Annotated in this window: 49 protein-coding genes and 2 pseudogenes (2 of these 51 cut by a window edge); 30 read left to right on the plus strand and 21 right to left on the minus strand. The window is 62.1% G+C overall.

The genetic code is table 11. The annotated features are described in order from the left end of the window. The 3 genes from zwf to BI364_RS04540 form a co-directional block, all read left to right on the plus strand. On the plus strand, positions 1-525 hold the 3' portion of the coding sequence (gene zwf / locus BI364_RS04530; RefSeq protein WP_070077739.1) for a glucose-6-phosphate dehydrogenase. The gene continues 981 nt to the left of window position 1, outside the view; 525 of the gene's 1,506 nt are visible here — the last part of the coding sequence; the start codon falls outside the window, past its left edge; the stop codon is at positions 523-525. A gap of 8 nt (positions 526-533) precedes the next feature. Further along, positions 534-2,198, plus strand: coding sequence for a glucose-6-phosphate isomerase (pgi, locus tag BI364_RS04535; protein WP_070079888.1), 1,665 nt, complete (start codon positions 534-536; stop codon positions 2,196-2,198). Positions 2,199-2,314: 116 nt separating this feature from the next. Beyond that, positions 2,315-3,811: an FMN-binding glutamate synthase family protein gene (locus BI364_RS04540; protein ID WP_070077740.1), complete on the plus strand. Its 1,497-nt coding sequence runs from the start codon at positions 2,315-2,317 to the stop codon at positions 3,809-3,811. Between the two features lie 18 nt (positions 3,812-3,829). Here the strand turns inward: BI364_RS04540 and BI364_RS04545 are convergent, their stop codons facing one another. Next, positions 3,830-4,708 (minus strand): response regulator transcription factor, encoded by an 879-nt coding sequence (locus BI364_RS04545; protein WP_070077741.1) that lies wholly within the window; start codon positions 4,706-4,708, stop codon positions 3,830-3,832. Beyond that, on the minus strand, positions 4,701-8,144 hold the full coding sequence (locus BI364_RS04550; protein WP_070077742.1) for a hybrid sensor histidine kinase/response regulator: 3,444 nt from the start codon (positions 8,142-8,144) through the stop codon (positions 4,701-4,703). Before BI364_RS04550 ends, BI364_RS04545 begins: the two co-directional genes overlap by 8 nt. A 472-nt stretch (positions 8,145-8,616) precedes the next feature. Here BI364_RS04550 and BI364_RS04555 point away from each other — a divergent pair, with 472 nt between their 5' ends. The 13 genes and pseudogenes from BI364_RS04555 (at position 8,617) to BI364_RS04610 (ending at position 24,013) form a co-directional block, all read left to right on the plus strand. Beyond that, complete coding sequence (locus tag BI364_RS04555; RefSeq protein ID WP_070077743.1) at positions 8,617-10,296, plus strand: purine-cytosine permease family protein; 1,680 nt, start codon at positions 8,617-8,619, stop codon at positions 10,294-10,296. A 96-nt stretch (positions 10,297-10,392) separates the two neighbouring features. Beyond that, positions 10,393-11,616, plus strand: coding sequence for a formamidase (fmdA, locus tag BI364_RS04560; protein ID WP_070077744.1), 1,224 nt, complete (start codon positions 10,393-10,395; stop codon positions 11,614-11,616). A gap of 22 nt (positions 11,617-11,638) precedes the next feature. Then, positions 11,639-11,998: an FmdB family zinc ribbon protein gene (locus BI364_RS19090; RefSeq protein WP_083251162.1), complete on the plus strand. Its 360-nt coding sequence runs from the start codon at positions 11,639-11,641 to the stop codon at positions 11,996-11,998. Positions 11,999-12,109: 111 nt separating this feature from the next. Further along, a complete protein-coding gene (locus tag BI364_RS04570; RefSeq protein WP_070077746.1) occupies positions 12,110-13,153 on the plus strand; it encodes an aliphatic amidase in 1,044 nt (347 codons plus the stop codon). A 438-nt stretch (positions 13,154-13,591) separates the two neighbouring features. Further along, positions 13,592-15,343 (plus strand): nitric oxide reductase activation protein NorD, encoded by a 1,752-nt coding sequence (locus tag BI364_RS04575; RefSeq protein ID WP_207645000.1) that lies wholly within the window; start codon positions 13,592-13,594, stop codon positions 15,341-15,343. A 154-nt stretch (positions 15,344-15,497) separates the two neighbouring features. After that, positions 15,498-15,749: a winged helix-turn-helix domain-containing protein gene (locus BI364_RS04580; RefSeq protein ID WP_070077748.1), complete on the plus strand. Its 252-nt coding sequence runs from the start codon at positions 15,498-15,500 to the stop codon at positions 15,747-15,749. Positions 15,750-15,858: 109 nt separating this feature from the next. Next, a complete protein-coding gene (locus tag BI364_RS19095; RefSeq protein ID WP_407639346.1) occupies positions 15,859-16,068 on the plus strand; it encodes an ethanolamine ammonia-lyase light chain EutC in 210 nt (69 codons plus the stop codon). 88 nt (positions 16,069-16,156) lie between these two features. Continuing rightward, positions 16,157-16,585: pseudogene (locus tag BI364_RS18895) on the plus strand (ethanolamine ammonia-lyase light chain EutC). A 282-nt stretch (positions 16,586-16,867) separates the two neighbouring features. Beyond that, positions 16,868-19,165 carry a TonB-dependent receptor gene (locus tag BI364_RS04590; protein ID WP_070077750.1) on the plus strand — a complete coding sequence of 766 codons (2,298 nt, stop codon included), beginning with the start codon at positions 16,868-16,870 and terminating at the stop codon, positions 19,163-19,165. Positions 19,166-19,320: 155 nt separating this feature from the next. Then, positions 19,321-20,025, plus strand: coding sequence for a MotA/TolQ/ExbB proton channel family protein (locus BI364_RS04595; protein ID WP_070077751.1), 705 nt, complete (start codon positions 19,321-19,323; stop codon positions 20,023-20,025). Between the two features lies 1 nt (position 20,026). Next, a complete protein-coding gene (locus tag BI364_RS04600; protein WP_070077752.1) occupies positions 20,027-20,476 on the plus strand; it encodes an ExbD/TolR family protein in 450 nt (149 codons plus the stop codon). After that, on the plus strand, positions 20,473-21,228 hold the full coding sequence (locus tag BI364_RS04605) for an energy transducer TonB (protein WP_070077753.1): 756 nt from the start codon (positions 20,473-20,475) through the stop codon (positions 21,226-21,228). Before BI364_RS04600 ends, BI364_RS04605 begins: the two co-directional genes overlap by 4 nt. Positions 21,229-21,247: 19 nt before the next feature. Continuing rightward, positions 21,248-24,013: a bifunctional YncE family protein/alkaline phosphatase family protein gene (locus BI364_RS04610; RefSeq protein ID WP_197495867.1), complete on the plus strand. Its 2,766-nt coding sequence runs from the start codon at positions 21,248-21,250 to the stop codon at positions 24,011-24,013. A gap of 220 nt (positions 24,014-24,233) precedes the next feature. On the opposite strand, the gene BI364_RS04615 is transcribed toward BI364_RS04610, so the two are convergent. From BI364_RS04615 to queG, 3 genes are all read right to left on the minus strand, one after another. Next, positions 24,234-24,458 (minus strand): hypothetical protein, encoded by a 225-nt coding sequence (locus tag BI364_RS04615; protein WP_070077754.1) that lies wholly within the window; start codon positions 24,456-24,458, stop codon positions 24,234-24,236. A gap of 233 nt (positions 24,459-24,691) precedes the next feature. Beyond that, entirely contained in the window at positions 24,692-25,654 is a 963-nt protein-coding gene (locus BI364_RS04620; protein ID WP_070077755.1) for an IS5 family transposase, read from the minus strand. Between the two features lie 125 nt (positions 25,655-25,779). Next, complete coding sequence (gene queG / locus BI364_RS04625) at positions 25,780-26,838, minus strand: tRNA epoxyqueuosine(34) reductase QueG (RefSeq protein ID WP_070077756.1); 1,059 nt, start codon at positions 26,836-26,838, stop codon at positions 25,780-25,782. Between queG and BI364_RS04630 the strand changes: the two genes are divergently transcribed. From BI364_RS04630 to BI364_RS04690, 14 genes and pseudogenes are all read left to right on the plus strand, one after another. Beyond that, entirely contained in the window at positions 26,837-28,360 is a 1,524-nt protein-coding gene (locus tag BI364_RS04630; RefSeq protein ID WP_322111771.1) for an NAD(P)H-hydrate dehydratase, read from the plus strand. The genes queG and BI364_RS04630 overlap by 2 nt on opposite strands. 7 nt (positions 28,361-28,367) lie before the next feature. Next, on the plus strand, positions 28,368-28,853 hold the full coding sequence (tsaE, locus tag BI364_RS04635; RefSeq protein WP_070079891.1) for a tRNA (adenosine(37)-N6)-threonylcarbamoyltransferase complex ATPase subunit type 1 TsaE: 486 nt from the start codon (positions 28,368-28,370) through the stop codon (positions 28,851-28,853). Positions 28,854-28,992: 139 nt separating this feature from the next. Further along, positions 28,993-30,222, plus strand: coding sequence for an N-acetylmuramoyl-L-alanine amidase (locus BI364_RS04640; protein WP_083251163.1), 1,230 nt, complete (start codon positions 28,993-28,995; stop codon positions 30,220-30,222). 103 nt (positions 30,223-30,325) lie between these two features. After that, positions 30,326-31,266, plus strand: a pseudogene (gene mutL / locus BI364_RS18580) (DNA mismatch repair endonuclease MutL); the annotation flags it as partial. Between the two features lie 6 nt (positions 31,267-31,272). Next, positions 31,273-32,142 (plus strand): DNA mismatch repair MutL family protein, encoded by an 870-nt coding sequence (locus tag BI364_RS18585; RefSeq protein ID WP_407639347.1) that lies wholly within the window; start codon positions 31,273-31,275, stop codon positions 32,140-32,142. Positions 32,143-32,193: 51 nt separating this feature from the next. Next, positions 32,194-33,102: a tRNA (adenosine(37)-N6)-dimethylallyltransferase MiaA gene (gene miaA, locus BI364_RS04650; RefSeq protein ID WP_070079893.1), complete on the plus strand. Its 909-nt coding sequence runs from the start codon at positions 32,194-32,196 to the stop codon at positions 33,100-33,102. 105 nt (positions 33,103-33,207) lie between these two features. Beyond that, positions 33,208-33,456, plus strand: coding sequence for an RNA chaperone Hfq (hfq, locus tag BI364_RS04655; RefSeq protein ID WP_070077757.1), 249 nt, complete (start codon positions 33,208-33,210; stop codon positions 33,454-33,456). A gap of 17 nt (positions 33,457-33,473) precedes the next feature. Further along, positions 33,474-34,760, plus strand: coding sequence for a ribosome rescue GTPase HflX (hflX, locus tag BI364_RS04660; protein ID WP_070077758.1), 1,287 nt, complete (start codon positions 33,474-33,476; stop codon positions 34,758-34,760). A 98-nt stretch (positions 34,761-34,858) separates the two neighbouring features. After that, positions 34,859-35,992: an FtsH protease activity modulator HflK gene (gene hflK, locus BI364_RS04665; RefSeq protein ID WP_070077759.1), complete on the plus strand. Its 1,134-nt coding sequence runs from the start codon at positions 34,859-34,861 to the stop codon at positions 35,990-35,992. A 2-nt stretch (positions 35,993-35,994) separates the two neighbouring features. Next, positions 35,995-36,867, plus strand: coding sequence for a protease modulator HflC (gene hflC, locus BI364_RS04670; protein ID WP_070077760.1), 873 nt, complete (start codon positions 35,995-35,997; stop codon positions 36,865-36,867). Positions 36,868-36,969: 102 nt separating this feature from the next. Then, a complete protein-coding gene (locus BI364_RS04675) occupies positions 36,970-37,158 on the plus strand; it encodes a DUF2065 domain-containing protein (RefSeq protein ID WP_070077761.1) in 189 nt (62 codons plus the stop codon). 42 nt (positions 37,159-37,200) lie between these two features. Beyond that, a complete protein-coding gene (locus BI364_RS04680; protein WP_070077762.1) occupies positions 37,201-38,388 on the plus strand; it encodes an ATP phosphoribosyltransferase regulatory subunit in 1,188 nt (395 codons plus the stop codon). After that, positions 38,388-39,692, plus strand: coding sequence for an adenylosuccinate synthase (locus BI364_RS04685; RefSeq protein ID WP_070077763.1), 1,305 nt, complete (start codon positions 38,388-38,390; stop codon positions 39,690-39,692). Before BI364_RS04680 ends, BI364_RS04685 begins: the two co-directional genes overlap by 1 nt. A gap of 107 nt (positions 39,693-39,799) precedes the next feature. After that, positions 39,800-41,545, plus strand: a complete 1,746-nt coding sequence (locus BI364_RS04690; RefSeq protein WP_070077764.1) for a sugar phosphorylase — start codon at positions 39,800-39,802, stop codon at positions 41,543-41,545. Between the two features lie 10 nt (positions 41,546-41,555). Here the strand turns inward: BI364_RS04690 and BI364_RS18230 are convergent, their stop codons facing one another. The 16 genes from BI364_RS18230 to BI364_RS04765 form a co-directional block, all read right to left on the minus strand. Continuing rightward, positions 41,556-41,945 carry a hypothetical protein gene (locus BI364_RS18230; RefSeq protein ID WP_197495871.1) on the minus strand — a complete coding sequence of 130 codons (390 nt, stop codon included), beginning with the start codon at positions 41,943-41,945 and terminating at the stop codon, positions 41,556-41,558. A gap of 59 nt (positions 41,946-42,004) precedes the next feature. Next, the gene (locus BI364_RS18235; RefSeq protein WP_197495873.1) at positions 42,005-42,778 is read right to left on the minus strand and encodes a glycosyltransferase family protein; all 774 of its coding nucleotides are present in this window, start codon (positions 42,776-42,778) and stop codon (positions 42,005-42,007) included. A 3-nt stretch (positions 42,779-42,781) separates the two neighbouring features. Next, complete coding sequence (locus tag BI364_RS04700) at positions 42,782-43,552, minus strand: HAD-IIB family hydrolase (protein ID WP_070077765.1); 771 nt, start codon at positions 43,550-43,552, stop codon at positions 42,782-42,784. A 387-nt stretch (positions 43,553-43,939) separates the two neighbouring features. Further along, entirely contained in the window at positions 43,940-46,924 is a 2,985-nt protein-coding gene (locus BI364_RS04705; protein WP_070077766.1) for a TrlF family AAA-like ATPase, read from the minus strand. 204 nt (positions 46,925-47,128) lie between these two features. After that, positions 47,129-48,139 carry a hydrogenase expression/formation protein HypE gene (gene hypE / locus BI364_RS04710; protein WP_070077767.1) on the minus strand — a complete coding sequence of 337 codons (1,011 nt, stop codon included), beginning with the start codon at positions 48,137-48,139 and terminating at the stop codon, positions 47,129-47,131. 75 nt (positions 48,140-48,214) lie between these two features. Then, positions 48,215-50,482, minus strand: a complete 2,268-nt coding sequence (hypF, locus tag BI364_RS04715) for a carbamoyltransferase HypF (protein WP_070077768.1) — start codon at positions 50,480-50,482, stop codon at positions 48,215-48,217. Further along, positions 50,483-51,583: a hydrogenase formation protein HypD gene (hypD, locus tag BI364_RS04720; RefSeq protein WP_070077769.1), complete on the minus strand. Its 1,101-nt coding sequence runs from the start codon at positions 51,581-51,583 to the stop codon at positions 50,483-50,485. 13 nt (positions 51,584-51,596) lie between these two features. Beyond that, on the minus strand, positions 51,597-51,827 hold the full coding sequence (locus tag BI364_RS04725) for a HypC/HybG/HupF family hydrogenase formation chaperone (protein WP_070077770.1): 231 nt from the start codon (positions 51,825-51,827) through the stop codon (positions 51,597-51,599). A 19-nt stretch (positions 51,828-51,846) separates the two neighbouring features. Further along, positions 51,847-52,899 carry a HoxN/HupN/NixA family nickel/cobalt transporter gene (locus BI364_RS04730; protein ID WP_070077771.1) on the minus strand — a complete coding sequence of 351 codons (1,053 nt, stop codon included), beginning with the start codon at positions 52,897-52,899 and terminating at the stop codon, positions 51,847-51,849. A 22-nt stretch (positions 52,900-52,921) separates the two neighbouring features. Beyond that, positions 52,922-54,391 (minus strand): sigma-54-dependent transcriptional regulator, encoded by a 1,470-nt coding sequence (locus tag BI364_RS04735; protein ID WP_070077772.1) that lies wholly within the window; start codon positions 54,389-54,391, stop codon positions 52,922-52,924. Further along, positions 54,391-55,293, minus strand: a complete 903-nt coding sequence (gene hypB / locus BI364_RS04740) for a hydrogenase nickel incorporation protein HypB (protein WP_070077773.1) — start codon at positions 55,291-55,293, stop codon at positions 54,391-54,393. Before hypB ends, BI364_RS04735 begins: the two co-directional genes overlap by 1 nt. Before the next feature lies 1 nt (position 55,294). Beyond that, a complete protein-coding gene (gene hypA / locus BI364_RS04745) occupies positions 55,295-55,636 on the minus strand; it encodes a hydrogenase maturation nickel metallochaperone HypA (protein WP_083250813.1) in 342 nt (113 codons plus the stop codon). Continuing rightward, positions 55,629-56,789: a nickel-dependent hydrogenase large subunit gene (locus tag BI364_RS04750; RefSeq protein ID WP_070077774.1), complete on the minus strand. Its 1,161-nt coding sequence runs from the start codon at positions 56,787-56,789 to the stop codon at positions 55,629-55,631. Before BI364_RS04750 ends, hypA begins: the two co-directional genes overlap by 8 nt. Beyond that, positions 56,786-57,268, minus strand: coding sequence for a [NiFe]-hydrogenase assembly chaperone HybE (gene hybE / locus BI364_RS04755; protein ID WP_070077775.1), 483 nt, complete (start codon positions 57,266-57,268; stop codon positions 56,786-56,788). Before hybE ends, BI364_RS04750 begins: the two co-directional genes overlap by 4 nt. Beyond that, positions 57,268-57,498 (minus strand): rubredoxin, encoded by a 231-nt coding sequence (locus BI364_RS04760; RefSeq protein WP_070077776.1) that lies wholly within the window; start codon positions 57,496-57,498, stop codon positions 57,268-57,270. Before BI364_RS04760 ends, hybE begins: the two co-directional genes overlap by 1 nt. Then, positions 57,495-57,671, minus strand: the 3' end of a protein-coding gene (locus tag BI364_RS04765) for a hydrogenase expression/formation protein (RefSeq protein WP_070077777.1). It continues 669 nt past the right edge of the window; the window shows 177 of its 846 coding nt (coding positions 670-846); its start codon lies beyond the right edge, outside the window; its stop codon occupies positions 57,495-57,497. Before BI364_RS04765 ends, BI364_RS04760 begins: the two co-directional genes overlap by 4 nt.

Consider the following 57,671-nt stretch of genomic DNA (forward strand, 5'->3'; position numbering starts at 1 on the left):
TGGCGCTGGCGTAACGTGCCCTTTTACTTGCGTACCGGCAAGCGCATGGCGGCCAACCGTTCGATGGTCAGCGTGCGCTTCAAGCACCCGCCGCAACAACTTTTCCGCGAGACCGCGATCGAGCAGCTATCCCCCAACTGGGTACTGCTCGGCATCCAGCCAGAGGAGTGTCTGCGCATGGAGATCCAGGTCAAGGAGACCGGTCTGGAGATGCGTACGCGCACCGTGCAGCTCGACGCGAGCTACGACCCGGATGGGACGCCGCTCGACGCTTACGAGGCCTTGTTGCTGGATGTGATCGCGGGCGATCATTCGTTGTTTCTGCGCTACGACGAGGTTGCTTGGGCTTGGCAGGTGGTCGATCCGGTGCTGCGCGTCTGGGCTACCGAGCGCGACTTTATCCACACTTATTCGGCGGGTACCTGGGGGCCGCGAGAGGCAAACCGATTGTTCGACCGCGACGATCAACGTTGGCGCAATGAGGTTTCCCTGCCGGTCGAAGCTGACGAGGACAAGCGCCGATGAGCAAGGCAATGCGATTGAACGAGCTGCCCGTATGGCAGGATCTGGCACGGCATCATGCGGCGATCCGCGATACCCACATGCGTGAACTGTTTGCTGCCGACCCCGTGCGCTTCGAGCGCTTTTCGTTACAGCTCGACGATTTGCTGCTCGATTATTCGAAGAACCGCATTACGGACGAAACCCTGGCGCTGTTGTTTAGGCTCGCCGGCGATCGCGATGTGGGTGGTTGGCGCGACCGCATGTTCGCGGGAGAGGCGATCAACGTGAGCGAGGGCCGGGCGGTGTTGCATGTCGCCCTGCGTAATCGCACCGGCCGCCCGATTCGCGTGGCCGGTGAGGACGTCATGCCCGGCGTCCAGGCCGTCCTGACACAGATGCGCGAGTTCGTCGAAGCAGTGCAAACCGGGGTTTGGCGCGGCTTCGCCGGCGACGAGATCACCGATGTCGTCAATATCGGCATTGGCGGCTCCCACCTGGGACCGGAGATGGTCTGCGAGGCCTTGCGTCCCTACGCCCACCCGCGTATTCGGATGCATTTCGTATCCAATATCGATGGTACGGACATTCTTGAAACGCTGCGTCAGGTTGCACCGGAGCAAGTGCTGTTCGTCGTCGCTTCCAAGACCTTTACCACCCAGGAAACCCTGACCAACGCGCATACCGCGCGCGCGTGGCTACTCGATTACTTCGGTGATGAGGCCGCGGTGGCGCGGCACTTCGTTGCTGTGTCCACCAACGCCGAGGCGGTGCACGCCTTCGGCATCGACACCGCCAATATGTTTGCGTTCTGGGATTGGGTTGGAGGGCGCTACTCGCTGTGGTCGAGCATCGGCCTGTCAATCGCGCTCTATCTGGGTATGGATGCCTTCGAGGACCTGCTGGCGGGAGCACACCGTATGGACGAACACTTCCGTACGGCGCCGCTTGAGGCCAGTATGCCAGTGATTCTCGCCCTGCTCGGTGTGTGGTACATCAATTTCTTCGGCGCCGAGACCCACGCCATCCTGCCCTATGACCAATACCTGCACCGCTTCCCCGCTTATTTCCAGCAGGGCGACATGGAGAGCAACGGCAAGCATGTCGACCGCGAGGGGCGTCCGGTGGACTGGCAGACCGGGCCGGTGGTCTGGGGCGAGCCGGGTACCAACGGCCAGCACGCTTTTTATCAGTTGATTCACCAGGGCACGCGTCTCATTCCTTGCGATTTCATCGCGCCCGCGATTTCGCACAATCCGGTCGGCGCGCACCATGACATCCTGCTATCGAATTTCTTCGCCCAGCCGGAGGCGTTGATGCGTGGGCGTACGCTGGAGGAGGTACGCGAAGAGCTGCGTGGGCAGGGGTTGCCCGCCGAGGAGATAGAACGTCTCGCGCGACACAAGGTCATGCTGGGTAACCACCCGAGCAACAGCCTGATGCTGCGCCGTATCACGCCTCATGCCCTGGGCATGCTGACGGCCCTGTATGAGCACAAAATCTTCGTGCAGGGGGTTATCTGGGGCATCGACTCCTTCGACCAATGGGGTGTCGAGCTGGGCAAGCAGTTGGCCAAGGCCATACTGCCCGAGCTCGGCGGGGACGCAGTGGTCGACACCCACGACAGTTCGACCAATGGTTTGATCGCCTACTACAAACATCAACGCGCGACTCCCGGCGGATCGCACTCAACCTGAGGGCCGCTCTGCGGCGGGCGTCATGTGTGCGCTATGCTCCTGACATACCGGGTGCGTGCCGGGATCTGAATCGGATGGTTGGGGGGGGTGTGGCGATAGAGGCGTCTCGTATATTGATGGATCTGGTCTGGATCCTCGCGGTGATCTTCATTTTTGCGCTGGGCCTGCTGATGGCCTCGATCATCGTGCTGTATATCCTCGACGCGACCCAAACCCGGCACGCTATTCGTCACAATTATCCGGTCATCGGGCGCTTCCGCAATCTCTTTGAAACCCTGGGAACATTCTTCCGCCAATATTTTTTCGCGATGGACCGCGAGGAAATGCCCTTCAATCGTGCGCAGCGCGCCTGGGTCTATCGCGCCGCTAAGGCGCTCAACACCAACCAGTCCTTCGGCTCGACGCGCGATTTGCGCCAGACGGGCACGCTACTGTTCGTCAACTGCCCCTTCCCCATGTTGGAGCAGGATATCGCGGTGCCCGGACCGGTCACCGTCGGTGCCGGATGCCGAGAACCCTATGTAACCGCCTCGGTATTCAATATTTCCGGAATGAGCTACGGCGCGATCTCGCGCCCGGCAATCCAAGCTCTGGCGGCGGGTGCGCGCGAGGCGGGCTGCTGGCTGAATACTGGTGAGGGCGGTCTGGCGCCGGAGCATCTGGCGAGCGGCTGCGACCTGGTATTCCAGATCGGTACCGCTAAGTACGGCGTGCGCGAGCCGGACGGTAGCCTCAGTGACGAGCGGCTGCGTGCGGTTGCGGCCTATCCCCAGGTGCGCATGTTCGAACTCAAGCTCAGTCAAGGTGCAAAGCCGGGTAAGGGTGGCATTCTGCCCGCGGCCAAGGTAACACCGGAGGTCGCCAGCGTTCGCGGGATTCCGATCGGTGTGGATTCGATCAGTCCAAACCGCTTTCCCGAAATTGACAGCGAAGAGGCCTTGCTCGATCTGATCGCGCACGTGCGCGACATAACCGGCAAACCGGTCGGTTTCAAATGCGTGCTTGGCGCCTATGGGTGGCTGGATGATCTTTTCTCGTTGATCTGTCGTAGAGGGATCGGCAGTGCGCCGGATTTCATCACTCTGGACAGCGCCGAGGGTGGTACCGGGTCGGCGCCGGTTAGCCTGATGGATTACATGGGGCTGCCGCTGCGCGAGAGCCTGCCGATGCTGGTCGACAAGCTGCACGAATACGGTCTGCACGAGCGCGTGAAGGTGATCGCCTCGGGTAAGTTGATCAATCCCGCCGACGTTGCCTGGGCGCTCTGCGTGGGGGCCGACTTCGTGACTTCGGCGCGCGGATACATGTTCGCACTCGGCTGTATCCAGTCGCTACGCTGTCACACCAATCATTGCCCGACCGGGATCACGACCCACGATCCTCGCCTGCAGAAAGGGCTCGATCCCACGCTCAAGGCCGAGCGGGTTGCCCACTATGCCCGCGAAATCGTGCGCGAGGTCGGCATCATTGCGCATTCCTGCGGCGTTGGGCAGCCACGGCAGCTCGGGCGTATGCACTGTCGTATCGTCGGCGAAGACGGCCGCAGTCTCAGCCTGGACGAGCTGTACCCCATCCCGGAAACGCGCACCGAGTATCTGCGCGCAGTACGTTGAGCGGCGCGTGGCGCGCGCTTAGCTGTGCCCGCGACTGAGCACCAGCGAGGCTGCCGCCGTCCGCGTTTCGACCCCGAGTTTTTCGAATACATGCTCCAGGTGCTTGTTCACCGTGCGTGGGCTGATATCGAGGATCTCGCCGATCTCTCGATTGGTCTTCCCCAGCGTTACCCAGTAGAGCACTTCGGCCTCACGCGTGGTCAACGGATAGCTGCGCGCCAAAACCTCGGGTTCGGGCAAGGCGGCGTGGCGCTGGATGCAGAGCAAGCCCGGTTCGATGAGGCTGAACAGCAGGCGTTCGCCCCCGTGCCACAGGGCATAGGGCGTTTCCATGACGTCCGAGCCTTGCAGCCAGTGACGCAGCGGTAGCGGCAGACGGTCGTCGTCCACCAGCGGTTGCAGCCAGCGCTGGGCAAGTGGCGTGGCCCAGGCAATTTTATGTCGCGCGTCGAAGGCGACGATGGCGCGACCGGCTGAATCGATCGCCGAGCGGGTATGGGTCATTAGGCGGGCACGATGCATGTGCGTGGCAATGCGCGCCAGCAGCTCGTCAATCACGACAGGCTTGGTCACGTAGTCGACACCGCCGACCTGAAAGCCCTGCACGATGTGCTCGGTATCGCTCAGGCCGGTCATGAAAATCACCGGAATGTCGCGCGTTTCCAGGCCTTGCTTGAGCCGTCGGCAAGTCTCGAAGCCATCGATGCCGGGCATGCGGGCATCCAGCACGATCACGTCGGGCGCCAGACGTCGGACGCTTTCGATCGCAGCAAAGCCGTCGGTGGCCACGCGGACGTCGTAGCCCTGCTCCTGCAGGCTGTCGTGGATCACCTGGAGGTTGTCCGGTGCGTCGTCGACGAGTAACACGGTGCCTGTACCTGTTGCCGAGTTATACATCTTGATCGGTACGCTCCAGCTGTCGCATGTAATCGTTCAGCCGAAAATGCTGCACATGCAGGCGTAGGCGTTGCGTAAACGCGACAAGCCGCGCATCTCCCTGCTCAAGCGCATCCAGGCGCTCGAGTATGCCTCGGATATGGCCGAGGCTGCCGAGGTCGTGTAGTTCGCGCAAGATTTCCGCGTCTGGGCGAATCTGTGGCGACGACAATGGGAGGGCTTCGCGGGCCAATGCCTCGGCGACCGGTTGCGTGCCGACGGCCTGATGAATGTCGCGCCGGGTGATCCATTCAAGGCCCAGCCGCGCCTGCAGGCGGCCGAGCAGGGCATCGATGTCTACCGGTTTGCTCAGGAAGTCGTCGTGTGTAATGCCCGCCGCGTTGTCGCGCCCCCGCTCTTGCACGTTCGCGGAGATGACCAAAATTGGGGCCACAGACAGGGCGTTTTCACGCAGCAGTCGGCCGGTTTCCCAACCGCCAAGTCCCGGCATATTGAGATCCATGAATATGATATCCGGCTGGAAGGCGGCGACGGCACGCAGTGCATCGACACCCGACTCGGCCTCGACAACCTCGAAACCGAGCGGTCTGAGCACACTCAGCAGGAGGCCGCGATCAACTACCTGGTCATCGACGACCAGGATGCGCCGCCGCTGCCCGACATAACCGGTGACGTCCGGTGGCGGTAGGATCGTCATATGCCCTGGATCGCGTACTTCAGGCAGAAACAGGCGGAGCCGGAACAGACTGCCGCCGGTTTTGAGGCCGTGTACGGTCAGTTCACCGCCCATCAGCGTGGTTAGCATACTTGCGATGGTCAAGCCGAGGCCGGCGCTGCTGCTGGCATATCCCGCGGCGTTATCGCCGCGCTCGAAGGGTAGGAAAATACGTTCTCTATCGGCGTCTGAGATACCGATACCGGAGTCTTCGATTTCGAAGCGTGCCATTTCGCCGCGATAGTACAGGCGGAAAACCACACGCCCTCGGTCGGTGAACTTGATGGCGTTGCCCAGGATGTTGATCAGAATCTGTCCAAGGCGTTTCTTGTCGATGCGAACGACCTTGGGTAGCTCGTTGTGGACCTCGTAGACGAATTCGATCCCTTTTTCGCTTGCCTGCAGGCGGAACATGTCGGCGAGCTGGGCGACATGTTGTGGGAAGTGGATCTGTTCTTGCTCGATGGCTAGCTTCCCGGCCTCGATCTTGGAAATGTCGAGTAGACCGTCGATCAAGGACACCAGGTGTTCGCCGCTGCGGCGGATGACACGCATGGCCTCGCGTCGATTGGCTGGTACCTGCGGGTCGTGTTCGACGATCTGTGCATAGCCCAGGATGCTGTTGAGCGGTGTGCGTAACTCGTGACTGATACCCGTCAGATAGCGGCTTTTGGCCTGATTGGCGCGTTCGGCAACCTGAATGGCGGTCTGTAATTGCGCATCGGTCTGGCGATGCGCCTCGATTTCGTTCATCAATAGATGGGTCTGCCGGTTGGATTCGTCCTGCGCGACATAACGGCTTTCGACGGTGAGCACCAGCCACCAGCAACCGGCCGCAGCGAACATCAGCAGTACCACATAGAATTTGAGCAGGATAGAGCGTAGCGCGGCCAGCGTCGAAGGGTCGGCCGCGCCGGTGGCCTGCTGCAGGTAGAGCAGCGAAAGCATGATGCCCAGCGCCAGGGCGGTGGTCAGGATCAGGAGCAGGTAGTAACCGAGACGTGTGTTGATGCGCGCCGACAGCGGGCGCGGTAGCAGCCAATGCAGGGCATTGACGAACTGCTCGGGCAAGCCGGCGCCGGGCCGACACAGGTCGTGGCAGCGGGCATCAAGCGTGCAGCACAGCGAGCAGATCGGGCCACGATAGGCGGGGCAAGTGGCCATATCCTCGCCCTCGTATTCCTTCTCGCAGATGACGCAGCGCTGGGCCTTTGCCTCCTCGGGCTGTTCCGGCGTGCGTGCGAGGTAGTAGCGGCCACGGGTCAGCCAGGCAATGACCGGGGCGACGACGAAGGCAGTGCCGAGGGCGATAAAGGCCGAAAAAGACTGTGCGAGGGGCCCCAGCCAACCCGAGAACGCCACGATGGATAAGGTGGAGGCAATCAGCAGGGCACCGATACCGACTGGGTTGATGTCATAGAGATAGGCACGCTTGAATTCGATGCCGGGCGGACTGAGGCCCAACGGTTTGTTGATCACGAGATCGGCGACCAGTGCGCCGACCCAGCTGATCGCGATGTTCGAGTACAGCCCAAGGACATGTTCCAGGGCGTCGAACACGCCCATTTCCATCAGCAGTAGGGCGATCAGAACGTTGAATACCAGCCAGACGATACGGCCGGGGTGGCTGTGGGTGATGCGTGCGAAAAAATTGGACCAGGCCAGGGAGCCGGCGTAAGCGTTGGTGACGTTGATCTTGATCTGCGAAACCACCACGAACAGCGCAGCGACGGCAAGTGTCCAGGCAGGGGAGTCGAAGACATAACCGAAACCGACCTTGTACATGACCGCCGGCTGTTTGGCCTCGGCAGCGGTGAAGCCGGTGCGCAGGGCGAGGTAGGCGAGCAGTGCGCCAGCCATGAGCTTGAAGGCTCCGAAGACGATCCAGCCGGGGCCCGCGAAGATCACTCCAGTGAACCAGCGCAGACGGTTTCCCGCCTTGAGGGGTGGCATGAAGCGCAGGTAGTCGACCTGTTCGCCGATTTGCGCGATCAGGGCGAGGGTGACGCTGGTGGCGGCGCCGAAGGCGAGCAGATTGAAATGTCCGCCGGTGCCACTTTCGCCACCGAAGGCCATGAGCTGCTGGATGACGCCGGGGTCCTTCCAGAGCACGCAGATATAGGGCAGGACGAGCAGGAACAGCCATAACGGCTGCGTCCAGATCTGCAGGCGGTTGATTACGGTGATGCCGTAACCGACCAGCGGGAGCACGATGAGGGCGCTGAACAGGTAGGACGGCGTGATGGCGACACCCAGATAGAGGTGCAGCGCCTGGGCCATGATCGTGGCTTCAATGGCGAAGAATATGAAGGTGAACGAGGCGTATATCAGTGAGGTGATCGTCGACCCGATATATCCGAAGCCCGCGCCGCGGGTCAGTAGGTCCATATCGAGATTGTATTTGGCCGCGTAATAGGCAATGGGCAGGCTGGTCATGAATACCATGAGGGCCACGGCCAATGCTGCCCAGAAGGTATTGATGAATCCGTACTGCACCGCAAGGGTGCCGCCGATGGCTTCCAGTGCCAGGAACGAGACCGCGCCGAAGGCCGTATTGGCGACGCGGAAAATAGACCACTTGCGGAAGGTCCGTGCGGTGTAGCGCAGGGCGTAATCTTCAAGCGTTTCGTCGGCTACCCAGGATTTGTAGTCGCGGCGGATCTTGATGACCCGTCTCTGCGGTGCAACCCCGGGCGCCGCAGCGCCGCGTGGACCCTTCATATTCACCCTGTTCCCGAATGATGTGTGCCCCGGACGCTGCTCACGTCAGCTGTCCCGTGTGTAACCGCGGACACTGCCGCCCCTTCTCAGCCGGAGACCCCCGTGAATCAGCATGCGGTGGACCTGCATATCTCACTATACGTCGGATGACGTACTTGGCGTCACTTGGAATAATTTAATTCCTTTTTATTCAATAAATTAATCCGTTTTTTGGGTGTTTTGTATAGTGAGGCAAATGACGTATTCCGGCAGCGGATGGGGATTTGTAAGCTGCTTATCGTCGGCGTGAGGCCCTGCTGTCGCGGGCTGACCGGGATTGGCTGGGTGATGCGCAAGAGTACTTGTCGACATCCTGCAGTGCCGGTCGTGGATTTGCAGGGGCATGCGGCGACCTCCGGGCAGTCTTTCCAGCGTCGGCATCGGCTTTTGAGGCCGAGTTTGCGGGATCCAGTCACAGTTGAGGAAGCGAATCATGAGCACACCATCAACGGCAATACCCAAGGGGCGAGCGAGCGGACGTTCGTTCAATAAATTCGTCAGCAATCCAGTCCTTGAAGATTATTCGCTGCGCTATGCACCCACTTCGTTCAGGAAATGGTCCGAGTTTGCAGTGGCATCCACGGCACTCGGCGGCATTGCGTATCTTGCAGACCAGGCCATCGGCGGCTCGTTGGCGATCCAGTTTGGCTTCACCAACGCGCTATGGGGCATTCTCGCCGCCGCGCTGGTTATTTTCCTGACGGGTATTCCGATCGCCTACTATTCGGCGAAATACAACGTCGACGTTGATCTGCTGACCCGTGGCGCGGGTTTTGGTTATTTGGGCTCGACAATCACCTCGGTCATCTACGCCTCGTTCACCTTCATATTCTTCGCGCTTGAAGGTTCGATCATGGCACAGGCCTTGTATCTGTATTTCCACATACCCCTGCCTTGGGGCTACGCACTGGCGTCGCTGATCATCATTCCGCTGGTCGTATTCGGCATGACCCTGTTGTCCAAGCTACAGGTTTGGACGCAGCCGATCTGGATTACCCTGTTGTTCGCACCGCTGATCGCGGTGTTGTTCGGTGACCACAAGGCGCTTGCCGACTGGACCTCGTTTGCAGGGCATGCGCCGTCATCCGGTTTCAATCCGCTGTTGTTCGGCGGTGCTGCCGGTATCGCGCTGTCGTTGATCGCGCAGATCGGCGAACAGGCCGATTATCTGCGTTTCATGCCTGCGAAGAAGCCCGGCAGCGCCTGGAAGTGGTGGTTGGCGGTGATGCTGGCCGGTCCGGGTTGGGTCATTCTGGGCGCCAGCAAACAGCTGATGGGTTCGTTGTTCGCCTCGGTGGCAGCCTCCCACGGCACGCCGTTGGCACAGGCGAACGAGCCGATCCAGATGTATGTCACCGGCTTTCATTACATCTTCCCCAGCGCCTTTGCCGCGCTGACCGTCGCGACCTTCTTTGTGATCCTGTCGCAGATCAAGATCAACGTCACCAATGCCTATTCGGGTTCGCTGTCCTGGTCCAATTTCTTCTCGCGCACGCTGCACACCCATCCGGGCCGTGTGGTCTGGATCTTCTTCAATGTCGGCATTTCGCTAACGCTGATGGAAGCCAATATGTTCAGTGTACTCGGGCACATCCTCGGCTTTTATTCGAACGTCGCGGTGGCTTGGGTGGGTGCGGTGGTTGCGGATCTTGTCATCAACAAGCCGTTGCTCAAGCTGAGCCCGTCCTATATCGAGTTCAAGCGCGCGCATCTGTACAACTTCAATCCGGTTGGTTTCGGCTCGATGGTGATCGCCTCCATTATTTCCATCCTGGCCTTCTTCGATTTCTTCGGTGCCTATGCACAGGCGTTCTCGACCTTCATCGCGCTCGGTGTGGCCTTCGTGCTGTCACCGATTATCGCGATCATCACCCAAGGCAAATACTACATCGCACGCGACCCGCACTACCACGCGGGCACGCACCACGATGTACTGAACTGCAGCTCCTGCGGTTTCGAGTACGAGAAGGAAGACATGGCTTGCTGCCCGCACCATCAGGGCCCGATCTGCTCGTTGTGCTGCTCACTGGAATCCTCCTGCCATGACATGTGCAAAAAGCCAGACACGATCAACGGCATGCCGGTAGTCACCATGCCCGAGCGCTGCGGCTAAATTTTCTCCACGAACCCGTGTGCGCCGCCCTACAAGCGGCGGTGCACACGAAAAGCCGCGCATATCCGAAAACCGCTTCGTCTAGGGAGAAATACAATGGAAACCTTAATCAAGGTTGATTTGAACAAGACGCCGGAGGAGCAGGCCGACGTATTACACAATCGCTGGCACCCCGACATTCCAATGGTCGCGGTGGTGAAGCCGGGCGCTGAGTTCCGCATCGAGTGCATTGATTGGACCGGCGGGCAGATCGGAAACAACGACAGCGCCAACGATGTGCGCGACGTCGATCTGACCAAGGTGCATTATCTCAGTGGTCCGATCGGGGTCGAGGGCGCCGAGCCGGGCGATCTGTTGGTAGTCGATATTCTTGACGTTGGCGTGCTGCCGGATTCAGCCTGGGGATTCAATGGACTCTTCGCCTTCGAGAATGGCGGCGGGTTTCTCACGGACCACTATCCCGAGGCGAAGAAATCCTGCTGGGATTTCCATGGTATCTATACCTCCTCGCGTCACATTCCCAACGTCGAATTCGCTGGCGTGATGCATCCGGGCTTGATCGGCTGCCTACCGTCGCAAGAGCTGCTTGCCGAATGGAACAAGCGCGAGGGCGCCCTGGTTGCCACCGACCCGGATCGAGTACCGCCTTTGGCAGCGCTGCCCTATGAGGAAACCGCGCTGATGGGCCGCATGACGGGGGAAGCGGCCGTGAAGGCGGCGAAAGAAGGTGCGCGCACCGTGCCGCCACGCGAGCATGGCGGTAATTGCGACATCAAGGATCTCACTAAGGGCTCCAAGGTTTATTTCCCGGTTTACGTCAACGGTGCGGGCCTGTCCATGGGCGATATTCACTTCTCCCAGGGCGACGGCGAGATTTCCTTCTGCGGCGCCATCGAAATGGCTGGTTATCTCGATTTGCGCGTCAGTTTGATCAAGGGTGGTGTGGCCAAATACGGCATCAAAAACCCTGTCTTCAAGCCCAGTCCATTATCACCGAAATACGAAGATTATCTGATCTTCGAGGGTATTTCCGTCGACGAGAATGGCAAGCAGTTCTATCTGGATGCCCATGTCGCATACAAGCAGGCCTGTCTGAATGCGATCGAATACTTGAAGAAATTCGGTTATTCCGGCGAACAGGCGTACGCGATCCTGGGCACCGCGCCGGTACAGGGGCATATCAGCGGAATCGTTGATATTCCGAATGCCTGCGCGACGCTTTGGCTGCCGACAGGCATCTTCGATTTCGATCCCAATCCGAGCGCAGCCGGCCCGCAGATCATGGTCGAACCCGGCGTCAGCCTTGCTTCCACCAGCTGATTACAGATCGAGGGAGACAACGATGCCTCTATATGACTACGCCTGTCCCAGTTGCGGCGAATTTTCCGAGTTTGCCGCAATCAATCGCTCGGCCGAGCCCGCATCCTGCCCAATGTGTGGTGGGTCGGCATCCCGTGTGATCGGCGCGCCCGCACTGGCTTTGATGTCTTCGGCCCTCAGGCAGGCACATACACGCAGCGAAAAGAGCGCACATGCGCCTGCCCGAACATCCACACGGGGTTGCGGTTGCCACGGTAGCCACACTTGCAATAGCGCCGTCGTCAAGCGTGTGAACGATACGCGCATCTCGCGAGGCGGGACTGCCGGAAGCCAGATGAAGACCGGGGCGGCGGGTGCTCGACCATGGATGTTGGGGCACTGACATCGGCATGCGAGCGCGCTGGCGTTGCTGCTCACTATGAAGGTCAATGCGATCGTCGGGTGATGCCCGAACATTCGATTGCCATTCCATTTATTCGGAGAGATTTCTGTCATGAGACACGGTGATATTTCATCCAGCGCGGATACGGTCGGCGTTGCCGTTGTGAATTATAAAATGCCGCGCTTGCATACACGTGCGGAGGTCCTGGAGAACGCCCACAAGATCGCCGATATGGTGGTGGGCATGAAGCAGGGGCTGCCGGGTATGGATCTGGTTATTTTCCCGGAATATAGCACCCACGGCATTATGTACGATGCCAAGGAAATGTATGAAACCGCCTCTTCGGTGCCTGGTTCTGAAACCGAAATATTTTCCGCGGCCTGTCGCAAGGCAAAAACTTGGGGTGTGTTTTCGTTGACCGGGGAGTGTCATGAGGAGCATCCCAATAAAGCACCTTATAACACACTGATACTGATCAACGATCAGGGCGAAATCGTGCAGAAATATCGCAAGATCATGCCCTGGTGCCCAATCGAAGGTTGGTATCCGGGTGGTAAAACCTATGTGACCGAAGGGCCGAAGGGACTGATGGTCAGTTTGATTATCTGCGATGACGGCAATTACCCGGAAATCTGGCGCGACTGCGCAATGAAGGGCGCAGAACTCATCGTGCGTTGCCAAGGTTACATGTATCCCTCCAAAGAACAGCAAGTCGTCGTCGCCAAGGCGATGGCCTGGATGAATAACAGCTATGTTGCGGTAGCGAACGCCACCGGCTTCGACGGCGTGTATTCCTATTTCGGTCATTCCGCGATTGTCGGTTTCGATGGCCGTACGCTCGGTGAATGCGGCGAAGAGGAATACGGTATCCAGTATGCCGAGCTTTCCGTCTCCCAGATTCGTGATTCGCGAAAGCATGGTCAGTCTGAAAATCATCTCTATAAGCTTCTGCACCGCGGCTATACCGGCATGATCAATTCGGGTGACGACATTAATGGTGCACTGGAATGTCCCTACGAGTTTTATAAAACCTGGGTGACCGACCCTGCACTGGCACGTGAAAATGTGGAAAAAATAACCCGTAGCACGCCTGGTACCGCCGAATGCCCGATTGTAGGCATCCCTAATGAGGAAACGCTTGGCGGACATAAATGACCGCCTGGAAGAATAAGTAATAAAGACGCAATATTCAGGATCGCAGCGACGGGATCGCTGCGATCCTGCGCGGAAAAAATACGCATGGCATTCCTTGTCGATAAATTTACCCAGCATTTATCTGTCGCAATTTTCACAGTCTGGTGGGTGACGTCGTCTATACGGTGTTGATGGCCGTATCGGGTGGCAAGCGTACCGCGTATTGATGCGCAATTGACCATTCGGAGAGTGTGATTCATGCAAGGCTACAAAATATTCTAGCGATGCACTCAAGTCACTGCTCGCAAGTTGAAGTGACCCATAAGCCATCTGGGTTTGCGGAACCGAGATGGCTGAGAGAATAACTTGTCGGTCGAATTCATGTCAGTGCGAGGTCATGAGCCAGCGGTCGCGGAAGCGTGCGTTAGGGACGGGTGCGCGGCAGTACTGCTGGATGACGTGCGTTATCGTCTGCAGCTTTATTTGATCGCATTATGGGGCCGGGATTTCGCCATCGAGCCGCTGAGTGACGATGCTACATCGCCTTTGACGCAACGTCCTTGTTTGCGTGGAGACACCATCCATCTGCCGTCCAGGATCGAAGCAGGCGAGGAGGTGTCGGCAATGGCGCATTACCGCGCCGCTGCGGTACACGCCGCTGCGCATGCGATCTACTCCCACGCCTTCGATGCGCAGGACCTCAAACCGCGCCAGCGCCTGTTGGTCGAGCTGATCGAGGATGCGCGTGTCGAGTATCTTGCCATTCAGCGTTTTCCCCGACTTCGATACCTGTGGGCATCGTTACTCCCCCCGAAACCGTCGACAGCAATGCCGTTCCCGGCGCTGATTTGGCAATTATCCAAGGCGTTACTGGCGCCAGAGGCGGCCTATCGCGGCGATTTTTGGATTGACAAGGGCGTGGGACTGTTTTTAGAAAGACGCGCGTGCATGGAGGATCCGACTATTTCGCGTGAGATTGGCTTGCGCCTGGCTCACGATCTCGGGCAGATGCGTTTGGCAATGGACGAGGGCGGGACGTTGCCGCTATTGGCGAGTTATCGGGACGATAATCGACATCTGTGGCTGCAGGTGCGCGAAACGCTGTCCGAGGATGCCCAGAATGCGGCAGAGTGTATGCCCGCAAGTCGTCCAGAGGCCTTTTTGGAAGAGGCCACAGAAGGGCGTCGGCTCGCCTTCTCGGAAATCGCTCTGACGGGTGAGGGTGGCGATGTGGGTTACCGGGTAGAGGTGACATCGGATGATGCGAGCCTGTCTTTCTATCAATCGACCGCGCCCTGCCCAGAGCCGAACCGCATGCGCTACCCCGAATGGTTTGAGGATCTGGGATTCGAGCGCCAGAACTGGTGCACGGTACGCGAGCAGTCCGCACCCACTTCGGATACCGTCGAAGCGGAGCGCGCGCTGGGGGAGCGCCAGGTGTTGCTACGCCGTCTACGCAACGTAATAGGTGCCCTGCGCATGCGCCGGATAGTGCGCTTGCGGGCGCAGGAAAGTGGCGACGATCTGGACCTGGATGCTGCCATCCGCGTGTTGGCCGAATGGCGGACTGGCCGCGTGCCCGATGCCTACGTCTATCAGCGTAGACGGATACAGAACGACTCGTCACTGAACACGTCGTTACTGCTGGATTTGTCCGAGTCCGTTAATACGCCGGTATCGGCAGTCGGTCGACGGGTGCTCGATCTTGCCCGCGAGGCCGTTCTTCTGCTTGGGCAGACAGTGGATGGATTGGGGCACCCATTGGCGGTGGCCGGATTCCGTTCGAATGGGCGCCATGAAATCGACTATCTGCGCGTGAAGGGCTTCGACGAAGATTTCGATGCCGAGGCACGTGGCCGGCTGTATGGTCTGACGGGCGGCGGATCGACACGGATGGGGGCAGCGATCCGACATGCGACGGCCTCGCTGGCTGCCGAAACGGGAAGCCACCGATTATTGCTCGTGGTAACCGACGGGGTACCCGCGGATATTGATGTATTCAACCCGGATCACCTGGTCTCCGATGCACGCCATGCCGTGATGCAGGCGCGTCGGCAAGGCGTTCAGGTGTTTTGCGTCAGCCTGGACCCTCGGGCGGATGTCTACGTATCGCGCATCTTCGGCCTGGCTCACTATCTTGTGCTAGACCAAGTGGAATATCTGCCTGAGCGATTGACGCGCTTGTTCCTGAAATTCGCGAGTACGGCGTGATCGCCCTGCTGGCGTATGTCTGTGGGAGGCTGCCGCTAAGATACCTCCCCAGATGTGTAGGTGACTTGCCCAGCGTCAAACGTAAGCCGGCAACAGGCCTCCGTTCATGAGCGCGGCATGTTCTGCCTACGGAAAATCTCAAGAGGATTGATGGATGTCAGGCTATCAGGATGCCGTCGAGTATATTGCTGGGCAAATCGTGGATGGTCAACTCAAACCCGGGGTGCAGCTGGTTTCCGAGCGTCAACTCAGTGAAGAATTGCATGTTTCGCGTCAAACCCTGCGCGCAGCCCTGATCAAACTGGAGGCGGATGGTCTGATCTACGGAGTGAGTCGGCGCGGTTGGTTTGTGAGCCCTCCACGTCGTCAATTCCGGATACAACGTCGTGCCGACGGCCTGGAATGAGGCTCATGCCACAGACAGAACAGGCGCTGAAGTCAGCAGGCCTGTGAGCGCCGGTCGCCACAGCAGGTCATAGGCCTTTTTACGTCGTTACACCGATGCGCGTATCGCCCTGGGGCGCGTTGGGAGCAGTCAACCTACACAAACGCTGCTGGATTTTCGCTTGGCGCATGCCCAGGCGCGCGATGCGGTACACCGCCCGCTTGATGTCACCACTCTGTTCGCACAATTGGCGATATTCGATCTGCCCATGCGGTCTATATCGAGCAATGCGCCTGATCGCGCGACGTATTTGCAGCGACGAATCTGGGGCGTGAATTGACCTTGTCCACACGCGCGATCTGGCAGCCGAGTCGGGCGCGACGGCTGGTTGTGATGTCGCGTTCGCCATCGCCGATGGCTTGTCGTTTATGGCGGTAGAGCGCCACGCGCCCGCATTGCTGGCGGCGGCGCTGCCTGCGTTGCATGCTGAACATTGGCATATCGGCCCACTGGTGGTCGCGCGACAGGCGCGCGTTGCCATGGGAGATGCGGTGGGGCATGCATTGAATGCCGAACTTGTTGTCGTACTCATTGGCGAGTGACCGGGACTGAGTTCTCCGGACAGTCTCGGTGTTTATTTGACGTATCGCCCGCGCCCGGGGCGTAGCAACGCCGAGCGCAATTGCGTCAGCAATATTCGTCCCGAGGGCCTTGCGTGTGACGCTGCTGCTCGCAAGCTCGTGTACTTGCTCCTGGAGGCGCGCCGTCGGGGCTTGACGGGTATCCACCTCAAGGATGATGCACCTCGCTTGCTTGCCGATGGCGCATCGCCCCGCGATGACACTTCGATGATCTGAATCGCGCACGCTATGAAGCGTGTGGGAAGACGTTTGATGTTTTGCTCATGAGCTTGGAGCAGAGGAAGACGGCGAGAGGTTGGTTGCCCCATACGGCAAAGCCGGTCCGGCAGCGCAATTTTCTAATAGTTCGTTGTTTGTTGTTTTCATTGGATAAGGAAATAATTTCTCATTACTGTCATGTTGTCTTAACGATTAGTTAACCATTGCCAGAATACCATTCTCCCCTTGGATGCGAGGCGCGTTCTAGCGCTTCAATGAAATAACCATGGAGGATGGGCAGTGAGTATCAAGGGTAAGGGGGTGTTGGGTGGCGTAGCGGCATTGGGCGTGGGTGTGGTGATGCTCGGCGGGATCGTGCCTGCTGCATACGGACAGGACGATGGTGGAAAATCTGTCACGCAAATCAAGAAGGTGATTAAAGCGGTACTTCCCGAAAAGGCGGTCGCTACAGTGAGTAAGACCAAGGTGGAACATACCAGCCCATCGAGCAATCTGCTTTCGATCCTGAAGAATATTCCAGGGTTCAATGTGATGAGTGTGGGGCCTGGTAATTTGCTGTCGGGTGATACTGCCTTTACGTTGAATGGATTCAGTAGTTCGCAGGTGGGCTCTACATTCGATGGCGTGCCTATCATCAATACGTTTCTGGGTGGAGTTTACGGCCAAGGTGACGACCATGCGGTAACGCCGATGACCACGGGGCAGATCTCTGGCGTACAGGTTTACAGCGGCGCCAATACACCGCAACAGAATTCACTCAACTCTCTCGGTGGGACGATCAATTTTTCACCCAAAATGCCGAGTCTGAAGTCGGGTGTTGACGTCGGTTTGAGTGGCGGATCCTATGCGCGGCAGGGCGGGAATAACTCGGTAAGCATGCAGGCCAATAGTGGAGCGATCAAATCCCTGGATGGATTTCGTTTGCTGGCACGCTATGGTCATACGAATGAGACTGGCTTTCAGCGTCAGGTCTACGCGCATTTGAATTCCTATTATCTGGCTGCGATTCAACCATTCAATGAAGGCCTTTCCAAGCTGAGCCTGATCGTTATTCATAACGATGAAAAGGCACGCATGCCTGATCTAATCCCCTTGGCGTTGATCAACCAGTATGGGCGTGACTATCAATACCCCAAAGGCGTCGTCGACAATATTGTGCGCTCACATACCACGCATATTATTTTGGGGATTAAGTCATTGCTCAACCCCGTCGCGGTGGGTGGATTTAAGTTTTTCTATAATAATACCCAAAATGATCGAACTGCCTATGCGAATGCTGCCTACAACAACAGTTACATGGGCTATGGTTTGCCGACGACGCTGAAGAGTTCCTCGGCGCTTGACGGTTATGGATCTAATTTCAATGTTTACAACAATAACCTAGCGACGCAGATGTTCGGTTCAGCACATGCCGGGACGCAATATCAGCGTTATATCGATAATTATCACAATATCGGCAGCAAGGCACATATCACCTTGTTGCTGCCGTCGAATACTGTAACCTTCGGCAGCATGGTCCTGCAGGCCAAGGATTATTCAACCGAGGGTTGGTACGGTGCATCGCCAGTGCCCATGATTATGGGTTATAACAATGCCTGGTTGGAGCATGACGGCAAGGATTATTGGGATGCCTATATACAGGACGATATGTCGCTAATGAATGGCCGGCTGCATATCTATCCTGGCGTCAAGTATGTGCATGTCTCAATGTTTTCATCTGATGCCCAGGGTTATTACTACAGCTACGGCGGCGCTGTCAGTAAGACCTTCACTTGGGCAGAGCCTTCGTTGGGGGCGACCTTCAGTCCAATCAAACCGGTGGAGGTTTATGCCAATTACGGACGCACTTACAAGGCGCCGAATATCAGCGCGCTATACAGCGTGATCGGTAGTTCACCGATCCCATCGCCGGTGACGGTGGTGCCGGAATATGTCGATAGCATCGATGCCGGTATCCGCTACAGTAGCCGTTTCGGCAAGGCGTCGGTTTCCGTTTTTGATCGTTTGTTCAACCAGGTATTCAGCTATTCGTACAGTAATGTGACCGGTGTGACCACGGAATACAATTCCGGTACGGCCGCCTATAAGGGCTTTACTGTTGCGGTTGAAAAACCCTTGTTCGCGCATCTTTCCATCGAAGGCAATTACGGTTACACAGACGCTAAATACACCAAGAATTTCACCGGCAATAACGGCACGGTAACCGCAGGCATGTGGCGGCCTGACGTGCCCGAGTACACGGCGAATCTTGGGTTGTCCTATCATCACTCGGGTTGGTATGCAAGCCTCAGTTCTCATTTCGTCGGCAGACAGTACATTGCCTACAACGGTGGCACGACCAGCGGTGTCACAATTTCTTCATATTCAGTAACCGATTTGACGGCCGCATACACCTGGGAACCCCACGGCGACTATGTCAAGAAGATCAAGTTCTCGGCCTATCTGGATAACATCGCGGATACCCAGTACATCGCCTATGCCGATGTGCATGGCAGTCAGGGCGCAAGCGGGAATTATGAACGGGTGCAGGAGGGAGCGCCGAGATTCATAGGTGTGGCCGTCAATGCGTCGTTTTAACAATTTATTCATAGAACGAAACGCAAGCCCACCAGTCAATAACATCAGGTATCAGTCTGGCCACTGGGTGCGACATTTTGACGCGCGCGGTGACCGACGGAAATTGTTCGAATGTACCTGCCGGCCGTTGTTCAAATTGCGAGGGTGTTTTTGAAATGGAGCTGATCACGCATTTAATCAAGTTATCAGGCGGCCTGCCGATTCTGATGGCACTGTTACTGCTGATAGCGGTAGCGGTGATAGTGGATCGGGTGTGGTTTTACTACCGGGTGCTGGGCGCGGGCAGTCGAGTGGAAGAATCGCTGCGTGCGCTGGGCTACCGCGATGTGCGCGGCTTGAAGGCACTCGGGGATGAGTATGCGCACACCCTGCAGGGGCGCCTGATCCTGCAGGCGGTGGCCTCCAACGCCGCCACCCCGGAGGCCCTGTCGCAGCACCTCGACGAAGAGGTGTTGTGGTCGATGCCGCGGCTGGATCAATACCTGTGGCTACTCGACACGGCGGCGACCCTGGGGCCGCTGCTGGGGCTGTTCGGCACCATCATCGGCATGATCGACACCTTCAACGTCCTCGGCAGTGCCGGTGCGGCGGTCAAGGCCACCGGTGGTATCGCCGACGCGTTGGTCTCGACTGGCATGGGCTTGTTCATTGCCATCATCTCCGTACTATTCCTGAACCTGCTCAACAAGCGCCTGCGCCTGGCGATGCACCAGCTCGACCTGATCCGCCTGCTGCTGCTCAATCGCTTCTTCGGCGAGGGCGTCAAGGCGCACGAAGTGGGGGCCGAGCACTTCGAATCACGCAGCGCGCTCAGTGGACACCTGGGACTGGGTGACACGCGCAAGGCCGAGGGCGTCTGAGATGGATCGTTCCCGCTACTTCGAGCATCAGGAGCCGCGGCTGAACATCATCCCGATGATCGACATCATGATGTTCCTGCTGGTGTTCTTCGTCCTGATGGTGCTGCACATGATCCCCAACACCGGGGTCAAGCTACACCTGCCGAGTGCGAGCACGGCGACCCATCTGCCGCACAAGAGCGTGATCGTCGGCGTGACGGCACAGGGCGTGGTGCGCTACCAGGATCAGACGGTGACGCTGGCCACGCTGAAGACGGATCTGTCGGCGCTCAAGGACAAGGCCACGGTGAGCGTGATCATCGCCAGCGATGGCAAGGCCACGGTGGCGGAGCTGACCGGGGTGATGAATGCGGTGCGCGAGCTCGGCATCAGCAAGATCGGCCTGGCCACGCGCACAGGCGGTGCGACCGCTAGTAGTGGTTCTGCCACCCTGGCCCCGGCCGCCCCATGAGCGCGCTGGCGCCGAACCTCGGGCCATGGTCGCCGCCGCGGCTCGGGCTACCGCGGGCGCTGGTCATCGCGCTCGTGATCGAAGGCCTGATCGTCGTGCTGCTGCTGTGGCCGTGGCACCACGCCCCGACGCCACCGCCGCCGGCCATGCCGCAGCAGGTGACCACGGTGCAGTTCGTCAAACTGCCGCCTCCGGCGCCACCCAAGCCCGTGCCGGTGCCCAGGATCGTACCGCCACCGCCGATCCCCAAGCCGGCGATCGTGATCCCCAAGAAGATCAAGCCCAAGCCGGTGGTGCACCACCAGCCCAAGCCCCGTCCGATCCACCACGTGGTACCCAAGCCCAAGCCAGTACCCAAACCCGCGCCGCATCCGCACGTGGTGCCGCACCCGGCGCCGCAGGTGGTCAAGGCCAAGGCGCCGGCACCGCGGGTAGCGCCGGTCTCCGGCCCCAGCCCGTCGGCGATTGCCGCCTACAGCCAGGCGCTGCACGTGCTGATCCAGAACAACGTGGTGGTCGGCGAGATGGTGCGCCAGCTCGGCCTGTCGGGCAGCGTGCGCGTGCGCTTCGTGCTCGGCCCGCAGGGCGGTGCCGCGCAGGAGGTACAGGTGGTCACAGGCGGCGCCAACCCGCTGCTCCGCCATGACGCCCTCAAGACCGTCGGCCAGCTCCGCTACCCGCCGTTTCCCAAGTCCTTCGGCACCGCGCCCCGAACCTTCGAGGTCGTCGTGCAAATCAACTCAAGCAATTAAGCGGAAAGGAGTCCCGTCCATGTTGTCGGAATTTGGCTACCGGTCGATCCGATGCGTCACTGGCTTATTGATGGGGGTGTTGGTTTTGTCGACTGCGGCGCGTGCCGACAGCGGCAGGATAGAGGGAGCGCCAGTGATCAGTCGGCTGGATGATCTGTCGGCGATCACGCATGTGATTGCGACCGGGCGGCGAGTCAGTCCGGTTGGCACGCTCGTGGGCACACCGAACTTCGCCACCTCGGTCGTGGTTGCCGGTAAGGCTGCGTATGTGTTGGCCAGTGGCGCCACGCATACGCAGACGGTGACCGCTTACGATGCTCGCGATCTGCGGCGCTTGGGGCAGGTGAGTGGTTTCAAGGGCGAGATACCCGACAACGTCGCTGCAATAGGCGTGATTCGAGTCGCTCACCAGGATTTCTTTCAAGGTCTGGCTGCGGGTATGGATGGCAGGATCTATGCCGCTGGTGGCGTCAGCGACGGACTGCTCGCACTGCACGTTGGGCATGATGGTTTCAAGGTGCTGCGCCGCTACGCGCTTGCCTATCATGCCTTTCCCAAGGATCAGTATCCCTACCGCTATCAAGGCTCGCGTGGCGGGGCGTATCACTTCTATCCCGACGGGGTGGCCGTGGACCAAGATGGCCGCCACGCCTACGTCACCGGCTTATTGAGCAATGCCGTGGCGCGTATCGATCTTGATACTGGCGCGACCCAATACGCCAACGCCGGACCTTATCCGTTTGCGCCGGTGCTGACCGATCGCGGCCATCGGCTGGTTGTCAGCGATTGGGGCGGCTGCGGGGTGCGCGTACTGGACGCACGGAGCCTCAAGCCGCTCGGGAGGGTTTGCGTGGGGCCGACCACGGGGCCGGATAACGCCGATCCGGGGATACATCCGACCGCGCTCGTAACCGTGCCGGGTACTGACGACATCGTGTTCGTCGCCGCCAATCTCGATGAAGCAGTCGAGGTCGATACCCGGAGCCTCAAGGTCGTGCGTACCTTCGACGATGCACCTTATTCGGGTGCGCCACCGGGCAGCTACCCGGATGCCGTGGCCATTCACGGCGGTCGGTTGTTCGTCGCCAATGCCGGCAATAACGACGTTGCCGTATTCGATCTCACCAGCGGGCGACGTCTCGGTTTGATTCCGACCGCCTGGTACCCGACCGGGCTCGCGGCCGGGCCTGACGCCCTCTACATCGCCGCCGCCAAAGGCTTGGGCAGTGGTCCCAATCTTGAGCACCAGTGGGTCGGTACGATGATGCCGGGTACTCTGCAGCGCATCAGCTATGCGCGCATCGATGCCGAGCTGTCTCGGTTGACGAAGGTGGCGCTGTCCGACAATGGTTTCGCGCTTGGCCAGCGCGAGGCGCTCGGGCAGGCCAATCGCGAGGTGACGCGGCGCTTGCGCAGCCATATCCGCTATGTGGTCTTCATCCTGCGCGAAAACAAGACCTTCGACGAGGAGCTGGGCGACTACAAGGCAGCCGGCCGCTGGGCCGATTCCAGGCTCGCGCTCTACGGCCCTCGCGAATTGCCCAATCTTTTCGCTTGGGCTGACCGTTACGCCCTATTCGACAATTTCTATGCCGATGGTGAAGTGACTGCCCAGGGGCATCAGTGGGTTACCGGCGCCAGCGACTCTGACTTCGTGCAGCGCACCTGGCCGCAGTACTACTCAGGTCGAGGGCTCGTCCCGAATCCCGGCTGGACCCAGTCGCTGGTGCCCGCCAAGCTGGCCGATGGTACCGGCGGCATCCCCGGTGGCGCGGCCAATCCCTATGCCATCTACACGGACCTGCCCAAGCTTGGGCGCTGGTCCAACCCATGGATTGCCTATCCCGAGCGGCTGTATCTGTTCAACAGCCTACTGGCGCATCACGTCAGTTTTGAGGATTTCGGTGAGTTCGTCTCCCGCAACGAGGCTGGGGTCATCGCACCCGCGATGCGCGCGCACCTGGCCGTGAATTTTCCCGGCTGGGACCGCATGATCCTCGATACTCAGCGTGCGCACGTCGCTGTCGACTGGATGCGCCAGCATGCCGGCGATCTGCCGCATTTCATCTATATCTGGCTACCCGACGACCATACCGCTGGGCGCAGCCCCTGCTATTACACGCCTGATTACTACGTCGCGAACAGTGACCAAGCGACCGCGCAGATCGTGCATTACCTGAGCACCACGTCGCAGTGGAAGCATATGCTGGTGTTCGTCACCGAGGATGATGCGCAGTCCGGTGCTGACCACATCGACGCCCATCGCACCTTCACGGCCGTCCTCGGCCCTTGGGTGCGTCATACCCAGGTCACCACGCGCTATTCGCAGGTCAACCTCATCCGCACGATCGAGGCCATTCTGGATTTGCCGCCGATGTCGCAGTGGGATGCGAATGCGGCAGTCATTCGAGGTCTGTGGCGCGAACACTCAGATGATAGCGAGGTGCCCGTGCATCCGATGCAGGTGCCGGTGGCCTACAATCCCGGCGTCTGTCCCGACGGCAAGTTGCTGCGCCGCTTGGCCGGCGCGAGTGGCCAAACGGTGACCGCCGCCTGGTTGCGTACCCACTTGCGCCCGGATGCAGGCGAACCGCCGCCCAAGGCCGATGATCGCTATACCCCGACCAGCCTGCTCAAAGTCCCCGGTCCCGAACAGATGCGCCAGGAATGGATCGCCACCAAGGGTCGTGCGAGTTATGACCATACCCTCCGCTATCTGAGGGCCCTGGCTAATCGCCAGCACGCGCCGATGAGCCACTTCGTGGCCAGTGACGATGACGATTAGGCTTTTAGATGAAGTGAGGCGACGCTAGCCGGTCGGCAGCGACCCACGGGTCAGAAAATTCTTGTGAGGTGGTTATGATTCTTTGCTCGTCCCAGGGTCGCGCAGTGGCTAAGCGTGGATTTGTCTATCAGTGCCGAGGCACTGCGCGGCCTTAAGGGCAATCCGTGGGGGATCACACTCTGCCCCCTGGAGCGGCTTCGGCCCAGGGGGCAGAGCGTGATCAGCGTCGCCAGGCGGCAATCCGCCGACGACATTCCGCCCCAAGGGGGCAACCCAATTTGCGGCAGGTATAGCGCGCGTCGGTGCGAAAGCAGGCGGCTTCGCCACGGGCGAGCTGGATGCGGTGGATCTGGGAGATGGTGTATTGCGCGACGGCATCTCCTTCAGGCAAAGGCTGAAGGGTGGCATGTTGCGAAGGCAATGAATGCAGGCGCTGCGTGGACATGGGATTGCTCCGTTGCTAATCCGTGCCCCAACAAGTGTAGAAGATAATCCGGATCTGTCATCCGTCGATCCCGTCAGGCGCGACCTAAGGCAACGCTGAATAAGTCGTCACAATCAATCAACCCTCAAGGTTGATCAGTTTTGCCCCTGATCAGACGTCTAGATCCCGGTTTTTTGCTCTCGGTTTTCACCCTTCTCGCGCCTTGAGGTACGTTGTGGGCCCTCAACGCGCTATCAGGTGGGTACTCGGGTCCGTGATAGGTACAGGTTAGCTAACCCGAGGACCACGAAGCTGCGGTTGGCATTCTTGTCCAAACCCCGGTAGCGCACTTTGCTGAACCCCCACAGCCGTTTCACCACCGCAAAGACGTGCTCGACTCGGGCGCGGATCCGCGATTTGTTGCGGTTACGCAAACGTTCGGCCTCGGCAATTTCACCACGCTTGCTGATGCGTCGATTGGTAAAGTCCTTCGCCCGAGGGGCATGCGCCCGAATCAGCGCTTTTTGACTGGCGTAGGCACTATCGCCATAGACTCGACGCTCCTCGCCGTGCAGCGGGTCCGCGAGCAGGTGTTTGTCGTGCACGTTGGCGGCGGTGACCGCCGCGCTGTGCACCAGGCCGGTACGATTGTCCACACCGATGTGTAGCTTCATACCGAAATACCACTGTTGGCCCTTGCGGGTCTGATGCATGTCGGGATCGCGTGTCTTGTGGGCATTCTTGGTCGAGCTCGGCGCACCGATGATCGTGGCGTCGACGATCGTTCCAGTACCGACCTTCAGGCCCCGATCCTGCAGGGTCTGATTGACCTGTGCGAACAACGCCGCACCCAGGTCGTGCTGCTCCAACAGGCGACGAAACTTCAGCAGGGTCGTTCCGTCCGGGACCCGCTCGCGGCCCAGATCAATGCCCACGAATCGCCTCAGCGACGTGCTGTCCAGCAGCGCTTCTTCACACGCCTCGTCAGCCAGGTTGAACCCGTGCTGCACGAAGTACATCCGCAGCATCCGTTCCAGCCCCACCGGTGGACGACCCTTCCCTGCCTTCGGGTAGTGGGGCTCGATCACCGCACACGACGCGGACCACGGCACGAGTTCCTCCATCGTCGATAGAAACACATCACGACGCGTCGCCCGCCGATAGACCTCGAATCCTTCGCCTGAGTCCGCTGCCATCGCCAGTGTCTGCTGTTTCATCGTTACGATCCCAATTGGTTGTCAGGGCAACTCAATTTTCGCAGAGGTAAGAGACTTTTTCAGCGTTGCCCTAAATCAACCGGCGGCTGAAAACCGATCGAATACGGGGCGAAACGTTGCTGGATTTATGTGTGACGCGCCAGTGCCCAGGCGACGTGTTCGCGGACCAATGCTGAGGGATGGTCCGCGCGCGCGCGCAGAGCCTCGATGATGCCGGCGCTGTGCGGAGCGTTGCCCAGCGCAACGGCGATGTTGCGTAGCCAGCGTTCGTGTCCGATACGGCGGATGGCCGACCCCTCGGTGCGCGCGAGGAATTCATCCTCGCGCCAGGCGAATAGATCGATCAGGCGCGGCGCGTCGAGTCCATGGCGTGGTGCGAAATCGGGTTCGTTGCTGGGTCGTGCGAAGCGATTCCACGGGCAGACGAGCTGGCAGTCGTCGCAGCCGTAGATGCGGTTGCCGATCAACGGGCGCAAGGGCTCGGGAATGGCGCCCTTGAGCTCGATGGTCAGATAGGAAATACAGCGGCGCGCATCCAGCTGATAGGGGGCGACGATGGCCTGCGTTGGGCAGATGTCGATGCACGCGCGGCAATTGCCGCAGTGGGACGCGATGGGGCTGTCGACGGGCAGGGGAAGATCGGTATACAGCTCACCCAGGAAGAACCAGGACCCCGCCTCACGCGCGAGTAGGTTGGTGTGCTTGCCGATCCAGCCGAGCCCGGCCTTTTGCGCGAGCGGTTTTTCCAGGACCGGCGCGCTGTCGGTGAAGGCGCGGTATCCGAAGGGGCCAATCTTCGCCTCGATGCGGTCGGCTAGCTGCTGCAGCCGCCGGCGCATCACCTTGTGATAGTCGCGGCCCAATGCGTAGCGCGACACGTAGCCTGCGGTAGGGACATTGAGCACGGCCTCGGCTTCGGCGCCCGCCGGCGGTAGATAATCCATGCGCACTGAAATGACCCGCAGGGTGCCGGGTAGCAGTTCGGCGGGACGGCTACGCTTGCGGCCGTGGCGCGCCATGTAGTCCATCTCGCCGTGAAAGCCTCGCGTGAGCCACTCGTGCAGATGACCCTCTGCCTGTTCAAGGTCGATATCGGTAATGCCGATCGCGCCGAAGCCGAGCGCGCGTCCCCAGGCTTTGATATCGGCGGCGAGGCTGACGGGGTCTGGAACGGTGGCATCCATGATGAGTATCGGCGATGAGGGAGAGGGCTTCGGCGGTATACTGACACGCATGCAAATACTGCGTCTGCCCCTTTATACGGTTGAGCAGGCGCGTCGGATCGACCGGCGTGCCAGCGAGTCGTTCGGTTTGCCGGGCCCGGTACTGATGGCGCGCGCCGGTGCGTTGGCGTTCGCTCGATTGCGCCGCCGCTGGCCCTTGGCCTTGCGATTGTGCGTGGTGTGCGGGAGCGGTAATAACGGTGGGGATGGTCTGGTGCTTGCGCGTGTTGCGCGGGCGGCGGGCCTGAGCGTGCAGGTCTTCATTGCGGGCCCGGGCCCGAAGGCGGGCAGTGAGGCCGCTGGGGCCCTGGCCGAATGGCTGGCCTCGGGCGATGGGATCGAACCCGTGCCGGCGGTTCTGCCGGAGGCCGATGTGTATGTCGACGCTGTTTTTGGCATTGGTCTCAAGCGCACACCGGAAGGTGATGCCAGGACGGCCGTGGCGGCGCTGAGTCGTGTCGCCCCTGTGATGTCTCTGGACGTACCTTCAGGGGTGGATGCCGATACGGGGCATTGCCCCGGTGGTGCGATCGTGCGCGCGGTCGAGACGGTGAGCTTCATCGTGCGCAAGCGCGGTCTATACACGGGCCGTGCGCGCGACTATGTCGGCGAGGTAAGTCTGGAAGACCTTAGTCTGCCCGCGGAGGCGCTAGCCGACGAAGCCCCGACCGCCTGGTTGCGTCAGTGTGCCTCGGCGCTGCCACCGCGCAGGCCAGACAGCCACAAGGGCGATCATGGCCGAGTGCTGGTGATCGGCGGCGCACCAGGTTTTGCCGGTGCGGCACGGATGGCGGGGGAGGCTGCCCTGCGCGTGGGTGCGGGCCTGGTGACCGTGGCTACGCATCCGGCACATGCTGCGATGCTCAACGTCGGATGCTGGGAGCTGATGGTGCGAGGCGTGGCGGACGGGGGCGCGCTTCGGGAGGCAATTGCGGCGGCAGATGTGGTCGCGATCGGTCCGGGGTTGTCGACGGCGGTCTGGGGGCGCGAGATGTGGCAGGCCGCGCTCGCCGCCCGCTGCCCGCTGGTGGTCGACGCCGATGCCCTCAACCTGCTTGCGGCCAGCCCTCATCGACGTGACGATTGGGTGATAACGCCTCATCCGGGCGAGGCGGGCCGTTTGCTCGGCTGGACTGTCGGCACGGTACAGGCCGACCGCTTCGAGGCGGCGGCGCGCCTGAGCGAGCGTTACGGCGGCTCGATTGTGCTCAAGGGCGCGGGCACGCTTATCCGTACCGATACTCGGGTCGCGCTCTGCGCTGCGGGCAATCCGGGTATGGCTTCCGGCGGCATGGGCGATATCTTGACCGGTGTGATTGCCGGACTGATCGCCCAAGGGCGATCGCCGATCGCGGCGGCGGAAGAGGGGGTGTGTTTGCATGCCGTGGCGGGTGATCGCGCGGCGGTGACGGGCGAACGGGGTTTGCTTGCAACCGATTTATTGCCCTGGCTGCGGAGATTGGTGAACGGACTTGATGGATGAAGGAAGCATGAACCTGAATCGGGGCGTTGATGACGGGCTTGAGCTGGCGCTCGCTGACGAAGCCGCGACCGAACATCTGGGTGCCGCGCTGGCGCGTGCCTTGCCACGAAATGCGCTGGTGTTTCTGCATGGCAATCTCGGTGCTGGCAAGACGACCTTGGCGCGCGCCTTGCTGCGAGCGCTCGGACACGCCGGTGCGGTGAGAAGTCCGACCTATACCTTGGTCGAGCCTTATGAGATAGACGGCCGGCGCGTGTTTCACTTTGATCTATATCGTCTCGCGGACCCGGAGGAGCTGGAGGCCATCGGGCTGCGCGATTACCTCGACGGCGATTCCCTCTGTCTGATCGAGTGGCCGGAGCGGGGCGCAGGCATGCTCCCGGCGGCGGATCTGGATATCCATTTGGCGACTGATGGCGCCGGACGGCACGCCAGATTGCTCGCCGAAGGTGAGAAAGGACGGAGTGTTCTGATAAGTATTGATGTAATGTAAGAGCGTAGGTATATCGTCTATCTACATAAAAAATATAACTTTTGCACTTGCATTCTCGGTTTCGATGGCAAATGATATGGGCACATCGGCTACGTGTCGTTGATCGTCCTGTTGCCTTGCGGAACGTAGGAGAATATTCATGAGCCACTCGACCGAAGATTCAGATCGTCGCGACTTTCTGCGCCGGATGCTGGGGATTTCCGGGATGGCCGCCATGACCGTGATCAGCCCCAGCGCCTTTGCCAGCACCGCGGTGCTGGTCAAGGGAGTGCACTTGAGCGAGTCCGGCGGCAAAACCCGCGTGATTTTCGATCTCAGCGGCCCGGTCCAGCACTCGCTGTTCACCCTGAGTCACCCCGACCGGGTGGTTATCGATTTCGACAATGCCCGCGCGGCCGGTGCCATGCGGTTTGCGTCAAGCCCGCTGGTGCGGGATATCCGCCATGCGGCGCGCGGTCGTTCCGACCTGCGCGTGGTGCTGGACCTTAAAGCCGACGCTGATGCCAGTAGCTTTTTGGTCAAGCCGGGGCGCGGATCGCGCAATTATCAGGTGGTAGTGGATCTGTCGGCCGTTTCCGTGGGTAAGCCCCAGCCAGTGATCACGGCAGCCCAGGCGCAACCGCAGCGGCCGTTACGCGATGTGGTGATTTGCATCGATCCTGGGCATGGCGGTAAGGACCCGGGCGCAATCGGCAAGCGCGGCACCTATGAAAAGACCGTGGTACTTGATATGGCGCGACGCCTTGAGGCACTGATCAATCGCGAGCCCGGCATGCAAGCCTTCATGACTCGTAAAAGCGATTATTTCGTCACCTTGCGTGGACGCCTGGCCAAGGCCCGTAAGCATCGCGCCGATTTGTTCGTCTCGATCCATGCGGATGCTTCGCCGTATCGCTATCCCAAGGGTTCGACCGTTTATGTGCTTTCCGAGCACGGCGCCTCTTCCGAGGCGGCCCGTCTGCTCGCAGAGCGCCAGAATGATGTCGACCGCGTGGCCGGAGTGAATCTATCCAATAAAGATAATCTGGTCGCCTCGGTACTGGTCGATCTGGCGCAATCGGCCACGCGCGAGGCCAGCTTCAAATTGGGCGACAAGCTCAAGGGCAGCATTGATCGCGTGATTCGCATGCATTCGAACACCGTGGAGCGGGCGTCCTTCGTGGTACTCAAATCGCCGGATATCCCCTCTGCGCTGGTGGAAACGGCGTTTATCTCCAATCCCGCAGAGGAACGCCGCCTGCGTACCCCGCGTTTCCGGGCCAATATGGCTGGTGCGTTGCTCGGGGGCGTCAAGGACTATTTCGAACATCATGCGCCGCCCGGTACGATCTTCGCCGAGCGTGGGCGCGTCTTGCACGAGTTCGGTTAGCCCCGGAAGAGATCCCGCCGGCCATTTGGGCCGGCGCCCGTCGCGGATAGCGGGCGGCATGGCATAATGCCGGGCGTATTCGAACGCCCTACCGCCAATGCCGATGTCCATCCGCCGATTGCCGCCGCAACTCATCAATCAGATCGCCGCCGGCGAGGTGGTTGATCGTCCTGCGTCCGTGATCAAGGAATTGCTGGAGAACAGCCTCGATGCCGGCGCTGATCGGATCGAGCTTGATATCGAGCAGGGTGGGCAGCGCCTGATGCGCATCCGCGACAATGGCTGCGGGATTCCCCGAGATGAGATGGCATTGGCGTTGTCGCGCCATGCAACTAGCAAAATCGCTTCACTGGACGACCTGGAACAGGTGCGCAGCCTGGGTTTTCGAGGAGAAGCGCTGCCGAGTATCGCCTCGGTGTCTCGCCTGACGCTGACCTCCTGCACGGCGGGCGAATCGGCTGGCTGGCGTCTGCGCGGCGACGGTCGGGAGCAGTTCACCGCCCCGAGCCCGCGGCGCACCCGCAGGGCACGACCGTCGAGGTGCGTGACCTGTTCTTCAATGTGCCGGCGCGCCGCAAGTTCCTACGTACCGAGCGCACGGAGTATCAGCATATCGAGGAGGTGGTGCGCCGTATCGCGCTAAGCCGCTTTGATGTGGCCGTGCGTATGAGCCATAACGGGAAGACGCAGTTCGAGTTGCGTAAGGCGGAAGAGGCTGAAGCCCAGGCGCAACGCGTGGCTTCGGTATGTAGCGAGGCCTTTCTGGCGCAATCGAATCTGATTGAACATGAAGGTGCCGGGATGCGTCTGTGGGGCTGGCTGGGTGCGCCGACCTTTTCGCGCGGACAGGCCGATCTGCAGTATTTCTACGTCAACGGGCGCATGGTGCGCGATAAATTGGTATCGCACGCCGTCCGTTTGGCTTACCAGGATGTGCTGTTCCACGGTCGCCATCCGGCCTATGTGTTGTTTCTGGATATGGATCCGGCCGGGGTCGATGTCAATGCCCATCCCGCCAAGGCGGAGGTGCGTTTTCGCGATTCGCGTTTGGTGCATGATTACTTGCACCACAGCCTCAAGGAAGCGATTGCCGGGCGTCGTGCCGCGGAAGGCGTCCTCCCTGCTTCGCCGGTGAGGGAGACGTACCTGAGTCCGGAGATGTCGCAATCACCATTGCGTCCCGGTCCTGGATTCGACTTGGGCGTACCCACGCCAGCCGGTCACTCGTACCGATCGGGCGGGGTGGGGGCTGTCGGCGGGGTGGGAGAGCAGTTGGCCGCCTTCGGGCGCCTTTATGCTGCTGCACCGAGCGGGAAACCGGAAGTGGCCGGCGACGTGCCGCCGCTGGGATTCGCCCTGGCACAGCTCGGCGGTGTCTATGTCCTGGCGGAAAACGCCAATGGCCTGGTGCTGGTCGACATGCATGCCGCTCACGAACGCATTACCTACGAACGACTCAAGACCGCCTACGGTATCGAGGGGGTGCGGCGTCAGCCGCTACTGTTGCCGGCGACGGTTGCCGTGAGCCGTCGAGAAGCGGATGCGGCCGAATCTGTCCGAGATTTGCTGGCCCGACTCGGGCTGGAGATCGACCGGCTTGGCCCGGAGTCGCTGCGTGTGCGTGCCGTGCCCGCACTGCTGGCTGGTGCTGACGTTGCTCAGCTGTTGCGCGATGTGCTCGGAGATGTCGTCGAATACGGCGACAGCCTGCGCGTGGAGGCGGAAGTCAATGAGGTGTTGTCTACCATGGCTTGCCACGGGTCGGTGCGCGCCAATCGGCGTTTGACGCTGGACGAAATGAACAGTTTGCTGCGCGACATGGAGCGCACCGAGCGCAGCGATCAGTGCAACCACGGGCGGCCAACCTGGGTGCAGATGAGCTTGGGCGAACTCGATCGCCTGTTCCTGCGCGGGCGTTGATTCGTGTCTGGCGCGCAAGCAGCCGCCGATCTGCCGCCGGCCATCCTGTTGATGGGGCCGACGGCGAGCGGCAAGACGGATCTCGCGCTGGAGTTGGTGCGTCGCTTCCCCGTAGAGATCGTCAGTGTCGATTCGGCACTGATCTATCGTGGCATGGACATCGGTACCGCCAAGCCCTCCCGTGAGTTGCTGGCCGAGGCGCCGCATCGCCTGATCGATATACTCGACCCGCTTGAAGTCTATTCCGCGGCGCGCTTCCGTGCGGATGCCTTGCGCGAGATGGCGCAGATAACTGCGGCGGGTCGGATACCGTTGCTGACCGGCGGAACACTATTGTATTTCCGGGCGCTGGAATCGGGTTTGTCTGTATTGCCGGCAGCCGACCCCGAGATGCGTGCGCGGATCGCGGCAGAGGCCGCGGAGCGGGGTTGGGAAGCCCTGCACGAGGAGTTGGTGCGCCTCGATCCCGCCGCTGCCGACCGTATCCACCGCAACGATCCGCAGCGTTTGCAGCGGGCGCTGGAGGTCATCCGGTTGACTGGGCGGCCTTTGTCTTCGCAACAGTCTGGCGGTGTTGCCGGCTTGCCATACCGGTTGTTACGCCTTGGTTTGGTGCCTGATGATCGGGAGAGTCTTCATCGGCGCATTCGTCAACGTTTCGAAAAGATGTTGGTCGAAGGCTTGATAAATGAAGTAGCGGACCTATATCACAGGGGCGATCTGAACCCGGCTCTGCCTTCGATGCGCGCCGTCGGCTATCGCCAGATTTGGTGTTATCTGGCAGGCGAATGGGATCGGCAGACGATGATCGAAAAGGCTGTTGTGGCGACACGGCAATTGGCCAAGCGACAAATGACCTGGCTGCGCGGCGATCACGCATTAATACGCGTGAACGCCGAGGCCGTCGAGCTGTCGAAGCTCAGCGCGCAGGTCGCGCAGTTTATCGAGGGAGGCAGTTAAGCCTCGGCAAACGTGCCATGTGTGGCGATGCCGCGTGCTAATATTATCCACCGAAGGGCCGAGTGGACATGCGCCATCGGTATCCAACAATAAGGAGCCAGTTTAATGTCTAAAGGGCATACCCTGCAGGAACCGTTTTTGAATCTGTTGCGTAAGGAACGCGTGCCGGTCGCGATCTTTCTCGTCAACGGTATCAAGCTGCAAGGACAAATCGAGTCCTTTGACCAGTTTGTTGTTTTGCTCAAAAACAGTGTCAGCCAGATGGTCTACAAACACGCGATATCAACCATTGTGCCTTCGCGTCCAGTCCGGTTGCCCATAGATGACGTCGATGAAGAAGGCGATGCCGAATAAGCGGAGCGACATCCACGTTGTTTGAACGACCACGTAGTGGCGAGACGGCGATCCTCGTACAGGTGGATGTTGCCGGCCTTGCCGAACCGGGCGAGCGCGATGAGTTCATCGAGCTCGCCCGTTCCGCCGGCGCCACGATTGCCCGTGTCATCGATGTGAAGCGCCATAGCCCAGACCCGAAATATTTTATCGGGACGGGCAAGGCCGACGAGATCGCCGATGCCGTGATTGCTGACGACGCGGAACTGGTCATATTCAGCCGTGTACTCAGCCCGAGCCAGGAGCGCAATCTCGAGGCCAAATTCAAGGCCCGCGTCCTTGATCGTACCGGGTTGATTCTCGATATCTTCGCCCAGCGGGCCCGCTCGCACGAAGGCAAGCTCCAGGTCGAACTGGCGCAACTCAACCATCTATCGACCCGCTTGGTGCGGGGCTGGACTCATCTTGAGCGCCAGAAGGGCGGCATCGGCCTGCGTGGTCCGGGTGAAACCCAGTTGGAAACTGATCGCCGCTTGTTGGGCGATCGGATCAAGCAAATTCTCCGGCGCCTGGATAAGGTTCGGCGGCAGCGACAGCAGGGGCGTCAGGCGCGCAAGAAGGCCGAGCTACCGGCTGTCGCGCTGGTGGGCTATACCAATGCTGGCAAATCAACCCTGTTCAACCGGCTCAGCCAGGCCGGGGTTTACGCTGCCGATCAGTTGTTTGCAACACTGGATCCGACCTTGCGCCGGGTCGAGCTTGATGCGGTCAGTGCCTTGGTGTTGGCCGATACGGTTGGTTTCGTGCGCGAACTGCCGCACGAGCTGGTGGCCGCATTTCATGCCACACTCCAGGAAACGCGGGAGGCGGATTTGTTGTTGCATGTCATCGATGCGAGTAACCCGGAGCACAACCGTACGGAGAGCGACGTCGATCAGGTGCTCGCCGAGATCGGTGCGGATGAGGTGCCGATGCTGCGTGTCTTCAATAAGATTGACCGCCTGGACGTGACCCCGCGCATCGACCGTGACGCCGAAGGGCGACCGGTGAAGGCCTGGGTGTCGGCGCAGACGGGAGCGGGTATTGAGGAATTATTGGCAGCCCTGCGAGAATATTTCATGCCGGAGGTTGTGCATGGCTGGGTGCATCTCCCGGCGTCGGCCGGCCGTCAGCGTGCTCGGTTGTTCGGTCTAGGTGCCGTGCTGGATGAGCGCGTGGACGATGCCGGTGGCAGCGATCTTGAGGTACGGTTGCCGCGTAGGCGCTATGATGCTTGGGTCAGCGAAACCGGAAATCCAGAGGTACTACGCTTGCGACCCCTATGAGGGGGTCTTACAATGCGTCGCTTCGGCCGCACGCGGGCCGACCGGCGCCGTTCCGTCGCAACGCATGAGACATTCGACCATCCAATCTGGAGTGATCAATGCCCTGGAACGAGCCAGGTAAGAACAATTCGGGCAATCAGGACCCTTGGGGAAACGGGCGACGGAGCGGGGGAGGCTCTTCCAATCCGTTGGATCTTGAAAAATGGCTGCGACGACTAATCGACAAACTGCGCACTGGTGGCAGTGGCGGTGGCAGTCCCACGCCTGCCATTCTGCTGGCTGTCGTGGTGGCGCTCGTAGCTTGGCTTGCCTCTGGATTTTACATTGTGGGTCCGGGCGAGCGCGGGGTCGTGCTGCGCTTTGGCGCCTTCACCGAAACCAGTCTGCCGGGGCCGCATTGGCACTTGCCCTATCCCATCGAGCAGGTACATGTGGTCGATATCGACCAGAACCGCAGCGAGCAGAGCAAGGCGGTCATGTTGACCCAAGACGAAAACATCGTCGATGTCGATGTGTCGGCGCAATATCGCGTCAAGAATGCCGAGGAATATCTGTTCAACGTTCGCGACCCCAATCAAACCTTGCGCGACGTGCTGGTCAGCGCGATCCGCGAGATCGTGGGCAAGAGCAAGATGGATTATGTGGTGGGCGAAGGCCGCGCGGATATCGCGTTGCGAACTCAGGCGCTGATGCAACATACCCTCGATGGCTACAAGATCGGCTTGGAGGTCATCAAGGTGAATCTGCAGGATGCGCAGCCGCCAGAGCAGGTGCAGAGTGCCTTTGCTGATGCCATCAAGGCGCGTGAGGACGAGGTGCGATATCGCAATGAGGCCGATGGCTACGCGAATACCGTGATCCCGCAAGCACGTGGTCAGGCAGCACGCGAACAGGAAGAGGCGCAGGCCTACAAGCAACGTGTGGTCGCACGCGCGCAGGGTGATGCCTCACGCTTCGACCAATTGCTCAAGGAATACGAAAAGGCGCCGAAGGTTACGCGAGAACGCCTGTACCTCGACACCATGCAATCGGTGCTTGAAAACAGCTCCAAGGTGTTGATCGACAGCAAGGGTAAAAACATCCTGTACTTGCCGCTCAATAATCTGCCCAAGGGCACGAGCAGCACGGCTCAGGATCCTGCAGCGGTGGCCTCGAGTGCAGCAGCTGCAGATGCCGGCCCCATGCAGGCGGAACGTCAGCGGCGTGATCTGCGTAACCGGGAGGTCCATTGACAATGAAGGTACGCATTTTTGGGATTGTGGTCGTCGTGGCGGCCCTGCTGGTCTACATGTCGGCCTATACCGTGCAGCAGGATCAACGCGCCATGCTGTTCAAGCTCGGCGAGATCAAGCAAACCGACATCAAGCCGGGTCTGCATTTCAAATGGCCGTTGATCGAAACGGTACGCAAGTTCGATGCGCGTCTGTTGACGCTCAATTCCCAGCCGGAGCGCTTCCTCACCAGCGAGAAGAAGAACGTGATGGTCGACTTCTTCGTGAAGTGGCGCATCGCCAATCTCGGCCAATATTACCGCTCAACGCGAGGTGACGAGCAGCGTGCGCTGACGCGCCTCTCGCAGATCATGAAGGATGGACTGCGCAGCGAATTCGGTAAACGCACCATTCAGGAAGCGGTGTCCGGTGAGCGCAGCGAGATCATGAATACGCTGAATACCGAGGCCACAAAATCGGCCAAGCAACTCGGTATCGAGGTGCAGGACGTGCGCATCGTCAGCATCGACCTGCCGGCCGAAGTGGCCAATTCCGTGTACAAACGTATGGAAGCCGAGCGTGCTCGTGTCGCCGCCGATTTCCGGGCGCGCGGTAAGGAAGCGGCTGAACGCATTCGCGCCAATGCCGACCGCGAACACTCAGTGATTTTGGCCAATGCCTACCGACAGGCGCAGATGCTGCGCGGCCAGGGCGATGCCACAGCCGCCGAGATCTATGCCAAGGCCTATGATCAGAATCCAAATTTCTACGCCTTCTACCGAAGCCTGCAGGCCTATCGTCAAAGCTTCAATAGCAAGGACAATGTGCTTGTTCTGGAGCCTGATTCTCAGTTTTTCCGCTTCTTCAATCAGGCTGAAGGCATCGGCAAACGATAGGCATAGGGTCGTGACGACAAGGTTGCATGCCAAGGCAGAGCAGCGGTGCGCGGTCGCGCACCGCTGCTCTGCCGACAATCCCACCGTTTAAAAGGCCAGGACATGTGGACTCACTTGCTAGTGGCCCTGGGCCTGGTCTTTGTGCTCGAGGGTATTTTCCCGTTCATCAGCCCCAATGGGTTGAGGCGTACCCTCCTGCAACTGGTGCAATTGCCCAATCGTGTGCTGCGCATCATTGGCCTCTCCAGTATGCTTTCCGGCCTGTTAATCATCTATCTCTTTCACCGCTGAGTTGGCAACTCGGCGTCGGAAACGGTTGTACGAGGACGTGGTATGAATGACCCCGCATACTGGCTGTTGCCGGAGGGCATCGAAGAAACCCTACCGCCGGCGGCGGCCCAGCTTGAGCGCGTGCGCCGCGAGCTGTTGGATATGTACCGCGTGTGGGGCTACGAACTGGTCATTCCTCCTCTCATTGAATACCTGGAATCCCTGCTAACCGGTGCAGGACGTGAATTGGATCTCGAAACCTTCAAGTTGACCGATCAGCTTAATGGCCGACTGATGGGCGTGCGTGCGGACATTACGCCACAGGTCGCGCGTATCGATGCGCACCGTCTGCATCGCGAAGTACCCGTGCGTCTGTGTTACATGGCGCGTGTGCTACGGACGCGTCCGCAGGGGCTGGGCGGAACACGCAGCCCGCTGCAGGTGGGCGCCGAGCTTTATGGGCATGCCGGTATCGACAGTGACGTCGAGATCATCCGACTGATGCTGGCCACATTGAAGGCTTGCGGCATTGGCCGTGTGCATGTCGATCTTGGGCATATCGATATCTTCCGGTGTCTGGTGGAGGCCGCACGCCTGGAGCCGGAAATCGAGACGGAGTTGTTTGAACTTCTGCAACGCAAGGCCGTCGCCGAAATGAGCGAGCAACTTGCGGCGAGCGGTTTGGGCGAGATCCATCGCAGGCGTTTTCTGGACTTGGCTAACCTTAATGGCGGTGCGGAGGTGTTGCTGCAGGCGCGCGAACGTTTCGCCGGCGTGGATGCGCGTATCGACGCCGCATTGGATTATCTCGATGATGTAGCGGCGGCCATTCGCCATGAAGCGCCCGATGTAGAGCTGTGTTTCGATCTGGGCGAATTGCGTGGTTATCACTATCATTCGGGGTTGGTTTATGCCGCCTACGTTCCTGGGCGTGGGCAGGAGTTGGCGCGCGGCGGACGCTATGACGGTATCGGCAAGGCCTTCGGCCGGGCTCGTCCAGCCACCGGATTCAGCGCCGACCTTGAGGGTCTGCTCGAAGCCGGTGCGCGGGAAGACATAGCAGCTACAGCGCGCATTTATGCGCCGGCGGAAGGAAATGCCGCACTGGACGATGAAATACGACGGTTGCGCGACGAAGGTCGCATCGTCATTCGCGCGCTGTGTGGGCAACAGGGCGATGCAAGGGCCATGGGCTGCGACCAGATACTGGTTCGCCATGGCGATCAATGGCTGCTGACGGAAGTGAATTAATGGGCAAGTTCGTCGTTGTATTGGGGAGTCAGTGGGGTGACGAGGGCAAGGGTAAGATCGTCGACCTATTGACCGATGAAGTGGCGGCTGTCGCGCGCTTCCAGGGAGGGCATAACGCAGGGCATACCCTGGTTATCGATGGCGAGAAAACGGTACTGCACCTGATTCCATCGGGCATCCTGCGCGAGGGCGTCGAGTGTTTGATCGGTAATGGGGTGGTGCTGTCGCCTACCGCATTGCTGGAGGAAATGGCGATGCTGTCCGCACGCGGCGTGCCGGTGGCCGAGCGTCTGCGCATCTCCGATGCTGCCCAGCTGATCCTGCCTTATCACGTCTCGCTCGATCTCGCGCGCGAACAGGCTCGAGGCAGTGCGGCCATCGGCACCACCGGCCGAGGCATCGGGCCTGCCTATGAGGACAAGGTTGCGAGGCGTGGATTGCGCGTCAGCGATCTGTTCCATCGCGAGCGGCTGGCCGCCAAGCTGGGTGAGGTGCTCGATTACCATAACTTCGTGCTCAAGCACTACTTCAAGACCGATGTGCTGGATTTCCAGCGCATCCTGGATGATTGTCTGGCACAAGCGGAAATCATCCGCCCATTGGTGATTGATGTTTCGTTGCGCCTATCCGAGTTGCGTGCCGAGGGGCGCAGTGTGCTCTTTGAGGGCGCGCAGGGCACGTTGCTCGATATCGACCATGGCACCTATCCCTTCGTGACCTCGTCCAACACGACGGCGGGTGGCGCGAGTACCGGCACCGGCGTCGGGCCGTTGTCCCTGGATTACGTACTGGGCATCACCAAGGCCTACACCACGCGCGTCGGCGCAGGGCCCTTTCCGACCGAGTTAATGGACGAAATGGGCGAGCATTTGGCGCGTCGCGGACATGAATTCGGTGCCACCACTGGCCGTGCGCGGCGCTGCGGTTGGTTCGATGCGGTGGCGTTACGACGCGCCATCCAGATCAACAGCATTTCCGGTTTGTGTATGACCAAGCTCGATGTGCTTGATGGCTTGGAATCGTTGCGCATCTGCGTGGGCTACGATTGCGACGGCGAGCGTTACGAGCTGCCGCCAAGCGGGGCAGAATCACTGGCCACCTGTCGGCCGATTTATGAGGAATTGCCCGGCTGGCAGTCCAACACAGTCGGTATCACCCGTTATGAAGCGCTACCCCAGGCCGCCAAAACCTATCTTGAACGAATCCAGGCGCTGGCGGGCATCCCGATCGATCTGATTTCGACTGGCCCAGATCGCGAGCAAAACATCGTGTTGCGCAATCCCCTCAAGGCAAACGCCGGCTAACACACCACGCCGGGCCCGTATGCGCGGGTCCGGCGGCTGCCTCTCGATATGCGCTGGCAAGCATCCTGCTAGGTCTTCTGCAGGGTCAACGCACGCCGGAGGATTCCATGTCACTGTCGAGAGACGTCAAAGACCGGGCAACCGAGCTACTGAGCGCACTATATGGGTGCGAAGCAGCCCAGGACACGCTCACGGCGCTCGAAGGGTTGCTGGCAGAAGATGAAATCCCCTCGGCGAAGACCCGAACCTGGCCCGCGTTGTCTGAGCGCGATGCCCTGCTGATTACCTATGGCAATACCTTCAGCGCGCCGGGCGAACCGCCTCTCGGCACCTTGTTACGTTTTTTGAAGACGCATGTCGGCGATGCGATCAGCTTGGTTCATCTGCTGCCGATCTTTCCCTATAGCTCCGACGACGGTTTTTCCGTGGTCAATTACCTCGAAGTCAGCCCGGAGCTTGGCGGCTGGGAAGACGTGGCCAAGATCGGCGAGCAGTACGGGCTGACGCTGGATCTGGTGCTGAATCACTGCTCACGCAGTCATCTTTGGTTCCAGGACTATATCCGCGGCGAGGCACCGGGGCGCGACTATTTCGTCGAGGCCGATCCGGCCGATCCGCGCCTGGCCCTGGTCACACGCCCGCGCAATAGCCCGTTATTGACGCCCGTCGAGGTGCGCGATCAGGGATCGCGCTGGGTGTGGACCACCTTCAGTGCGGATCAGGTCGATCTCGATTTTGCGAACCCGGCGGTGCTGTTGGAATACGTCCGAATTCTGTTGACCTACATCCGGCGTGGCGCGCGGGTGGTACGTCTGGATGCAGTGGCCTATCTATGGAAAACCCTGGGTACGCCGTGCATCAATCTGCCCGAGACGCATGCGGTGGTGAAATGCCTGCGCTTGATTGTCGATGCGGCGGTGCCGGGCACGCTGCTGCTCACCGAAACCAATGTCCCGCAGGTGGAAAACCTGAGTTATTTCGGTGAGGGTAATGAGGCACATTTGATTTACCAGTTCAGTCTGGCGCCTTTGTTGCTGTATGCATTGACGCTCGGGCGCACCGCCGCACTACAGACCTGGGCCGCCGAACTGCCGCCGCCGCCCGTCGGCGGCGGTTATGTGAATTTTACGGCTTCGCACGATGGGGTCGGATTGCGCCCGTTGGAAGGTCTGGTGTCCGAGGCTGACCGCGATGCGCTGCTGCGACGGATGCGTGAGCGCGGAGGCTACGTGTCGATGCGTCGACTGCCGGACGGACGCGACGCGCCCTACGAACTCAACATCAGCTATTTCACGGCGCTGGGCGGCGACGATGGCGAGGCCGCGCAGCTTGCGCGATTCCTGCTCGCCCAGACCGTGGCGCTGTCGTTGCAGGGCGTGCCGGCGCTGTACGTGCAGTCGTTGATCGCTACCGAAAGCGATTTGCTCGGTGTCGAGCGCAGCGGCCAGACCCGGGCGATCAACCGTCGGCGCTGGGATTACGGCGAGCTTAACGCGCTGCTGGCGCGCGAAGGGTCGGTCCAGATACGCTGTCTGAACGAGATCGTGCGACGGCTGACGTTGCGGCGCGCCCATCGTGCCTTTCACCCCGAGGCGGGACAGCGGGTGCTCGATACCGAGGATGGCATATTTGCGGTGCTGCGCACGCCGCGTGCCGAGCCGGGCAGTCAGGCCGTACCTGTCCTATGCCTCTTCAACTTCACGCCCGAGACGCGTGAGGCCGATGTGGCGCCGCTGTGTGGCGGTGAAGGGCGCCAGAGTCTGGTAGACGTGATCGGCAACCGGCGTATCGCTTGTCCGCGAGGGCTCATTCGGTTGCCAGCCTATGCCGCGCTTTGGCTCAAGGCGGTCTGAGTCGGCCGGATTACGCGCCGACGTGTCCATTGTCCTCGGCTACGGCCTTAGCCAGTGCTGCCGGTATGTCGGGGTAGGCGCTGGTGACCCGGCTCCAGCTGGGAATATAGGGCGGTTCGAACGGACTGGCCAGAAAGGTGTCCCCAGCCTCGATCACGGCGCGGGTAAAGGTTTCGACGGCAGCCTCCTCCGCGTGAAAATTGAATTCCAGCCCATTGAGTTCCGCGTCAGCCTGATAACGCTGGACGAGGTCGAGTGCCGTCCGTAGATAGGCCGCCTTGAGTGTGCGGAAGGTCTCGGGCGCCAGCACCACACCCTCGGTGGCGAGCTTGCGGAATACGGAAACCGCGATCTCGCGACTCATACGCGCGAGCCCTGTCATGGCGTTGTCTTCGGACATCGGCTGATGCTTGTGATCGTAGCGTGCCGCGATGTCTACCTGGCAGACTTGGCGGCTGTTCAGATTGCGATAGATTTCGGATAGCAGGCCGACTTCCAGCCCCCAATCCGGGGGATGCGCAGGCGTGGGATCTCGTCCGTATGCAGCGCGAACTCGCCTGACAGGGGGTAGCGGAAGCCGTCGAGGAAATCGAGATAGTTAGTGGGCCCGAGAATCTGGGCGAGGCTGCGAATCAGCGGCGTGAAAAACAGCCGAGAGACGCGACCGCCAAGGCGGTTGTCGGCGACGCGCGGGTAATAGCCCTTGCAGAAGCGAAAGCCGAAATCGGGGACGGCAACGGGGTATAGCAGACGCGCGGGCAGGGCGCGGTCGTAGGTGAGAATGTCCGCATCGTGTACCGCGACCGCTTCGGCGATCCCGGTGGCTGCAATATAGCCGAGACAGTACCAGACGTTGCGACCCTTGCCCGGCTGATTCGGCGCGAGACCGGCGGCATCGAGGTGTTCGTGAATGGCACGCAGTCGAGGACCATCGTTCCAGAGCAGGTGCAGTGGCTGCGGCAGGCGGGAAAAAAATGTCTTGGCCGCATGGAACTGGGACTCATCCGCTTGATCCAGGCCAATCACGACTGCAGACAGATAAGGGATTTTTGCGATGTGATCGACGATGTTCGACAGCGCCGGTCCCTCCAGCTCGGAGTAGAGTGCGGGAATCAGCAGTGCCAGCGGGCGCTTTTCGTTATAGCCGCACAGCGTGCGCTCCAAATCCTCCAGGCTACGGGTGCCGAGGTCGTGCAGTGTGGCGATGGTGCCGCCCTGGTGAAAGTCCGCCATGGTTCACGCCACTCCCAAACGTGTGAGCGCCTCGATCCAGCCGGCGGGTCCGGCGTTGCGGGCGCGTAGACAGGATACCTCGTCGGGCAACGGCCTGGGGCCGGGCAGGCAGGCCGCTCGATCCGCCATTTCAAGCAGACGGCGATCATTGGGCGCGTCGCCAAGGGCGATCACGCGCGGCCAGTTGCCGTCAGAGCGCAGATGATTCAAGAGTACGGCAGCCCCCCACGCCTTGTCGATGTTGGCCGGTTGCACGGTGAGAAAACGGCCACCCTGTAACGCGGTCAGACCCGCTTCGTGGAGGCGTTCGGTCAGGCGTTGATCAACCGGACCCTCCCAGCGCAGGGGTTCCGAGGCCATGCGCGTGCGCGCGGCCAGCGCATTGATCGGCGACAGCCCGGTCAGGCGACAGATGGTTTCCAGCGACCAGTCACCGAAGCCTTCCAGCGGCAGATCCAGGGGCGAACGCAGCCCGCGGATCAGGGCGCGAATACTGGCATATCGCCAGGGCGTGAGTCTCTGGATGCGCCAGCCGCCGCGGCCCGCTCGCGGCAAGCACAGCGCCGCGCCGTTTTCGACCACCGCAGGACCGCACAGCCGCCAGCGGCGCCATAGCGTCATCACCTCTGCGGCCGTTTTACTGGTGGCCGGGATCACGGGAATACCACGCGCCGAGAGATGTCGGATGAACGGCGCAGCCTGCGCCAGACCGCCGTTGGCGTCGAGCAGGGTATGGTCGAGGTCGGTAAAGATGACGGTACGGCAGTGAGTCATGTCTGGCAATCATCGTTCGGCTCGGTCCAGCGAGGGAGTGTACCGCATGCAGAGAGCATGCCGAACGAGTCGGGTGAATCCAGGCGGCATCCGCACCCGTCGGGATCATGAGTGAGTCAGGCTGTCGCCGCGGTCACTTCTATAGTTGGGCAGTTAATCATGGATGCGGCCACTGCTGGGTTGGTCGGGAGCCGACAACGGCTGAGTTCGACCCTAAGCGGACTGCCAGAGGCTCATCACAAATAGCGACACTACAATAGAGAGTCGCCACTTTCATCGAGCGCCCGCAGCGTTCTTTGACCAGGGATTGGCTGATAATCGCCATCGAGAGCAAAAAGCAAGTCGGATTGCGGTAAGAGCTTCGCAGTCTGTTCCCACTAGTCGTTATCAAATAGTCACCCGCAAACGCTTGGCGCGCTCCTTGAAGGCACGCTCTCCACCTTCGAGGATGTCGCACACGTGCTGCCGGATGAGCGGGTTTTCGAGACTCCCGCTCTCATACGTAATGAGCGGTAACTGACCGGGCCTGTGCGGTCCGCACTGTGCCACGATCACCTGATCCGCATCGGTGTTCACCACCAAGTTGGCGTTATGCGTCACGATCACGATCTGGCGCCGCTTCTTGGCGTCGCGGAAGCGATGCACTAACTCTTGATAGATGGATTGAGGGTCCAAGTTCTCTTCAGGCTGATCGATGATCAGTGGTCGGTCATCTTCCGCATCTATCGCCAAGTACAGCAGAAGCAAGACGATGCCGCGCGTGCCAGGTGACAACTGTTCGATATCTACGCCGTCATACTGCAAGCCGTAGCCGACAGTGATGTGATCGGTGCTGTACAGCCAGTCCGAAATGTTGCGTGCCCATGCGCGGAACTCGGTGTTCTCCGGCATGTGGGTCCGTAGCGCCGCCTCATTGGCCTTGACGAAATTGAGCAAGGCTGTAGCGGCTTGCGCAGCGTCACCGGTTGCCCATTCCGCCATCAGCCCGGCGCGCGCCGCCCGTAGCAACTCACCGCGCCCCTTGAACGGGCCGTTGGTCCGAAGATCCAACAGAGCTTCACCCTTGGCGGCCCAGAGCGCAAGGTCCACATTTCGACGCACCGAGAACGACAATTTCGACAAGGAGCCGGCCGCCTCATCGATGCGTTCCTTGATGGGCGCGTAGAGATCCGCAAGTTCCAGTTCTTCTTCAACGATGGCTTCGAAGATGGCGGCATAGGCGCTGCGCCGCGCATCGACCAGAGCGCGGATGCGCTCGTCTGCACCTTGAGTGCGCTCGATCTGCTGGAGCACCTTGGTCAGCGCGGCCTCGGCTTTGGTGATCTTGTCCGAGACGGTGGTGAAGCGTTTGACGTTTTGCGCGTCGACACCGACCAGCGTGCTCAGGCGAGCGAGCTCCCGCTCAAGAAGCGAGAGCGATTCATCCGCGAGGTTGGCGTCCGCGGGGATCAGCGCGACGGCCGGATCGGGAGTAGCCTGAGGCACAGGATCGGTTTTCGCGGAGCCTTGCAGCGCGGCCACAGACAGGTTGGCCTGTTCGATGCGCTCGGTCAGCAACTTGTCAACCGGGCCGGCGTAGTCGAGCCTGAACGCTTCCCAATCGGTGGCACTGAGGCCGGCATGCTCACGCTCTTGCTTCAGGTCGGCGAGCAGAGAGGACGCCTGACGGGTGCGGAAGTCGCGAACGTCGTTTTGCAAGTGAAGCAGAGCCTGGTGTCGCCGCTTGGCTTGATCTACCAGTTGTCGCTTCGCATCGACCGCCCGCGAAACCTGTTCATGGCGCCTCGCGCGCTCTTCGTTGCCCTTGGCAACCAGAGACTTGCGGTCGGTCTTGTCCTTATCGATTGCACGCTTCTTCTCGTCCCGGTCCTTCTCGAGCGCCTTGATGCCGTCCTTCTTGACACGTTCGTCGGTGAGGTCTGCGGACGCCCTGGTCAAAGCCTGTTGCTGGCGTTTTCGCTTCAGGCGCGATGTTTCCAGACGAAGGCCAAGTAACTCCTGGAAGGAGTCGGCGCCTTGACGTTCGTTGAGCGGGTGCGCATTGAAGATCACACGCTCGATCTCCGTGACCAACGCATCGTTCAAGCCTTCCGCCGAGCAGAGCTGGTCGACGAACTGCTGCGACAGATACTGGACATACGGGCTGGCCAGGAGGTCCTCCATGTCAGTCTTGGCGAGGTCGTTGCCGGTTGTTTCGCCAGACGCCCATTGCAGTTCGGCTTTACTGTCACCGAGGTGTTGTTTCGCGCGCAGGATGAAGGAGCGCTCGTTCAAGTGAGGGGAGAGCGCAAGACCGCCGGCCGCAATCAGATCGGCCAAGGCGGTCTTTCCCGAGCCCCGCGCGCCGATCACGGCAACCAGTCCCGCGTTCAGTTCAACGGTACCGTTCGCGATCCAGGGCGCGTTCGTCACAGTCAGCGAGTTGATGGTGTGGCTGTCCAATGCGCCGCGCGGTGGCTCTGTGCCGATGAAAACACGTTCTTCGGGTTCGATGCAGGCTTGGCGCAGCGAGTCGAACATCAGGTCGCCCTTGATCCAGCAGCGGCGGTCGCCGTCAGGCTGCCCGGCCTTGGCGAGCGAATGGGCGTCCGACCCGTGCAGGCAAGGCTTGCATCCGTTGTACTGCCTTTCGAGTTCTTCGACGGTGGCCGATTCCTTGCCCAGCCAGAAGCGCACTTGCTTGGGATTGGCGCTGAAGATGATGTGGGCAAGGCCCTCGACGTTCTTGCGCTGCGCCGCGAACGAGGCGGTGGCGTCCCGCAGACCTGAGGTGCCGTCTTTCTCTCCGCCGGCGACGGCGATTAGGGTGTTCTTCTTGATCCACTCGTTTTTTGACCATGCCTGCTTGAGCTGGTCGAAGTTCACTTTGAACTGATTGGCACCTTCGGACCGGGCCGCGTCGTCGTCTGTCAGATCTGGTTTATGGGCGCGGCCCAGGCGGATGAGGTCGCTGCGTTGGCAGCGGTAGAACTCGCCCAGGTAGGAGAACTCGAACTCCAGCAGGAAGCGCTTTATCCGATCAACGTGGTCGGCATCATGCGGCGAGAAGAGCAGGTGGATGTTGACCGCCGATGCCTTCGCGGTTTCGATGCCCAGTCGCAACTCGACGTTGGGGAATATCAAACCCACACCAGACAAACGCTCGCGGCGTTTTTCGTCGACGACCTGCTCGTAGCGTTCAATGCCGAAGTAGTCGGTGATACCCATCGCGCGAATCGGCGGATTCGACGCTTCGATGGCATCCAGGAACGCTGCCCAAGGATCTGGACCAGCGTACTGGTCGTTCAGGGCTGTGCCGGGCGTGTGGATGTGAGGGTCCCAGCGATGCCAGGTCGAGCCTCGTTCGCTTTGCACATCGAATGGTGTTTTCATCTGCGCCAGGGGGTTAGGGTTCAGCTCATCATTTTGCAGGTTGCATCGAGTCGATTCAAAAAAACTGAATTCGAAGGTCGGAGCTTACTACGAGCGCAAAATCAAGTGTCCGCTTTTGGCCGATTTGAGACATACCCGTTGCTCCGTATCTTACCTTCGATGACATGGCTGAATTGTCATTGTCTTGTCCGCTGATCACGCTTATCAACAGATACGCGGCAATGGGTCGTCTTCCAGTTCTTCCAGTACGCGTTCGCCGCCGAGCGGGGTGCGCAGGATGACGCGGGCGCGGGTCTGGGCTTTGTTCAGGTTGCCGATCAGCGCGGCCTCAGTGCCGCTGGGCAGCTCGCGCCAGGCGGCGAGGGCTGTCTCGGCTGTTTCGGGTGCGACGACCGCGACCACGCGGCCTTCGCAGGCGAGGTAGAGCGGATCGTAGCCGAGCATTTCGCAGACCGCGCGTACCGGTTCGCGCACCGGGATCTGCGCCTCATTGAGGTGCAGGTTCAGGCCGCTGGCGCGCACGATTTCGTTGGCGACGGTGGCGAGTCCGCCGCGCGTGGGATCGCGCATGAAGCGCAGGCCGTCGATGCCGAGCAGGGTCTCGGTCAGCGGCAGCACGCTGGCGGCGTCGGAGCGTAGTTCGCCGCGCAGGCCGAACTGCTCACGCGCGAGCATCACCGCCACGCCGTGGTCGCCCACCGGGCCGCTGACCAGCACGCGGTCGCCGGCGCGCACCTCGCGCAGGCCGAGGCGCCGTCCCGGTGCGCGCACGCCCACGCCGGTGGTGGCGAGATATAGCCCGCCACCCTCGCCGCGAGGCAGTACCTTGGTGTCGCCCGCAGCCACCACCACGCCGGCCTCCTGCGCCGCGTGCGCGAGGCTCGCCACAATGCGATCGAGGGTGGCGATCTCGAAACCTTCCTCGACGAAGACGTTGAGTGTGAGATAGCAGGGGCGGGCACCGGCGACCGCGAGGTCGTTGACCGTGCCGTGCACCGCTAGCGCGCCGATGTCGCCGCCCGGAAATTCCAGCGGCTGCACGGTGAAACCGTCGGTGGTCACGAGCACCTCGCCGGGCGGCAGCGGAATTGCGACCGCGTCGGCGTCCACGTCGAGGTGCGGGTTGGCCAGATGACGGGCAAACAGTTCTTCGATCAGTTCGCGCATGTAGCGCCCGCCGTTGCCGTGGGCGAGGGAGATGTGGGTATCCTGCATGGCGCTGTGTCCCTTCGTTCGGTTGCGCGGAATTTGCGGTAACGCAATGTTTTGAAGATTGAAAATCTCGGATATTCAAGGGGAATTCGAGACCGTTGCCGCGTACTCGATCACCTGCCCGAAGCTCAGGCCGGCGTCGTTGGAGGGGACACATTCGCCGAGGTGCGCGGCGAAGCCTTCCGTGGCGAGCAGGATCAGCGCGCGCTCAGCGAGCAGGCGGTTCTGGAACACGCCGCCGGTCAGCGCGATGGCATCGATTTGTTGCCGTTCGCGCAGGACAAGCGCTTGGGCGAGGATGGCCCGGGCCAGGCTTTCGTGCACGCAGGCCGCCTTGTCGGCAGGCACGCGTGCGGGGTCGTCGAGCAGGGGCAGTAGCGGCGCCCAGTCAGTGATCCACAGACCGTCGTCGTCCTGTGCCAGCGGCAGTGTGACGGCCTCGACCGTTCCGGCCTGGGCCGCCGCGAGGGCTTCCAGGTACATCGGGCCTTGGCCTTCGAAGCTTGCCTCGCGGACCAGCCCGAGCAGCGCGGCGGCGGCGTCGAAGACGCGTCCGGCGGCACTGCTGCGGTGGCAGTTGAGGTCGTGCTCCCAGGCGCCGCGCAGGAGCGCGACATCGCCTGCTGCCATCTCACCGCCGAACGACCACGGCAAGCCCACCTCCCAGCACAGGGCGGCGGCGCTGCGCCAGGGTTCGCGCCCGGCGCGCCCGGCGCCCGGCAGGCGGAAGGGGCGCAGGCTGCCTACGCGCCGCCATCGGCCCGGTGCACCGTACAGCGTTTCGCCGCCCCACAGCGTGCCGTCGGGACCGAGGCCGACACCGTCCCAGGCGAAGGTCAGCCAGCGGCCGTAGGCGGGATGTTCGCCGGCCACGGCGGAGGCGTGGGCGTGGTGATGCCAGATGCGGTACATCGGCAGCGCCTGGGCGGCGGCCCAGCGCGTGCTCGCATAGTCCGGGTGCGCGTCGCAGATCACGGCCTCGGCGCGCACGCCGTAGAGTCGCTGCAGGTCGTCGATGGTGCGCGTGAAGAGGTCGCGGGCGCGCGGGCTGTCGAGGTCGCCCAGATGCGGCGAGACGACGACGCGGTTCTCCCAAGCCAGCGCGACGGTGTTCTTCAGGTGGCCACCCACGGCGAGCAGCGGATGCGCCAGCGGTTGCGGCAGATCGAGTTCGAGCGGGGCCAATCCACGGCCGAGGCGCAGCGGACGTGGACGCCCGTCGACGACGCGTAGCACGGAATCGTCGGCCGGACGCTCAATGAGGCGGTTGTGGTGCAGAAAGGCATCGGCCACGCCCGCGAGCCGGCTTTCGGCCTCGGTCTCGTCGGTGAGGACCGGCTCGCCGCTGAGGTTGGCAGAGGTGGCGACCAGCGGCCCGCCGAAGTCCGTCGCAAGCAGGTGATGGAGCGGGCTATAGGGCAGCAGCACGCCGAGTTCGTCCAGGCCGGGACAGAGGGAGGGCGCGAGATCGTGCCCGGTGCGCAGCGGCACGAGCACGATGGGCCGCTCGGCCGCGCGCAACGCTGCCTCGTGCGCGGGAGAGAGTGCGGCGGCGCGGTGCAGGTCGCGCAGGTCCTCGGCGAAGAGAACAGCCAACGGCTTGTGCGGGCGCAGCTTGCGCGAGCGCAGCCGGGCGACGGCGACCTCGCTGCGCGCGTCGCACAGCAGGTGGTAGCCGCCGATGCCCTTGACCGCGACGGTCGCGTCGGCATGCAGCATGCCGACGGCGGCGGCCAGCGCAGCTTCGTTGCCCATGATGCGTTCGCCGCCAACGACGTATTCCAGTCGCGGCCCGCATGTCGGGCAGGCCACCGGTTCTGCGTGGAAACGGCGGTCGAGTGGGTCCTCGTACTCGCGGCGGCAGTCGGGACACAGCGCGAAGCCTGCCATGGTGGTGGCCGCGCGGTCGTAAGGCAGGGCGCGGATCAGTGTGTAGCGTGGCCCGCATTGGGTGCAGTTGATGAAGGGGTAGCGGTAGCGCCGGTTGCCCGGATCGGCGAATTCGGTAAGACAGTCGGGGCAGGTGAAGTAATCCGGCGGGACGTGGTTGCGCGGGGCCTCGCCGGCGCGGCTGGGCAGGATGCGGAAGCCGCCGTCGGTATCATCAACCGGGCCTGGAGTGCCGCGTTCGAGCAGTAGCGGGCAAGCGATGGCCGGCGCCTCGGCCATCAGCGCTTCGGCGAAGGCCGCCAGCGCGACGTCGTCGCCGTGGGCCTCGATCTCCACCACGCCGGCACCGTTGCGCACCGAGCCGGCAAGGCCGAGGCGGTGCGCGAGGCGGTAGACGAAGGGGCGGAACCCGACACCCTGTACGCGCCCGCCGATGACGAAGCGCTGCGAGTCCATTCAGGCGCTCCGCGGCTCGCGCAGCCCCGACGACCACCAGATGCGGCAGGCGCCTTCGTCGGAGACCATGCAGGGGCCGATGGGGCTGCGCGGGGTGCAGGCGCGGCCGTAGAGGCGGCACTGGTCCGGGTAAATCTTGCCCAGGACTACGGCCGCGCAATCGCAGCCGGGCGGCATCTCGCCAGCGCGGCGCCTGGCTCCCTCGGGGGCTGGGAAGACGCGCCGTGCGTCAAGATGCTGCCAAGCTGGGCGCGGGGTGAAGCCGGAATCGGGGATGATACCGATGCCGCGCCAGTTGGCGTCCTCGACCTGCATCACCTCGTTCAGCCAGCGCCGGGCCGTGGGGTTGCCGCCGGGGCGGACCAGCTCGGGGTAGCAGTTGTCGAGGAAGGGTTTGCCCTCGATGGCCTGGCGCAGCACCGAGTAGGTGGCGGCGAGCAGGCTTTCCGGGGTGAAGCCGGCGATCGCCGCGGGCATGCGGTGGCGATCGATCACGAAGGACCATTCCTCGGGACCCATCACGGTGGCGACGTGGCCGGGGGCGATCAGCGCGTCGAAGGCTGCCTCGCCAGAATCTAGCAGCATGGCCACGGCCGGCCAGGTCAGCCGCGCGGCGAGCAAGATCAGCAGGTTGTCCGGCACCCCCTCGGCCAGCATCGCGGCGACCGGGGCGGTGGTGGTTTCGAAGCCGGCGACGAAGAACACCACCGGTTTGCCGGGCTCGGCGCGGGCGATGGCGGCGGCCTCCTGCGGCGAGGCGATGGCGCGCACGTCCGCACCCGCGGCGCGGGCCTGTTCGAGCGAGCGGGGTTCGCCCTTGGGCACGTTGACCGGCACGCGCAGCATGTCGCCGAAGGCGACCAGCACGATATCCTCCTCCAGGCTCAGGCGGATGGCATCGTACAAATCTTCCTCCGGGCAGACGCAGACCGGGCAGCCAGGGCCGGGAATGATCTCGATGCCGGGCGGCAGCGCGCCGCGGATGCCGGAGAAGCTGATGCTGCGCTCGTGGCCGCCGCAGACGTTCATCAGCCTGATGGGGCGCGGCAGCGCCAGTTCGCGGATACGGGTCAGCCAGGTCTGCGCGGTGGTCTGGGTCATGGGCGCTCCGCGCTCAGGCCTCGGAGCTGTCGATGATCTGGTCGAGCAGTTCCCAGGTCGAGCGCGCCTCCTCGGCGGTGAGTTTCTGTAGGGCATAGCCGACGTGGACCATGACGTGATCGCCGACGGCGACGGTCTCGTCCTGCAGCATGAACAGGCTGACGTCGCGTTCCACGCCCTTGGCCTCGCAGCGTGCGTTATAGCCGTTGATTTCGACGATCTGCATGGGAATGCCGAGGCACATGGCGGAATCTCCTTGGGTGTCAGTCGCCGTCGGCCGCGAGTGCGGTGCGCGGGGCGACGCGCAGACGGTAGTGCGCGAAGGCGAGCGCCCAGACCGCGAGCATGGCGGCGACGACGGCAAGGCCCAGGGTGCCGAAATCGAGGTTCAGCAGCCAGCGCGGGGCGACGCCGCGGCCGAGGTGCGGGGCGAGGAGCTGCAGCCATTCCAGCGTGCCGATGAGCAGCGCCGTGCCCACCGCCATGGCGGTGATCAGGGTGTTGAAGTAAAGCCGGCGCACCGCGTCGGACAGCGCCCAGTGGTAGGCGCGCAGCATGATCAGGCCGTCCAGCGAGTCCATCAGCGTCATGCCTGCGGTGAACAGGAAGGGGAAGATCATGATACCCCACAGCGGCATGCCGGCATGCGTGGCCAGGGTGGCGGACAGGCCGAGAATGGCGACCTCGGTGGCAGTGTCGAAACCGAGACCGAACAGCACGCCCAGCGGGTACATCTTCCAACTGCGGTCGATGCGCCGGTTGAGGAAGCGGAAGCCGCGCGCGAACAGACCGCGGCGGTCGAGCAGGTCCTCGATCTCCTCCTCGCGCAGCGGGCCGGCGTCGCCGCGGCGGTGCGCCCGACAGCGCCGAAGCAGGGGCAGCAGCACGGCGAGGTTGAGCAGGCCGATCAGGGTGAGGAAGGCGGCGGAGACGCCGGTGCCGAACAGGCTGCCGAAGTGCTTCAACATGCCGAAATCGCCTTCCGCGCCGCGCGCGCCGAGCGCGATGGCGGCGGACAGCGCGACCACCACGCTGGAATGGCCGAGGGCGAAGAAGAAACCCACCGCCACCGGGCGCCGGCCTTCCTGGCGCAGCTTGCGGGTGACGTTGTCGATGGCGGCAATGTGATCCACGTCGAAGGCGTGACGCGCGCCGAAGATCCAGGCCAGGCCGGCCAGAGCGTGGATCCCGGGCTGCACCGCGGCCAGTTCGAAGGCGCCGAGCCAGGTCAGCAGGTTGCACGCCGCGAGCACGGCCAGCAGCGCGGCCAGCGGGCGTCGCGGAATGCCGTGCAGGGCCTGGCCGATCAGCTTCATGCGTTCGTCTCTCTCATCCTTGTCAGCTGTCGAGCTTGCGCTCCAGCCCGTAGCGTTCGAGCTTGCTGCGCAGGCCGACGCGCGACAGCCCTAGCTCCTCGGCCGCGCGGCTCTTGTTCCAGCGATGGCGCAGCAGCGTCTCGCTCAGAATGGCCGCCTCCAGGTTTTCCACGCGCTCGCGCAGCGTGGCCACGCCCGGGTCCTCGGACGGCGGCATCATGAAGTCGGCCTCGTCCGTGCCGCCGCGCAGCACATGCGGCGGCAGCAGCTCCGGCCCGAGCTGCGCATCGGCGCTCAACACCAGCATGCGCTTGAGCACGTTGCTCAGCTCGCGCACGTTGCCTGGCCAGGCGTAGTCGCGCAGGCACTCCAGGCTCTCCGCGGACAGACGGCCGGGGCCGGGCTTGCCGAGGGCACGCGCGAGGCGGGCGAGCAGGTGGTCCGCCAGCGCTTCCATGTCGCCGGGGCGTTCGCGCAACGGCGGCAGGTGCAGGCTCATTTCGGCGATGCGGTAGTACAGGTCGGCGCGGAAACGGCCGGCGCGCACCTCCTGCGCGAGGTCGCGGTTGCTGGCGGCGACGATGCGCACGTCGGTGTGACGCATGCGGTTGCTGCCGACCTGGCGGAACTCGCCGCTTTGCAGCACGCGCAGCAGCTTGACCTGGAATTCGGGGCTGATCTCTCCGATCTCGTCGAGGAACAGGGTGCCGCCGTCGGCCTCCTCGAACAGCCCGGTGCGGTCGGCGACGGCTCCGGTGTAGGCGCCCCGGACGTGTCCGAACAGCTCGGATTCGAGCAGTTCGTTGGGGATCGCGCCGCAGTTCTCGGCCACGAAGGGGCGGTCGGCGCGGTGGCTGTTGTAGTGCAGGGCGCGGGCGAACAGCTCCTTGCCGGTGCCCGACTCACCGGTGATCAACACGGAAACGTCGTGGGGTGCCATCTGCGCGACCTGCGCCACGGCCGCGTGCAGCGGGCTGTCGGGCGCGCGCACGATCTCGTCGAAGCGGAAGCGGCGGCGCAACTCCTGGCGGCAGGCGTCGCCGCGCCGTGCAAGGTCGTCCGCGCTCAGCCTGAGTTCCTGGGCGAGGTGGGCATTGTCGCGCTGCAGCGCATGAAGGCGGGCGGCGTTGCGTACGGTGAGCAGCAGCGCGTCGGGGTGCCACGGCTTGGTGATGTACTGGTAGATGCCCGCGTCGTTGATGCCGGCGATGATGTCGTCGGCCTCGGTGAAGCCGGAAATGATGATGCGCACCGCTTCGGGCCAGTGCTCGCGCAGCTGCGTGAGCAGCTCGATGCCGGTGGTCTCGGGCATGCGCTGGTCGGCCAGGACGACCTGCACGGGACGCGTCTCCATCGCGCGCAACGCCTGCGCTGCTCCCTGCGCGGGGAGCACCTCGAACTCGTCGTCCAGCACCCGGGCGATGGTTTCGACCGAGCGCGGCTCGTCGTCGACGACGAGTACGCAGGGGCGCGTGGCGGCCTCGTCCGGCATCAGGCGAGCGCGTCCCTGAGCGCGGCCGCCTCGGCTTCGAGGGCGGCGAGCCGGCCGCGCAGCGTCGCCGCGCGTTCGGCCTCGATCCAGGCCAGCCAGGCGTCCATGCCCTCGCCGCTGCGCGCCGAGAGTTGCAGGATCTCGATTCCGGGATTGACCCGCCGCACATATTCCACGCAACGCTCGACGTCGAAGTCGACGTAGGGCAGCAGGTCGGTCTTGTTCAGCACCATGAGGTCGGCGGCGTGGAACATGTCCGGGTACTTGAGCGGCTTGTCCTCGCCCTCGGTGGCGGACAGGATCACCACCTTGTGCGCCTCGCCCAGGTCGAAACCGGCCGGGCACACCAGATTGCCGACGTTCTCGATGAACAGCACGCCCTGCGCCGCCGCGTCGAGGTGGTCGAGCGCGTGGCCGACCATGTGCGCGTCGAGGTGGCAGCCCTTGCCGGTATTGACCTGGATCGCCGGGGCGCCGGTGGCGCGGATGCGGTCGGCGTCGTTGCTGGTCTGCTGGTCGCCCTCGATCACGCCCAGCGGGAAACGGCCCTGCAGGCGCTTGAGGGTCTCCACCAGCAGCGTGGTCTTGCCGGAGCCGGGGCTGGAGACGAGGTTCAGCGCCAGGATGCCCTGGGCGGCGAATCGCGCACGGTTGGCCGCCGCGTACTCGTCGTTCTTGCTCAGGATGTCGCGCTCGATCTGCACCATGCGCGATTGGCTGAGGCCGGGTGCGTGGGCGTGCGCAGGGCCGCGGCCGTAGTGCAGATGGCCGTCGCCGGCATGGGCATGCTCATGATTATGATCGTGGGTATGTTCGTGGTCGTGCTCATGCCCGTGATCGTGGGTATGGGCCTTTCCTTCCAGCTTGGCTTCGCCTTCGCCGCAACCGCATACGGTACACATGTCACTCCACCTCCAGATCCTTGATTTTCAGTTCCTCGCCCTCGGTGACCTGCAACTGGTAGGCGCCGCACTCGGGGCAGGGATCATACCGCTGCTGGATCGTCACCGGCCGCATGCACATCAGGCACCAGGCGGTGGCGGGCTGCTCGATGATTTCCAGCGCGGCACCCTCGGCCAGCGTGCCGCGCGAGACCACGTCGAAGCCGAAGCGCAGCGCGGAAAGCTCGACCCCCGCTAGCGCGCCGATCTCCAGACGCACACGGTTGACCTTGTGGAACGACTGGCGCTCGGCCTCCTGCTGCAACACCTGCACGATGCCCTCGCATAATGACATTTCATGCATGGCGGCGGATGTCCAGTTCGTATTCGACGCAGGGGTCGACGGCGCAGATCAGCGCGCGCGCCTGCGCCGCACAGCTTTCCGCGTCGCGGAACGGCAGGCGGGAGAGGGCACGGGCGGCGGCGGCGCGCGGGTGGAAGTTCCATTCCGTGGGCGCCACGATCCGATAGTCCCGGATGCGTCCCTGCGACAGCGAAACGCGGTGTATCAGTTGGCCTCTGGCAGCTTGCACGATGCCGATTCCCTCGCCCGATGCGTCCGGCGCGCCTTCCGCCGCCTGGGGCGGAGAGACGTCGACCGACCGTTCCAGGTAATCCTGCAACTTTGCCAGGGAAAAATCCAACTCGCAGGCCAGCGCCAGCAGACGCGCGATGAGGCCCTCGCCCCAGCGTCGCGTCGCGGCGGCCACTGCCGGCGCCTCGCGCTGACGCGAGTAGGGCGTGGTTTCGCGCGCCTCGCCGTCGATGTGCGGGAACAGCGCGTAGCTGGCCGCCGCATGCGCGAGACGCGACCGCCATTCGGCCTGGTCGAAGGCCTCCAGCGGGACACTGCCGGTACCGGCGCCGAGCGCCTGCCAGCCACATGCCGCCAGACGGCGCAGCAGACGCTCCAGCGCGGTTTGTCCGGTGCCGTCGGCCTCGCCGTCCGTTTCCGTCAGTGCGGTCCAGCTGGCCACGTCGCTCAGCACCCGCCGGCGCACGAAGGCTTCCAGCGCCCGTGACGCCTCCCGCGTCGCCTGGAGACCATCCTCGCCGGCGTCGGCCATCCGGCGGTGCAGGGCAAACAGCTGTGCCGCGTCGTCGCGCCAGGCCTCCAGGCCGAGTGCCTGCGGCCAGTCCATGAGCAGACGCAGGGCATGTTCGCGCACGCGCTCCAGTTCCAGTGCGAAGCCGCGTGCATCGCGCTCGGCGGGTGTCGCCTCGATGCCCTGGGCGTCGGCGCAGGCGGCGAGCGCGGCCACGCGCTGAGCGCCGCCGCACAGGCTGAACAGCAGCGGGGCGAGGCGCACGGCCTCGGCGGGCGTGCGCCCGATCAGCGCGCGGGAGGCGTATGCCGGGCGGGTGGAGCGGATGTCGACCGCGACGATGCCGGCCGCGTCGTGTTCGAGCACGATGTGCAGCCGGCCGGCCGGGTCGACGGCGTGCGGCGCGCTCATGGCGGCGTGCGGCGGAATTCGCCGCGCAGGAAGGCGCGGCGGCTGAGGCCGATGGATTCGCGTTCTGCCGGTGCCGACGTCGGCGCGGCCCGGACGGTATCCAGCGCGGCGCGCGCCGTGGCGCGTGCGGCCTCCTGGTCCTCGAATTCAAGGGCCGGGGAGAACAGCGCGCAGCTTTTGTACGTACCCAGCTCTTCGTCGCGGCCGACGAGGAATTCGCATTCGCCCATGGGCAGGCTCTCGCGCACGGTCGCCGTCGGCGCGAGCGCATCCCAGGCCGCACCATCACGCGGCAGGATGACGAGGTTGATGAACCAGGGCGTGATCAATGCGCCCAGCCAGCCGTCGCCCTGGGCCCGGAAGTCAATCGCCTCCACCCGCAACGCCGGGTTGAGCAGCGGCATGTCGCGCATCCGTTCGCGTTCGATGCGGTGGAAGGTCTCTTCGAGGCGGGCGACGGCGGCGGGAGGCGAGGGCATCAGTCTTGCGTCAGTACCATGAACTGCTCTTTGCTGCCGTCGCACTCGGGACAGCGCCAGTGCTCGGGCAGGGCGGAGAAGGGTGTACCCTGCGGGATCTGCCACACGGGATCGCCCTCGGTCGGGTCGTAGACGTACCAGCAGATCTTGCATTCCATGCGTGCATCGTCTCCGATCTTGCCGGTATCGCCGAGAAATGAGCCCTCGAAGGTCTTGAGCGGAGTGCTCATTGTGTCGCCTCCAGCACCTCGCGCAGGCGTTCTGCGGTGTCTTCCAGATCCTCGCGCGCGGCCAGTGCCACCGCGGGCACGTCGACGACTTCCAGGGTGTTGAGGATTATCGCGTCGACCGAGTTGAAATACTGCACCCACCACACGTGCGCGACGCCGGTGGCGGTGATGCG

The organism is Acidihalobacter yilgarnensis, assembly GCF_001753245.1.
Classification (GTDB): domain Bacteria; phylum Pseudomonadota; class Gammaproteobacteria; order DSM-5130; family Acidihalobacteraceae; genus Acidihalobacter; species Acidihalobacter yilgarnensis.

Excerpts from the sequence above, each read along its gene's own strand:
- BI364_RS04605 (WP_070077753.1), top strand. The coding sequence starts at position 20,473 with ATGAGCGCGCTGGCGCCGAACCTCGGGCCATGGTCGCCGCCGCGGCTC.
- hypA (WP_083250813.1), bottom strand. The coding sequence starts at position 55,636 with ATGCATGAAATGTCATTATGCGAGGGCATCGTGCAGGTGTTGCAGCAG.
- hypD (WP_070077769.1), bottom strand. The coding sequence starts at position 51,583 with ATGACCCAGACCACCGCGCAGACCTGGCTGACCCGTATCCGCGAACTG.
- hypE (WP_070077767.1), bottom strand. The coding sequence starts at position 48,139 with ATGCAGGATACCCACATCTCCCTCGCCCACGGCAACGGCGGGCGCTAC.
- BI364_RS04725 (WP_070077770.1), bottom strand. The coding sequence starts at position 51,827 with ATGTGCCTCGGCATTCCCATGCAGATCGTCGAAATCAACGGCTATAAC.
- BI364_RS04730 (WP_070077771.1), bottom strand. The coding sequence starts at position 52,899 with ATGAAGCTGATCGGCCAGGCCCTGCACGGCATTCCGCGACGCCCGCTG.
- queG (WP_070077756.1), bottom strand. The coding sequence starts at position 26,838 with ATGGATGCCACCGTTCCAGACCCCGTCAGCCTCGCCGCCGATATCAAA.
- hypB (WP_070077773.1), bottom strand. The coding sequence starts at position 55,293 with ATGTGTACCGTATGCGGTTGCGGCGAAGGCGAAGCCAAGCTGGAAGGA.
- hflK (WP_070077759.1), top strand. The coding sequence starts at position 34,859 with ATGCCCTGGAACGAGCCAGGTAAGAACAATTCGGGCAATCAGGACCCT.
- BI364_RS04700 (WP_070077765.1), bottom strand. The coding sequence starts at position 43,552 with ATGACTCACTGCCGTACCGTCATCTTTACCGACCTCGACCATACCCTG.
- hflC (WP_070077760.1), top strand. The coding sequence starts at position 35,995 with ATGAAGGTACGCATTTTTGGGATTGTGGTCGTCGTGGCGGCCCTGCTG.
- hybE (WP_070077775.1), bottom strand. The coding sequence starts at position 57,268 with ATGCCCTCGCCTCCCGCCGCCGTCGCCCGCCTCGAAGAGACCTTCCAC.
- BI364_RS04620 (WP_070077755.1), bottom strand. The coding sequence starts at position 25,654 with ATGAAACAGCAGACACTGGCGATGGCAGCGGACTCAGGCGAAGGATTC.
- BI364_RS04630 (WP_322111771.1), top strand. The coding sequence starts at position 26,837 with ATGATGAGTATCGGCGATGAGGGAGAGGGCTTCGGCGGTATACTGACA.
- BI364_RS04615 (WP_070077754.1), bottom strand. The coding sequence starts at position 24,458 with ATGTCCACGCAGCGCCTGCATTCATTGCCTTCGCAACATGCCACCCTT.
- BI364_RS04540 (WP_070077740.1), top strand. The coding sequence starts at position 2,315 with ATGGATCTGGTCTGGATCCTCGCGGTGATCTTCATTTTTGCGCTGGGC.
- BI364_RS04735 (WP_070077772.1), bottom strand. The coding sequence starts at position 54,391 with ATGCCGGACGAGGCCGCCACGCGCCCCTGCGTACTCGTCGTCGACGAC.
- BI364_RS04640 (WP_083251163.1), top strand. The coding sequence starts at position 28,993 with ATGAGCCACTCGACCGAAGATTCAGATCGTCGCGACTTTCTGCGCCGG.
- BI364_RS04545 (WP_070077741.1), bottom strand. The coding sequence starts at position 4,708 with ATGTATAACTCGGCAACAGGTACAGGCACCGTGTTACTCGTCGACGAC.
- BI364_RS18235 (WP_197495873.1), bottom strand. The coding sequence starts at position 42,778 with ATGGCGGACTTTCACCAGGGCGGCACCATCGCCACACTGCACGACCTC.
- BI364_RS04600 (WP_070077752.1), top strand. The coding sequence starts at position 20,027 with ATGGATCGTTCCCGCTACTTCGAGCATCAGGAGCCGCGGCTGAACATC.
- BI364_RS04680 (WP_070077762.1), top strand. The coding sequence starts at position 37,201 with ATGAATGACCCCGCATACTGGCTGTTGCCGGAGGGCATCGAAGAAACC.
- BI364_RS19090 (WP_083251162.1), top strand. The coding sequence starts at position 11,639 with ATGCCTCTATATGACTACGCCTGTCCCAGTTGCGGCGAATTTTCCGAG.
- miaA (WP_070079893.1), top strand. The coding sequence starts at position 32,194 with ATGGGGCCGACGGCGAGCGGCAAGACGGATCTCGCGCTGGAGTTGGTG.
- pgi (WP_070079888.1), top strand. The coding sequence starts at position 534 with ATGCGATTGAACGAGCTGCCCGTATGGCAGGATCTGGCACGGCATCAT.
- BI364_RS04760 (WP_070077776.1), bottom strand. The coding sequence starts at position 57,498 with ATGAGCACTCCGCTCAAGACCTTCGAGGGCTCATTTCTCGGCGATACC.
- fmdA (WP_070077744.1), top strand. The coding sequence starts at position 10,393 with ATGGAAACCTTAATCAAGGTTGATTTGAACAAGACGCCGGAGGAGCAG.
- BI364_RS04580 (WP_070077748.1), top strand. The coding sequence starts at position 15,498 with ATGTCAGGCTATCAGGATGCCGTCGAGTATATTGCTGGGCAAATCGTG.
- BI364_RS04595 (WP_070077751.1), top strand. The coding sequence starts at position 19,321 with ATGGAGCTGATCACGCATTTAATCAAGTTATCAGGCGGCCTGCCGATT.
- BI364_RS04610 (WP_197495867.1), top strand. The coding sequence starts at position 21,248 with ATGTTGTCGGAATTTGGCTACCGGTCGATCCGATGCGTCACTGGCTTA.
- BI364_RS04570 (WP_070077746.1), top strand. The coding sequence starts at position 12,110 with ATGAGACACGGTGATATTTCATCCAGCGCGGATACGGTCGGCGTTGCC.
- hypF (WP_070077768.1), bottom strand. The coding sequence starts at position 50,482 with ATGGACTCGCAGCGCTTCGTCATCGGCGGGCGCGTACAGGGTGTCGGG.
- BI364_RS04705 (WP_070077766.1), bottom strand. The coding sequence starts at position 46,924 with ATGAAAACACCATTCGATGTGCAAAGCGAACGAGGCTCGACCTGGCAT.
- BI364_RS04675 (WP_070077761.1), top strand. The coding sequence starts at position 36,970 with ATGTGGACTCACTTGCTAGTGGCCCTGGGCCTGGTCTTTGTGCTCGAG.
- BI364_RS04685 (WP_070077763.1), top strand. The coding sequence starts at position 38,388 with ATGGGCAAGTTCGTCGTTGTATTGGGGAGTCAGTGGGGTGACGAGGGC.
- BI364_RS04555 (WP_070077743.1), top strand. The coding sequence starts at position 8,617 with ATGAGCACACCATCAACGGCAATACCCAAGGGGCGAGCGAGCGGACGT.
- hfq (WP_070077757.1), top strand. The coding sequence starts at position 33,208 with ATGTCTAAAGGGCATACCCTGCAGGAACCGTTTTTGAATCTGTTGCGT.
- BI364_RS04690 (WP_070077764.1), top strand. The coding sequence starts at position 39,800 with ATGTCACTGTCGAGAGACGTCAAAGACCGGGCAACCGAGCTACTGAGC.
- BI364_RS04550 (WP_070077742.1), bottom strand. The coding sequence starts at position 8,144 with ATGAAGGGTCCACGCGGCGCTGCGGCGCCCGGGGTTGCACCGCAGAGA.
- BI364_RS04750 (WP_070077774.1), bottom strand. The coding sequence starts at position 56,789 with ATGAGCGCGCCGCACGCCGTCGACCCGGCCGGCCGGCTGCACATCGTG.
- BI364_RS18230 (WP_197495871.1), bottom strand. The coding sequence starts at position 41,945 with ATGTCCGAAGACAACGCCATGACAGGGCTCGCGCGTATGAGTCGCGAG.
- tsaE (WP_070079891.1), top strand. The coding sequence starts at position 28,368 with ATGAACCTGAATCGGGGCGTTGATGACGGGCTTGAGCTGGCGCTCGCT.